The sequence below is a fragment of the Streptomyces sp. ISL-96 genome (assembly GCF_018614035.1).
In the GTDB taxonomy this organism is placed as follows: Bacteria; Actinomycetota; Actinomycetes; order Streptomycetales; family Streptomycetaceae; genus Streptomyces.
Genome location: NZ_JAGGPA010000066.1, coordinates 1 through 40,528 on the forward strand (window position 1 = coordinate 1; position 40,528 = coordinate 40,528).

Annotated in this window: 36 protein-coding genes and 1 pseudogene; 9 read left to right on the forward strand and 28 right to left on the reverse strand. The window is 70.9% G+C overall.

What is annotated here, in order from left to right; translation table 11 throughout:
- Positions 1–272 precede the first annotated feature (272 nt).
- From J7E96_RS31630 to J7E96_RS31640, 3 genes are all read right to left on the reverse strand, one after another.
- The gene (locus J7E96_RS31630) at positions 273–1,082 is read right to left on the reverse strand and encodes an SAM-dependent methyltransferase (RefSeq protein ID WP_215136434.1); all 810 of its coding nucleotides are present in this window, start codon (positions 1,080–1,082) and stop codon (positions 273–275) included.
- Between the two features lie 85 nt (positions 1,083–1,167).
- Entirely contained in the window at positions 1,168–1,404 is a 237-nt protein-coding gene (locus J7E96_RS31635; protein ID WP_215136436.1) for a DUF397 domain-containing protein, read from the reverse strand.
- A 1-nt stretch (position 1,405) separates the two neighbouring features.
- On the reverse strand, positions 1,406–2,275 hold the full coding sequence (locus J7E96_RS31640) for a helix-turn-helix transcriptional regulator (protein WP_215136438.1): 870 nt from the start codon (positions 2,273–2,275) through the stop codon (positions 1,406–1,408).
- A 206-nt stretch (positions 2,276–2,481) separates the two neighbouring features.
- Here J7E96_RS31640 and J7E96_RS31645 point away from each other — a divergent pair, with 206 nt between their 5' ends.
- The 3 genes from J7E96_RS31645 to J7E96_RS31655 all read left to right on the forward strand — a co-directional run bounded on the left by J7E96_RS31645 (position 2,482) and on the right by J7E96_RS31655 (position 4,760).
- Complete coding sequence (locus tag J7E96_RS31645; RefSeq protein WP_215136439.1) at positions 2,482–2,922, forward strand: ATP-binding protein; 441 nt, start codon at positions 2,482–2,484, stop codon at positions 2,920–2,922.
- An 8-nt stretch (positions 2,923–2,930) separates the two neighbouring features.
- A complete protein-coding gene (locus J7E96_RS31650; protein ID WP_251070730.1) occupies positions 2,931–3,389 on the forward strand; it encodes a hypothetical protein in 459 nt (152 codons plus the stop codon).
- A 120-nt stretch (positions 3,390–3,509) separates the two neighbouring features.
- The gene (locus J7E96_RS31655) at positions 3,510–4,760 is read left to right on the forward strand and encodes an SGNH/GDSL hydrolase family protein (RefSeq protein ID WP_215136441.1); all 1,251 of its coding nucleotides are present in this window, start codon (positions 3,510–3,512) and stop codon (positions 4,758–4,760) included.
- A 60-nt stretch (positions 4,761–4,820) separates the two neighbouring features.
- On the opposite strand, the gene J7E96_RS31660 is transcribed toward J7E96_RS31655, so the two are convergent.
- The 8 genes from J7E96_RS31660 to J7E96_RS31695 form a co-directional block, all read right to left on the reverse strand.
- On the reverse strand, positions 4,821–7,448 hold the full coding sequence (locus tag J7E96_RS31660) for an AAA family ATPase (RefSeq protein WP_215136443.1): 2,628 nt from the start codon (positions 7,446–7,448) through the stop codon (positions 4,821–4,823).
- 230 nt (positions 7,449–7,678) lie between these two features.
- A complete protein-coding gene (locus J7E96_RS31665; RefSeq protein WP_215136445.1) occupies positions 7,679–8,281 on the reverse strand; it encodes a cysteine dioxygenase family protein in 603 nt (200 codons plus the stop codon).
- Between the two features lie 87 nt (positions 8,282–8,368).
- A complete protein-coding gene (locus J7E96_RS31670; RefSeq protein WP_215136447.1) occupies positions 8,369–9,274 on the reverse strand; it encodes a LysR family transcriptional regulator in 906 nt (301 codons plus the stop codon).
- 71 nt (positions 9,275–9,345) lie between these two features.
- Positions 9,346–9,876 (reverse strand): hypothetical protein, encoded by a 531-nt coding sequence (locus tag J7E96_RS31675; RefSeq protein ID WP_215136449.1) that lies wholly within the window; start codon positions 9,874–9,876, stop codon positions 9,346–9,348.
- Positions 9,873–10,151, reverse strand: coding sequence for a hypothetical protein (locus tag J7E96_RS31680; protein WP_215136451.1), 279 nt, complete (start codon positions 10,149–10,151; stop codon positions 9,873–9,875). Before J7E96_RS31680 ends, J7E96_RS31675 begins: the two co-directional genes overlap by 4 nt.
- Positions 10,058–10,780 (reverse strand): hypothetical protein, encoded by a 723-nt coding sequence (locus J7E96_RS31685; protein ID WP_215136453.1) that lies wholly within the window; start codon positions 10,778–10,780, stop codon positions 10,058–10,060. The genes J7E96_RS31680 and J7E96_RS31685 overlap by 94 nt, the downstream gene beginning before the upstream one ends.
- Before the next feature lie 171 nt (positions 10,781–10,951).
- On the reverse strand, positions 10,952–11,734 hold the full coding sequence (locus J7E96_RS31690) for an SAM-dependent methyltransferase (RefSeq protein ID WP_215136455.1): 783 nt from the start codon (positions 11,732–11,734) through the stop codon (positions 10,952–10,954).
- A 150-nt stretch (positions 11,735–11,884) separates the two neighbouring features.
- Complete coding sequence (locus J7E96_RS31695; RefSeq protein WP_215136457.1) at positions 11,885–14,140, reverse strand: sialidase family protein; 2,256 nt, start codon at positions 14,138–14,140, stop codon at positions 11,885–11,887.
- Between the two features lie 403 nt (positions 14,141–14,543).
- Between J7E96_RS31695 and J7E96_RS31700 the strand changes: the two genes are divergently transcribed.
- Complete coding sequence (locus J7E96_RS31700) at positions 14,544–15,017, forward strand: CHRD domain-containing protein (protein ID WP_215136498.1); 474 nt, start codon at positions 14,544–14,546, stop codon at positions 15,015–15,017.
- Between the two features lie 99 nt (positions 15,018–15,116).
- On the opposite strand, the gene rbsD is transcribed toward J7E96_RS31700, so the two are convergent.
- The 5 genes from rbsD to J7E96_RS31725 are packed head-to-tail and all read right to left on the reverse strand — an operon-like array spanning position 15,117 to position 20,928.
- Positions 15,117–15,509, reverse strand: a complete 393-nt coding sequence (rbsD, locus tag J7E96_RS31705) for a D-ribose pyranase (RefSeq protein WP_215136459.1) — start codon at positions 15,507–15,509, stop codon at positions 15,117–15,119.
- The gene (locus J7E96_RS31710; RefSeq protein WP_215136461.1) at positions 15,506–16,417 is read right to left on the reverse strand and encodes a ribokinase; all 912 of its coding nucleotides are present in this window, start codon (positions 16,415–16,417) and stop codon (positions 15,506–15,508) included. The genes rbsD and J7E96_RS31710 overlap by 4 nt, the downstream gene beginning before the upstream one ends.
- 26 nt (positions 16,418–16,443) lie before the next feature.
- Positions 16,444–18,402 carry a substrate-binding domain-containing protein gene (locus tag J7E96_RS31715; RefSeq protein ID WP_215136463.1) on the reverse strand — a complete coding sequence of 653 codons (1,959 nt, stop codon included), beginning with the start codon at positions 18,400–18,402 and terminating at the stop codon, positions 16,444–16,446.
- A complete protein-coding gene (locus tag J7E96_RS31720; protein ID WP_215136465.1) occupies positions 18,392–19,915 on the reverse strand; it encodes a sugar ABC transporter ATP-binding protein in 1,524 nt (507 codons plus the stop codon). Before J7E96_RS31720 ends, J7E96_RS31715 begins: the two co-directional genes overlap by 11 nt.
- Complete coding sequence (locus J7E96_RS31725; protein WP_215136467.1) at positions 19,912–20,928, reverse strand: LacI family DNA-binding transcriptional regulator; 1,017 nt, start codon at positions 20,926–20,928, stop codon at positions 19,912–19,914. The genes J7E96_RS31720 and J7E96_RS31725 overlap by 4 nt, the downstream gene beginning before the upstream one ends.
- Before the next feature lie 174 nt (positions 20,929–21,102).
- Between J7E96_RS31725 and J7E96_RS31730 the strand changes: the two are divergent.
- The 3 genes and pseudogenes from J7E96_RS31730 to J7E96_RS31740 all read left to right on the forward strand — a co-directional run.
- Positions 21,103–21,504 (forward strand): annotated as a pseudogene (locus tag J7E96_RS31730) (M24 family metallopeptidase); the annotation flags it as partial.
- A gap of 237 nt (positions 21,505–21,741) precedes the next feature.
- Positions 21,742–22,524: a FadR/GntR family transcriptional regulator gene (locus J7E96_RS38315; protein ID WP_215136469.1), complete on the forward strand. Its 783-nt coding sequence runs from the start codon at positions 21,742–21,744 to the stop codon at positions 22,522–22,524.
- A 136-nt stretch (positions 22,525–22,660) separates the two neighbouring features.
- Positions 22,661–24,067, forward strand: a complete 1,407-nt coding sequence (locus J7E96_RS31740; protein WP_215136471.1) for an aspartate aminotransferase family protein — start codon at positions 22,661–22,663, stop codon at positions 24,065–24,067.
- On the opposite strand, the gene J7E96_RS31745 is transcribed toward J7E96_RS31740, so the two are convergent.
- Entirely contained in the window at positions 24,052–24,531 is a 480-nt protein-coding gene (locus J7E96_RS31745) for a VOC family protein (RefSeq protein ID WP_215136473.1), read from the reverse strand. The genes J7E96_RS31740 and J7E96_RS31745 overlap by 16 nt on opposite strands.
- Positions 24,532–24,695: 164 nt before the next feature.
- On the opposite strand from J7E96_RS31745, the gene J7E96_RS31750 reads away from it, so the two are divergent.
- Together J7E96_RS31750 and J7E96_RS31755 are read left to right on the forward strand one after the other, a co-directional pair.
- Positions 24,696–25,226 carry a SigE family RNA polymerase sigma factor gene (locus tag J7E96_RS31750; protein ID WP_215136475.1) on the forward strand — a complete coding sequence of 177 codons (531 nt, stop codon included), beginning with the start codon at positions 24,696–24,698 and terminating at the stop codon, positions 25,224–25,226.
- A complete protein-coding gene (locus J7E96_RS31755) occupies positions 25,219–25,890 on the forward strand; it encodes a hypothetical protein (protein WP_215136477.1) in 672 nt (223 codons plus the stop codon). Before J7E96_RS31750 ends, J7E96_RS31755 begins: the two co-directional genes overlap by 8 nt.
- 30 nt (positions 25,891–25,920) lie before the next feature.
- Here J7E96_RS31755 and J7E96_RS38320 read toward each other — a convergent pair whose 3' ends face one another.
- The 11 genes from J7E96_RS38320 to J7E96_RS31810 all read right to left on the reverse strand — a co-directional run bounded on the left by J7E96_RS38320 (position 25,921) and on the right by J7E96_RS31810 (position 40,185).
- The gene (locus J7E96_RS38320) at positions 25,921–27,096 is read right to left on the reverse strand and encodes an amidase domain-containing protein (protein WP_215136479.1); all 1,176 of its coding nucleotides are present in this window, start codon (positions 27,094–27,096) and stop codon (positions 25,921–25,923) included.
- 349 nt (positions 27,097–27,445) lie between these two features.
- Positions 27,446–27,835: a hypothetical protein gene (locus J7E96_RS31765; RefSeq protein ID WP_215136481.1), complete on the reverse strand. Its 390-nt coding sequence runs from the start codon at positions 27,833–27,835 to the stop codon at positions 27,446–27,448.
- 33 nt (positions 27,836–27,868) lie between these two features.
- The gene (frdD, locus tag J7E96_RS31770; RefSeq protein WP_215136483.1) at positions 27,869–28,219 is read right to left on the reverse strand and encodes a fumarate reductase subunit FrdD; all 351 of its coding nucleotides are present in this window, start codon (positions 28,217–28,219) and stop codon (positions 27,869–27,871) included.
- A gap of 12 nt (positions 28,220–28,231) precedes the next feature.
- Positions 28,232–28,639, reverse strand: coding sequence for a hypothetical protein (locus J7E96_RS31775; RefSeq protein ID WP_215136485.1), 408 nt, complete (start codon positions 28,637–28,639; stop codon positions 28,232–28,234).
- Complete coding sequence (gene sdhB, locus J7E96_RS31780) at positions 28,636–29,394, reverse strand: succinate dehydrogenase iron-sulfur subunit (protein WP_374196740.1); 759 nt, start codon at positions 29,392–29,394, stop codon at positions 28,636–28,638. Before sdhB ends, J7E96_RS31775 begins: the two co-directional genes overlap by 4 nt.
- Positions 29,391–31,148 carry a fumarate reductase (quinol) flavoprotein subunit gene (frdA, locus tag J7E96_RS31785; RefSeq protein WP_215136486.1) on the reverse strand — a complete coding sequence of 586 codons (1,758 nt, stop codon included), beginning with the start codon at positions 31,146–31,148 and terminating at the stop codon, positions 29,391–29,393. Before frdA ends, sdhB begins: the two co-directional genes overlap by 4 nt.
- 39 nt (positions 31,149–31,187) lie before the next feature.
- Entirely contained in the window at positions 31,188–31,421 is a 234-nt protein-coding gene (locus J7E96_RS31790; protein ID WP_215136488.1) for a hypothetical protein, read from the reverse strand.
- A 514-nt stretch (positions 31,422–31,935) separates the two neighbouring features.
- Complete coding sequence (locus tag J7E96_RS31795) at positions 31,936–33,210, reverse strand: TIGR02679 family protein (RefSeq protein WP_308296232.1); 1,275 nt, start codon at positions 33,208–33,210, stop codon at positions 31,936–31,938.
- The gene (locus J7E96_RS31800) at positions 33,201–37,397 is read right to left on the reverse strand and encodes a TIGR02680 family protein (RefSeq protein WP_215136490.1); all 4,197 of its coding nucleotides are present in this window, start codon (positions 37,395–37,397) and stop codon (positions 33,201–33,203) included. Before J7E96_RS31800 ends, J7E96_RS31795 begins: the two co-directional genes overlap by 10 nt.
- The gene (locus tag J7E96_RS31805) at positions 37,394–38,620 is read right to left on the reverse strand and encodes a TIGR02678 family protein (RefSeq protein WP_215136492.1); all 1,227 of its coding nucleotides are present in this window, start codon (positions 38,618–38,620) and stop codon (positions 37,394–37,396) included. The genes J7E96_RS31800 and J7E96_RS31805 overlap by 4 nt, the downstream gene beginning before the upstream one ends.
- Positions 38,617–40,185, reverse strand: coding sequence for a TIGR02677 family protein (locus J7E96_RS31810; RefSeq protein ID WP_215136494.1), 1,569 nt, complete (start codon positions 40,183–40,185; stop codon positions 38,617–38,619). The genes J7E96_RS31805 and J7E96_RS31810 overlap by 4 nt, the downstream gene beginning before the upstream one ends.
- Positions 40,186–40,528: the final 343 nt, after the last annotated feature.

Below are 40,528 nucleotides of genomic sequence, written 5' to 3' on the forward strand. Positions count from 1 at the left end.
GGCGGCGGGTGGGCGGGACGCGGTGGCGGTCGCGGGTGAGTGGGGCGACGGTGGTCGCGGTCGGGAGGTTCCGCCGATGGACCGCGACTTGGCCACCTGGGACCGCGTCACGTCGGTACTCGACGGCCTCACCGGCGGCGGATCTGCCGACTAGGGCGGGCGTACCCTGCGGGGCTTTCCCCTATCGGCCCCTTCCCGCTGTGCCACTTTGTGGCTCCGCCGCGTGGAGGCGCTGCCCCAGAGCCCGCTCCTGGGGTCTGGGGCCCGCCGCCTCAGAGCTTGCGGGCCACGCCCGTGTAGCCCGGGATCGGGTCGTCGCCCGTAACCGGGACCACTTCGCCCAGCTCCGGCCGCCAGTCCGCGGCCAGCGAGACACCGGGGTCGACGAGCTCGAAGCCGTTGAAGAACTCGGTGAACTCCTCACGCGAGCGCGGCCGCAGCGTGAGCCCCTTGGCGGCGTACAGCGCGGACGCCTTCGCCGCGCCCTCCGGGTCGAAGTCCCCGGTGATGTGGGACAGGACGAGGAAGCTGCCGGGCGCCAGCCGGTCCATCAGCCGGTTCACCAGTGCGTGCGGACCGTCCTCGTCACCCACGAAGTGGAGAAGGGCGACGAGGGACAGCGCGACCGGCTTCGTGAAGTCGAGCGTCTTGCCGGCCCTCTCCAGGATGACGTCGGGTTCACGGGCGTCCGCCTGGATGTACTCGGTGGCACCCTCCGGCGTGGAGCGCAACAGAGCCCCCGCGTGGGCAAGCACGATCGGGTCGTTGTCGCAGTACACGATGCGCGCGTCGGGAGCGGTGTGCTGGGCGATCTGGTGAAGGTTCGGCTCGGTCGGTATGCCCGAACCGATGTCGAGGAACTGTAATACGCCGTTCTCGGCGAGCCAGCGCGTCGCACGGTGCATGAACGCCCGGTTGACCCGCGCCATGTCGCGCCCCCGGGAGTCGAGGGTGAGGAGCTGGCGTGCCATCTCCTCGTCGACCGGATAGTTGTCCTTCCCGCCCAGAAACCAGTCGTACATGCGCGCCGGATGCGGCTTGCTGGTGTCGATCTCGATGGCGGTGTGCTCTTGCCCGGTCATACGGCGCTCCATGGGTCGTGGGTGAACGGTTGACTGTGAACGGGGGAAGAGGGAAGGGGAAGGGGAAAAGGCGAAGGGAGGGAACTCAGGTGAGGAGGAAGTCGGCCTGGCCGGCCTTCGCTCCCCGGATGAAGGCGGCGATCTCGCCGGGCGTGTAGATGAGCGCGGGACCCTCGGGGTCGGCGGACTGGCGGACGGCGACCCTGCCGTCGGCCAGCTTCATCGCCTCGATGCAGTTGCCGCCATTGCCTCCGCTCCACGGCTTGTACCAGCCCTCCGCGGGCAGGTCGTTCGCGGGCATGCCGTTGTATATCCAGTCCATCTCATAGCTCCTCGCGGAGATTTCTGAGAATCTCCTTTGTGCGTTGTGCAGTCGCGGCCTGAGCCGCCATGCGGTCCATGACCTCAAGGTGGGCCGCCACCTCGGGGCGCGCGTCGAGATAGACGGCGCCGGTCAGGTACTCGCTGTAGACCATGTCCGGGAGTTCCGGTACGGCGAAGCGGAAGAGGACGAACGGGCCGTAGGTCCCGGGGTGGTGCCCCGTCGAGAACTCGACGACCTGCAGGGTGACATTCGGCATTTCGACGGCCTCCAGGAGGCGGTCGATCTGCTCCCCCAGCACATCCGGGCTGCCGACCGGCCGGCGCAGGACCGTCTCGTCCATGACGACCCAGAACTTCGGGGCGTCGGGGCGGGTGAGGAGGCTCTGGCGCTCCATGCGCAGGGCGACATGCCGCTCGATGGCGTCGGCGGCCCCGGAGCCGGTCCGGCCGATGGCTCCGCTGCGCATGATGGCGCGGGCGTAGCTCTCGGTCTGCAGAAGGCCCGGCACGAATTGCGGTTCGTACGCCCTGATGAGCGACGCGGCGCCCTCCAGGCTGACGTACATGCTGAACCAGTCGGGCAGGATGCCGTGGAACCGCTGCCACCAGCCGGGCTTGTTCGCCTCCTCGGCCAGCTCGACGAAGGAGTCGATGTCGTGAGCGGAATGCCCGTACGCCTGCAGCAGGAGCTGCACGTAGGGGATTTTGAGCGCGACCTCGGCCGTCTCCATCCTGCGGATGGTGGCCGGCGTGACGCGGAGCACCTTGGCGGCCTGTTCACGGCTCAGGCCCGCTCTCTCGCGCAGGTCCAGCAGGCGCTTCCCGAGAACGACCTGACCCACCGTCGGGGCGGACCTCGGTTCACTCACTTCAGACCTCCCCATGGGCTGTTGCGAGCAGTGTGCCACGCGGTCGCGACCAAAGAAACGACACTCTGTCATTTTCATAGTGCCCCTTGCCAAGTGTCCCGTTCAGAGGGAGAGTTGGGTTGTGAACCAGTTCACGCGGACGTCGCGCGCTGCCCACCGAGGGGGAAGCAGCTGCCCGGCGCTGCCCCCACCGTGAGGAAACGCTCGTGGCACCAGGCACTGCGCTCGTCCCCCAGCTCATGGACCACTGCCGGGGGACGGCCATACGGCGGTACGGGTTCGATTTGCCGGCACGAGCCGAATTCGTCGCCACTGCCAGGCGCCTGACCAGACAACAGCTGACGCAGTGGGGCGTCGGCGAGGATGCCTGCGACACCGCCGCGCTGATCGTCTCCGAACTGTTCACCAATGCCGTACTGCACACCGCGAGCGAACAGGTCGTCTGCGAGCTGCGCGACAGCGACGGCCGCTTGCGTGTCGCCGTGAAGGACCAGGGACTGCGCCCCACCGGCCCGCGGCTGCGCCAGGCCGGGGACGAGGAACACGGACGCGGGCTGCAACTCGTCGACACCTTGAGCAGCTTCTGGGGAACGCGCGATGTGGCGGACGGTCCCGGGCGCATCGTCTGGGCGGAGCTTCCTTGCTGAGGTCCGTGATGACCAGCCTGCCGGCCGGCAGGCTGTCGCGCGCCCGGCGGCAAGGGAGCGGCGTACAGAACGACGTACAGAACGGCGAGCAGGACGGCGGACGGCGCAACGGGAGGGTCCGTCTGCCGGTCCCGCCAGGGCTGTCGGCGCCGCTCGGCTGTGACGCGGTGGGGCTTCCCGCGCGGCACGGGTTCCGGATGATGGCGCACCTGTCCCGGCCGGGGTGCGTCTTCGCCGACGCCGACTGGTGGTGGTGGATCGTGCCGGCCGAGTCGGACCTCGGGCTCGTCTGGCCGCAGCCCGCCCGTTACGTCCCCGGGGCGTACGTACCCGCGACGCGTCCGCGCCTGATCCACTCACCGGAAGGCGGCGCGCCGTACACGCCGCCGATTCCGCTCTACCTGATGGTCTGCCGGGTCGCGGGCACCGCTCCGGCGTGGTCGACTGTGCCGCGTCAGGGGTCCTGACCCGCCACCGCGCGAGCCGCCGTTCCGATTTCGCACCCTGGACAACGCATGGCGGGCCGCGAGTCAATTCCCTGAGTGCCGGTTCTGGCATGCCCAGCTCAGGGGAGGAATCTCCGCGCCATGAACAGACCCTCGTTACGCAGACACGCCCCGCACGCCACCCTGCACGCCGCCCTGACCGCCGTCACCGCTGTCGCCGTCGCGATCGGAACGGTTCTCGCCTCGGGACCGCCCTCCGCCGCCGAGCCCGGCAGAACGCCCGTCGTCACATGGGCCGCCAGCACGGACCGGCTGTCCACCGCCGGCGCCGCCCCTGAGCGTACGTACCGGCTCGTCGTACGCACCAGCGCGGGCGGCAGCGGGCTGCGCGTCCGGCTCTCCAACGCCTTCGGTACCCAGCCGGTGACCTTCGGCCGCGCGTACGCCGGACTGCGGGCCACCGGCGCCGCGCTGGTGCCGGGCACCAACCGGCCACTGTCCTTCGCCGGATCGCCGTCGGTCACCGTCCCGCCCGGCGGCTCGGTCTACAGCGACCCGCTGCCGGGCACCGTACGGCCGCAGTCCGACCTGGCCGTCAGCCTGTACGTACGGAGCGCGGGCGGCGCCGCGACCGGCCACAAGATGGCCCTGCAGACGTCGTACATCGCACCCGTCGGCAACCACGCCGCCGACGACTCCGCCGCGCCCTACACCCAGAAGATCACCTCGTGGTTCTACCTCGACGCCGTGACGGTGGGCGCCAGGCGCGGCACGGGCGCCGTGGCGACGCTCGGCGACTCGATCACCGACGGCGCGATCTCCACCCGCGACACCAACCGCCGCTGGCCGGACTTCCTGGCCCGCAGGCTGGACGCCGACCCCGGCTCGCGCGTCAAGGGCGTGGCCAACGAGGGCATCTCGGGCAACAAGGTCCTCAAGGACGGCTCCGGCGAGAGCGCGCTCAAGCGCCTCGACCGGGACGTGCTCTCGCAGCACGGCGTGCGCACCATGGTGCTGCTCGAAGGGGTCAACGACATCAAGGCCGTCCCCGCGCCGACAGCCGCCGAACTGATCGCCGGCTACCGGCAGATCGTCGACAGGTCGCACGCCGCCGGTGTGTGCGTCGTCGGGGCGACGGTCATGCCGTACGAGGGCTGGCGGGAGTGGACGCCGGCCGGAGAGGCCGTACGGCAGGAGGTCAATGCCTTCATCCGTGACAGCGGCGCGTTCGACGCGGTCGTCGACTTCGACAAGGCGGTCATGGACCCGGCCGCGCCGACCCGGATCCTCCCGGCGTACGACAGCGGCGACCATCTGCACCCCAACGACCTCGGGATGCGGACGATGGCGGACACCGTCGATCTGAAGAGCCTGCGCTGTTCCAGGCGTTAGGGCAGCGGTGCGTCGCGGCGCGGTCTCCGCACGTTCCCGGGAACGGTCTTGCGCCGTTCCTCAGAGGGAACGCAGCGCTTCCCGGGCGCGCTTCACCAGTCCGTCGGCGCTGCACTGCTCGGCGAGGGCCAGGCCCTTGGCCAGCTCGCGCTCCGACCGCGCCGCGATGCCGTACTCGACGCGCGCCACGGCGTGCTCGTACGCACAAGGGGATCCTTCGAGGAACGCGACCGCCTTGGCCAGCAGCTCCACCGCCTTCCCGCCCTCCTCCAGGGCAGCCGCACAGCGCAGTGATTCCCCGATGGCGGTGTCCGTGCCGAAGCGCTCCGCGCGGTCCCGCACATAGGCGGCGAGTTCCGCGGCACGGCCGGGGTCGTCGGCGGCCACCGCACGGGCGAGATCGCTCGCCCACGGGGCCATGACACCGTTGTGCCGGCCCCGCGCGGTCAACGCCTCTCCCGCGGCTTCGAGTTCGACGACGGCTTCCTTGGTGCGGCCCTGGGCGAGCAGCAGCCTTCCCCGTACGCACTGCGCGTCGGGAATGACGATCGACGACGGGTACGGCGGCGCGAACGCGTGGCGGTCGGCCGCCTCCTGGGCGGCGTCGATCCTGCCTTGTGCGAGCAGCGTGTCGATGAGCATGCAGGCGGCGTCCCAGTGGATCGGCAGGCCGTTCCCGACGCGCTCGGCAAGGCGCAGGCTTTCGCGCAGGTACATCTCGGCCTGGGCGAGTCTGCCGCGCCTGCGCTGCAAGTAGCCGACGAGGGCGTGGGCGAAGGCGAGATGGCCGCCGCTCCAGCCGGAGATCTCGAAGGCGCGCAGGGCCTCGTCGAAGAGGCTCTCGGCCCGGTCGAGCCGGTCCGCGAAGGCGTACGTGAGGCCCAGCAGGGCCGGCGGCTCGAAGCCCCAGGCGGTGTTGGTCCAGCCGAGGCCGGGCGCGAGCCTGCCGTCCAGGAGGGCGCGGTCGGAGATCTGCACGATCTCCTCGGCGTTCTCCCCGCGTGCGGTCCCGTCGAAAGCCCTGAGTATGAGCAGCACGCGTTCGGAGTTGTCGCGGCCCTGGAGGCCGTCGGCCATCGCGGCGAGGCGCCGGGAGCGGCCGGGGCCGTCGTCCTCGGCCGCCTGGACGCCCTCCCACAGGAAGTGCACGGCCTGGAGCCGCATCCGGTCCGGGCCGGGGGCGCTCCTGGCGACCTCGGCGGCCACGACCTGCGCCGCTTCCCGCGTCTGGTTGTTGTGGGTGAGTGCCTGGGACAGCCGGAAGACCGCGTCCACACGCTGAGCGGCGTCCAGGCCGGGCATGCCGAGGGCGGCCCGCAGGTGGCCCACCGTGGTGGCCGGCGAGGTCAGGAGGGTGGCGCAGCCCAGTTCGTACAGCACCGAGGCATGCTCTTCCGGCAGCGGAGGCTCCTGTACGGCGCGCTCCAGACAGCGCCTGGCGGCGTCCGGAGCACCGACGGCGAGGTGCTCGGAGGCGGCCTCGCGCAGCTGGGCGACCAGCTCCGGGTCGTCGTCCGGGTGGACTTCGAGGAGGTGCCTGGCGGCGGCCGCCGCGCCCCTGCCCGCCTGCGTGACGGCCCAGGCGGCCTGGCCGTGCATGGCGGTGCGGGTGGCCGGTGGAATGGCACGGTAGACGGCGCCCGCGATGAGCGGGTGGACGAACTCCATCGGGTCCGTGCCCGCGAGTATGCGGGCCGCGCGCAGGCGTTCGGCGCAGTCGGCGGCCTGGGCGCGGCCCAGCCCGGCGAGCGATGCGGCCAGGTCCAGGGAGATCTCCGTACCGAGAATGGCGGCCGCCCAGGCGAACCTGGTGGTGGCGGTGCCCAGTTCTTCCAGCCGGTTGATCAGGCCGGTGCCACGCGCGGACGCGCCGAGGGCGCGCAGGGAGCCCGCGGAACCCTCGACGGGATCCAGGCGTTCGTCGCACACCTTGGCGACGAGCTCCACGGTCTCGTAGAGGTTCCCGCCGGTGACGGCCCACAACTCACGGCAGAACGGATCGTCCGCGTGCTCGCCGAGGGCGGCCCGTGCGAGGTTCGCCACGGCGTCGGGGGTGAGCGCCCGCAGGGAGACGCACTGCCGGGCGGCGGCTTCCATCGCGCGGATGAATTCCGCGGTGTCGCCGCTGGGTTCCTCCGTGCGGTACGCGATGACGACGAGCGCGGGAAGGTCGTCGCGCTGGGCGAAGGACGCCAGCCAGCCGAGCGTCTCCAGGTCGGACCAGTGCGCGTCGTCGACCATCAGGACCAGCGGCCGGTGTGCGGCTGCCAGGCGCAGGAGCAGGGTGTCCAGGCCGTCACGGACACCCTGGGGATCGGCCCGGCCGTCGGGCGGCGCCACGCCGAGCGCGGGGCCGATGATCTCGTACCCGTCGCCGAGCAGCTCCCTGGTGTCCACCGCGCCGGGCAGCGCGATCGCGGGCTGCAGGAGTTGCCGTACGACGTGGAAGGGGACGGAGGTGACCGTCTCGCCACCTCGCGCGGACCACACCGCGCACCGTCCCTCGGCCAGTCGCCGAATCTCGGACAGCAGCGCTGTCTTGCCCAGGCCGGCCTCGCCGCTGAAGACGAGAACTCCACCGGCAGACGCGTCCGCGCAGAGCGCTTCGACGGCGTGTGCGGCGGCGGCGAGTTCCGTCTCTCGTTCCAGCAGCGGGACGGTGACCGGGTGCTCCGTGCCGGACACCATCATCCCTCCCCAAAACCGTGGCGGATCTCGAGCGTAGCCGGGCAGCGCGGCGGGTGGAATCTATCCGCGCACTTCGGTCCGGTACGAGTGAACGACCGTTACCCGGCGCTCCGTCACTGGTCGGCCCGGCCGCCGGATTCTGGGCCTCCGGTCAGGGCGCGGGCGGTCGGGGTTGTATACAACCGGCGCAGAAAGACCACCCCGACGGCGATGGCGACTCCGTGGGACGGTCAATGGGGCTGCGGCTCATCCCCCGGCTCGTACACGCGGCGGACGCTCGTGCCCAGGCGTGACAGGTCCGCGCCGTACACGTGCAGGGAAATCGCCACGTCCGTGCCCGCGTTCCACACCCGGTGGATGTCACCGGGCGGCGCGAACCCGCACACCGTCCCCTGCGGGTTGACGATGTCGGCCGTGGCGACCAGCCGCGCCGCGGTGCCGTCGCAGGACGGGACGAGCCGGTAGCGCCGCTCGTGTTCGGCGCCCGCGTGGACGCCGGTCGTGCACCACGCCACATGGTCGTGCACCGGGGTGCGCTGGCCGGGCAGCCAGACGAGTGCGACGACCGAGAAGCTGCCGTCGCGCTCCGCGTGCAGCAGATGCTGGCGGTAGCGCTCCGGATCGCTCGCGCGCTGCCCCGCGGTGAGCAGGTCGTCGGCGCCGAGGTGCGGCGCGAGCCGCTCGCCGACGAGGTACGCCGTCGGGTCGGGCGGCAGGCCGAGGCCGACGGCCTCGCGGATTTCGGAGATCAGGACGGCGAGCCGAGTCGTCGTACGCACCGCCGTGGCTGCGGTGCTTGCAGTCGCCGCGGTTGAAGAAGCCGAAGAGGTCATAGCCGCAGCCTCGGGCCACCCGGCCGCTACGTCCAAGGAGGGTCTGTGCGGCATCGGCCAAGCTGCGCTTATGAGTTGGGGGCGATGTCAGCAGCCGATCTTGTTCGCCGCGACCGTCTTGAGCTCTCCGAGCACCAGCGCGGTGGCCGGAATCCGCAGATGCTCGCGCAGGACGTACGCCGAAATCCGCCGCCGGGACGCCGGCTGCAACGCACGCCCCGCCACTTTGGGGTGGCGGAGGAAGTTGAGGACCAGGCCCGGCATCATGGCGACGCCGAGCCCCTCCGCGACGAGGCTCTGCACCACAAGGTTGTCGTCGGTGGTGAAGGCGATGTCGGGGGCGAAGCCCTGTTCGGCGCACTCATGCAGGAAGTGGACGCGGCAGCGCCGGCAGCCCGCGATCCAGCGCTCGCCCGCGAGGTCGGCCAGCCGCACGGCGCGGCGCCGCGCGAGCAGATGACCGGTCGGCAGCAGTACCAGCAGCTGGTCCTCCATCAGCGGTACTTCCATCACCTCGTCCGGTACGTCTTCGTGCAGCCCCGGATAGGTGAAGGCGAGCGTGATGTCGCATTCACCGCTCACGAGGCGCCGCAGCGACTCGGGCGGCTCCTCCTCCAGGAGTTCCACGCCGATCCCCGGGTGGCCGGCGGCCAGCAGGGCCATGGCCTCGGGGACGAGGGTGGCATTGGCGCTGGGGAAGGCGCAGACGCGCACGCGCCCGGCGCGCAGCCGGGTGAGGGAGCTCATCTGCTGCCGCGCGGCGGACATGTCGTCGAGGATGACGGTCGCGTGCCGCGACAGCGTCTCCCCGGCTTCGGTCAGCCGCAGGCCGCGCCCGAAGCGGGTGAACAAGGGTGTACCGACGTCGCGTTCGAGCGCCTTCATCTGCTGGGTGATCGCGGGCTGCGTGTATCCGAGCGCGCGGGCGGCCGCGGAGTAGGAGCCGGTTCTGACCACTTCGTGGAATGTCTTGATGTGCCGCGTGTCGAACACCCTTGGAACATAAGCAGAATTTGGGAGGTGTGAACATCACTTCTTCGGCCGCGATGGATGACCGGATCGGCTCAGTCGGTGACGTGAACGGTGATGTCGATGTGGTGGGGGCCTGGGCGGCCGGTGGTGCGGATCACGGCGTCGCCCGGGCGCACCGCGCGGACCTCCCATTCACGAAAGCCCGGGTCGGTTTCGTAGTCGACCGGTACGAGCACGACGGCGGCGCCGTCGCCTTCGACCGCCGGAGGCGTCCAGCGCCGGCGACCGTCGAGCCGCAGGCGCGCCGTTACGCCGCTGCTGAGGGTCACCGTGCGGCCGCTGTCGTCCTCGGTGAGGACGAACGACGAGGCGGACGGCACTGGCGACGACGGCAGCGACGAGGACGGCTGCGGCAAGGACGGCTGCGAGGGCGACGGCTGTGCAGGCGGCGGAGACGGCAGCTCGGCCGTCCCGGAGGTCCAGGGACGGGCAGTTGTGGCGGTCGTGGTGCTGCTGGTGCCGGACAGCTCGGGCGGGTCCGTGCACGCGGCTGCCGCCACCCCCAGGATCAGGGTGACGGCAGCCGCGCGGAACGGGCGTACCCGCGTGCGAACTCGCGTCATACGAGCGGGACGTTGATGCACGTCAAAATCTTCGCCTGCGCGGCGAGTTCCTTCCGTGTCGTATCCGGGTCGAGCCGTACCTTCTCAGCGTTCTGGACCGCCTCCAGGAACGGCGTGTCCGCCTTCAGGTCACCATCAGTGTCGACCTTCTCGCCCGCTTCGAAGGACCCGTTCGCGAAGTTCAGCCAGGCAGCCAGCAGTTGACGGTCGAAGGCGCGCTCCGGGTCGAGCAGGGCGAGGACGAGCGTGTCCGCCGCCTTCTCCCGCGTGGACACGTCGACGGTCTCGGAGAAGACCGCACTGGCGCCGGGCGGCGTCGCTCGCGTGCGCGTCGGGGACTTCGGGGAAGACCGCACTGGCGCCGGGCGGCGTCGCTCGCGTGCGCGTCGGGGACTTCGGGGACGAGGCTGCCGGCCACGGTGACGATGCGCCCGCGCTTGTCCACGGCGACGGAGAGCCGCCCACCGTGTACGGGAACGCCGCTCGGGTCCGCCTGCCCGATGAAGACGTGCCGTACGCCGTTGTGTTTGGTGCAGTAGGACTTGACGACCTCCAGAGCGGAAAGCTCGGCCGCCGAGAGACCGTACAGATCGGCGTGGTCGCGTACGTGATGCAGCGCGACGGTTCCCGGCTCGGCGTCGCTGGCGCCGGTCAGCGCGCCCTTCCCCCGCGGCGAGACGAGCCGGGGCGTACCGAAGCGGCCCCAGCGCACTCCCGCGCCGTCCAGCTCCCGCGCCGCGCGCAGCTGCCTGGCGGTGGGCGCGGTCCGCTTCTCGCCGCGTACGTCGATGTCCGGATACGGCCGGTCAGGCCGTTCGTCGGGGGGTCTCTTTCCGGTGTCGCCGACGTTCGCGGCGGCAGTGGCCACCGGTACGACCGTGGTCGCCGGCAGCGCCAATAACACGGCGGCATGAGTAAAGGCCGGGCTCTGCGAGCGTGCGAGGACAGCATCAGTACTCCCCCGTTCCCTGGATCCCCAGACAGTGACGCGGGACACAGTGCGTGCGCATGACAACCCGGGGAAGAACGCGGAACGGGACCAAGTCCCGTTCCGCGCAGGGTCGGGTCGAGTCGGCTACGGCTTGCGCGCCACCCCGGCGTAGGCATCGACCGAAACGCCCGGGCCCACCGCGTCACCCTCTTCCGGCTGCCACTGCGTGACCTGCACGAACCCGGGGTCCAGGAACTCCAGCCCGTCGAAGTACCCGGCGACCTCCTCGACGCCGCGCGGGTAGTACGGGACCGCGCCACTGGAGTTGTACGCCTTCGAAGCGGCGATCATGCCCTCGCTGGTGGCCGTGCAGTCGCTGATCACCAAGTAGCTGCCCGACGGCAGGGCGTCGACGAAGCGGGAGACCAGCGCCCGGGCCTCCTCGTAGTCGGCGACATGCCCCAGCACGTTGAGGAGCATCAGCCCCACGGGCCGGTCGAAGTCGAGCGTCCGCGCCGCGCCCGCCAGTACGGCGTCGGGCTCGTACAGGTTCGCGTCCAGGTAGTCGGTGGCGCCTTCCGGCGTACTGACCAGCAGGGCGCGGGCGTGAGTGAGCACCAGCGGGTCATTGTCGACGTACACGATCCGGGATTCGGGCGCGGCCCGCTGGGCGACCTCGTGCGTGTTGTCGGCGGTCGGCAGGCCCGTACCTATGTCGAGGAACTGCCGGATGCCCTGCTCGGCGACGAGTCTGCGCACCGCGCGTCCGAGGAAGTGGCGGCTGGTCAGGGCCACATCGACAAGTCCGGGAAAGATCTCCTTGATCTCGTCCCCGATCTGCCGGTCCACCTCGTAGTTGTCTTTTCCACCCACGAAGTAGTTCCAGAAACGGGCGGAGTGCGGCTTCCCCGTGTCAATCTCAGCCATGAAATTGCCTCCTGCAGGACATCGTTCGGTCAGCCCCAACCTAACCCCCGCCCGCTGACGGGATGCGACGGAGGGTGCCCCGCAACTCCCTTCGCGCGCCGGGAATTTGGCTGCGAAGCCCAATCCAGCCGGAGGGGGCGACTACGACGACTACGGCGTACGGAACTCGTAGAAGCCGCGGCCGAAGGTGGCCGCCACCAGACGGTGGTGCGCGGCGTCGTACTCAAGGTCGCCCACCGGGACCAGTGGCATGCCGCCGCCGAGCCGCCGCCAGCCGCGGGAGCCGTTGGTGAAGACGCCCTGGTCCGTGGCCGCGTAGAGCTTGCCGCCGCCGACCAGGACCACGTCGTTCACCGGGGCCTGCGGAAGGTTGCCGGAGAGGTCGGTCCAGCTCGCGCCGGCGTCGGTCGTACGCAGCAGATGCGGCTGCGCCTCTCCCGCGCGGTACCCGGACAGCGAGACGTACGCCGTGCCGGGGTCCTTCGGGTCGACGGCGACCCGCGTCACCCAGGGCTGCCCTTCGAGGACCTTCGTCCAGTGGGCGCCGAGGTCGCGGGTGACCCAGACGCGGCCGTCGTCCGTACCCGCCCATAGGGTGCGGCCGTCGCGGGCGGCGGCGACGGTGGTGAGGGTGCCGTACGGGTAGGTATCACGACTCGGCCCGCCGGTGAGGTCGGGGCTGATGGGCTGCCAGCTCACTCCGCCGTCGGTGGAGCGGTTCAAACGGTTGCCGCCGTAGTACATGACGCGCGGGTTCACCGGGTCGAACTGGAGCGGGGTGAACCAGTTGCGCCGGTCCGACGTCGTCGCCGCCGTGAAGTACGTCATGGCGTTGCCACCATTGACCGAGCGGGCGCAATTGCCGTACTGGTAGCAGGCGTAGACGTTGTCGCGGTCGGCCGGATTGATGAGGTTCTGGAGCCCGTCACCGCCCAGATACTCGTTGAAACCGGCCCCGCCCCAGGACCGCAGCGAGCCGTTGTCCTGCGCGCCGCCCGATATCCGGCCGGTGTCCTGCGGGGTGGTGGCGACGCTGTAGAGCTGCGTCCACGGCATGTACGTCGCCTTCGTCCAGCCCCGGTGGCCGTCGGCCTCGGAGCGGTAGACGCCGCCGTCATTGCCGAGGTAGACGCGTGAGGGGCGGCTCGGGTCCCAGACCATGGCGTGCTGGTCGACGTGTACGGCGTTGCTCTCGCCGGTCCAGTTGGCGCCGCCGTCCTTGGACGTCATCAGGGCGACCCCGGCCGCGTGTACATGGCGTGAGTCGTCCGGGTCGACCCAGACCTTGCCGAACCACCACGAGAACCCGCCCTGCGACTGGGCGAGCTTGCTGTCGTCGGGCAGCCTGGTCCAGCTCTCCCCCGCGTCGGCCGACGTGAAGAATCCGGCGAAGCCGCCCTTCGCGTCGCCCACGAGCGCGTACAGCCGACCCGGTTCGGATGCCGCGACGCCGAGCCCGATACGCCCGACGTCCGGGCCGGCGGCGGGCAGTCCGCCGCCCAGCCGCCGCCACGTGGAGCCTCCGTCGTCGGAGCGGAAGACGCCGGAGCCCGTGCCGCCGTACGTGCGCTTGTCGGGCTCGCGCCGCCGGTCCCACAGGACGGCGTACACCCGGTCGGGGTCGGAGGGGTCGATCTGCACGTCGACGGCGCCAGTGAATTCATTCGGTACGCCCAGCACGTGCCGCCAGGACCTCCCCGCGTTCTCGGACAGATACACGCCGCGGTCACCACCGGGGACGTAGAGCGAACCGGCGGCGGCCGCGAAGACGCGGTCCGGGTCCCGGGGATCGGTGCGCAGCGCGCCGACCGTACCGGAATCACGCAGGCCGACGGACTTCCAGCTCTCGCCGTCGTCGGTCGAGCGGTAGACGCCCGTGCCTTCGTACGTGAGGCTGCCGCCGCCCGGGTTGGGCTCGCCGGTCCCCGCGTAGAGGGTCCCGTCGGAGGAGGTGGTGACCGCGCCCATCGCCTGGGTCTGGTCCTGCGGCCAGGCAGGGCTGAAGGTGCGCCCGGCGTTGGTCGAACGCCACAACCCGCCGCTGGCGGCCGCCGCGTAGACGGTGTCGCCGTCGTGCGGGTCGAGGGCGAGATCGACGATGCGACCGCCGATGTTGGTGGGGCCGAGGGACTTCCACTTGCCGGGCGTACGGGGTAACTCGGCGGCCTGGTCAGCGGCGGAGTCGTACGCGTGGCGAGGCAGCGCTTGTCCCGGAATCTTCTTCTGCAGGTAGCTGTACTCCGCCGGGGCGGCAGGACCGCGCAGTACGTCGGAAACACCCTCGGCGGCCGTGGCCGCTCCGGCGGACTGCGAGCCCGGGGCCACAAGGCCGGCCGCGACCAGGGCCACCCCGACGACTGCCCACTGTGCTGTTCGGCCGGCTCTCCGGCGGCTGGTTCTGAGCATGAGCGCACTCCTTACGCGACTTCGACGGCACGTAACGAGGCGCAACCTCTCACCAAATACCCATAGCCCACCAGTAGTTCACTTCAGCCAATCTCCGAACTCGAGAGCTCTTCCGGTACGCCCGGTGACCGGCTCGGTGCCGGCCGGGCCGTGGCGGGCCGTGGCGGGCCGGCGTCGCGGTGACGTGGACCGTGGTCGTACCGACGGTGACCTGAACCGCTCCGGACGACCCGCACCCATCCAGCCGCACAAATGGTGAGGGATGGGTGCGGGTGTCCTTGTGTTGAACCTGCAGTCGGACCTCCGAGCGAGCCACCGGGCTTCGCGCCGCTCCGATCGCCCCACACAGAGATGAGAAGAAGTCCCTGCGTGTTCCGACCACCCTGATGGTCTCGGCCGTTTCCTGCGCGGCCGCCCTCGCCACTCTGGCCGTTCCGGCCGCCGCCGCTGCCAGTGCGAACCCCGACAAGCACGGCGGGGACAGGGTCGCCCACGGCCGGGCGACCTCACCGGCCGCGAGGAAGTTCCCGGCCCGGGCGACCCGGACGGCAGCGGCGAGTTCTGGTACCAGATCAAGCACGGCACCCTCTGCTACTCGCTGAACGTACGCAAGATCGCGCAGCCGACGGCGGCGCACATCCACGCCGGCAAGCGCGGTGTGGCCGGGCCCGTGGTCGTCACTCTCAAGACTCCGACGTACGGGTCGTCGAAGGGCTGCATCAAGGCGAAGCCGCACCAGACGACCGCCAACGCGGCGACGGTCCTGACGTACCGGGAACTGAAGCAGATCGCCTGCAAGCCGGGGAAGTTCTACGCGAACGTCCACAACAACCCCTACCCCGACGGCGCCATCCGCGGGCAGCTGCGCCGCCAGTAGGGCGTCGGCTGGTCCTCTTACCGCCGGACGGGCTGGATCAAGCCCGTCCGGCAATCGAGGACGATGCGGATACGGTGGCAGCCGCAACAGGAACGCCCGTCAGAAGGAGACCCCGCAGCGCAGCAGTACGTTCGCGTACGGCCGCGCCTCCCCGGTCCGCACCACCAGCCGGGCTCCCGCCGACAACGCCTTGAGCTCGTCGTGCGGCACCAGATCAAGCCCCGGAAGGCACTCCTCCAGCAGCGCGGCCGCCGCCGGATTCGCCTCCCGCACCTCGTGCGCCGCCGTCGCGCCCTCGATCACCAGCTCGGCCAGCAGCCCTTCGAGTACGTCGGCGAAGGACGGTATTCCGGCCCGGAAGGCCAGGTCCACGACCCGCGGCCCGACCGCCGGAATCGGCATGCCGGCATCGCAGACGAGGACCCCGTCGCCATGGCCCAGCTCGGCCAAAGCCCCCGCCAGACTACGGTTCAGTATTCCGGCCTTCTTCACAGCGCCGAGACCTCCTCGGCGGTCGGGAAGGAAGCCTGCGCGCCCGCCTTCGTGACAGCGGCGGCGCCCACCCGTACCGCGTACGCGGCGGCCGTCGCCAGGTCCTCGCCGAGGCTGAGCCGCCAGGCCAGAGCCGCGGTGAAGGCGTCACCCGCGCCGGTCGTGTCCACAGCGTCGACGCGAGGGCTCGGGACCCGTACAGCGGCGCCCGTACGCCCGTCGGCTACCAGCGCGCCCTCCGCGCCCAGCGTGACCACCACCGAACGCGGCCCGAGGGCGAGGAGCCCGCGCGCCCAGTCCTCGGGGGCCGGGCCCGCCGTGTCGCCCAGTCCCAGGACGTACCTGGCCTCGTGCTCGTTGGCGACCAGCGGATCGCATGCGGCGAGCACTTCGGCGGGCAGCGGCGCGGGCGGCGACGGGTTCAGTACGAACCGGCTCCCGGCCGCCCGCGTACGTACCACCTCGGCCACCGTCTCCAGCGGGATCTCCAGCTGCGCCGACACGACGCGGGCGCCGGCGAAGAGGGCACCGGCGTCCCGGACGTCCTCGGGGGTCAGCCGGGAGTTGGCGCCGGGCGAGACGACGATGCTGTTGTCACCCGAGGGGTCCACGGTGATCAGGGCGACCCCGGTGGGCGCCCCGCCGACCCGCACGCCACCGGTGTCCACACCAGCCTCGCGCTGCGATTCCAGCAGCAGCCGCCCGTGGGCGTCGTCGCCGACGCGGGCCAGCAGAGCCGTTCTGGCGCCGAGGCGGGCGGCCGCGACGGCCTGATTGGCGCCCTTGCCGCCGGGGTGGACGGCCAGGTCGGAGCCGAGCACGGTCTCGCCGGGCGCGGGGCGGCGCTCGACGCCGATCACCAGGTCGGCGTTGGCCGACCCTACGACCAGCAGGTCGTAGTCGTACATACCTGTCCTGCTTTCGTCATGCGCCGTCACGAGAAGTCAGCGACGTTCTTCTTCGTCACGACCTTGACCGGCACCTTCACCATGCTGTCGACCTTCTTGCCCTGCGCCGCCTTGACCGCGTTCTGAACGGCGATCTTCCCGAGCTCCTTCGGCTGCTGAGCCACGGACGCGTACAGCGTGCCACCCTCAACCGCCTTCAGCCCGTCCGGCGTTCCGTCGAAGCCGACGACGTCCACCGACTTGCCCGCCTTGCTGCCGAGCGCCTTGACCGCGCCGAGCGCCATCTCGTCGTTCTCGGCGAAGACGCCACTGATCCCGGGGTGGGACTGGAGCAGGTTGGTCATGACGTCCAGGCCCTTGGTGCGGTCGAAGTCCGCGGGCTGGGTCGCGACGACCTTGATCCCCGGGTACGCCTTGAGCCCCTCGGCGAAGCCCTTGCCGCGTTCGCGGCTGGCGGAGGTGCCCGCGGTGCCTTGCAGCACGACGATCTCGCCCTTGCCGCCGAGCTTCTCGGCCAGCGCCTTCGCGGCGAGCTTGCCGCCCGCGACGTTGTCGGAAGCGACGAGCGTGGCGGTGTCGGCCTTGTTGACGCCTCGGTCGGCGGCGACCACCGGGATGCCGGCCTTGTTGGCGGCCCGTACGGCGGGCCCGACCGCGTCCGAGTCCACCGGATTGACGATGATCGACTTCACGCCCTCGCCGGTGAAGTTCTGGAGCTGGTTGGCCTGCTGGGAGGCGTCGTTCTGCGCGTCCGTCACCGTGAGGTCGATACCGGCGTCCCTGGCCTCCGCCTGAGCGCCCTCCTTCATCTGTACGAAGAAGGGGTTGTTGAGGGTGGACAGCGACATGCTGATCTTGGTGGTCGTTCCCGGCGAGCCGGAGTTGAAGAAGGACACGCCTCCCACGACGGCCGCCACGCACACCGCGCCGATCGCGAGTTTCGCCGCGCCCTTACGGCCGTTCCCGGACGCACCCGACGAAGCCGTGGGGGCCGCCGATCCCCCACCGGCCCGCCGCCGCAGCGTGTCCAGCAGAACCGCGAGCGCGATCACGACGCCGATGACGACCTGCTGCCAGAAGGCGGAAACGGAGAGCAGGTTCAGGCCGTTGCGCAGTACGGCGAGTATGAGCGCGCCGATCAGCGTGCCGGACGCCTTGCCGACACCGCCCGCCAGGCTGGCGCCGCCGATGACGACCGCCGCGATCGCGTCCAGCTCGTAACCCTGCGCGGCCTGCGGCTGCGCGGAGACCAGACGGGAAGCGAGGACGATGCCCGCGACGGCGGCGAAGAGACCGGACAGGGCGTAGATGACGAGCTTCTGCCGCTTGACGCGCAGGCCCGAGAGCCGGGCCGCTTCCTCGTTGCCGCCGATCGCGTACATCGAGCGCCCGATGTACGTACGCCCGAGGATGAGGGCGGTCACGAGCCCCATCGCGATCATCACGAGAACCGGCACCGGCAGCCAGCCGCCGAGCGTGTCGCCCAGCACCGACACGGAGTCGGGGAACGCGATCGGGCTGCCCTGCGAGATGACCAGGGACAGACCGCGGCCGATCGAGAGCATGGCCAGCGTGGCGATGAACGGCGGGAGTTTCCCGTACGAGACGAGTGCTCCGTTGACGAGGCCGCAGGCGATGCCCGTACCGACGGCGAGAATCACCGCGATCCACACCGGGACGCCTTCGGACGTGGCCATCCAGGCGAGGACGGTCGCCGAGAGCGCGGCCACCGATCCGACCGACAGGTCGATGCCGGCCGAGACGATGACGAACGTGACGCCGAACGCGAGGATCGCCGTCACGGCGGCCTGCACACCCACATTGAGCAGGTTCTGCGTGGTCAGGAAGTCGCCGGAGAGCAGCGACATCGCCACTACCAGGACCACCAGGGCGCTCAGCGCGCCGTTGTCGAGCAGGATGCGCCGGACGGCGCTCGCGGCGCCGGCGCTCGCGCCCGTGTTGCTCTTGAGTGTGTCAGTGGCCACGGGAGCCCTCCACTTCGTTCTTGGTTACGTTCACGGCCAGCGCCATTACCGCGTCCTGGGTCGCTTCGTGCGCGGGGAGTTCGCCGGCGATCCGGCCCTGGGCCATGACCAGCACGCGGTCGCTCATGCCGAGCACCTCGGGGAGGTCGCTGGAGATCATCAGGACGGCGTGTCCGGCAGCGGTCAGCTCATTGATCAGCTGATAGATCTCGATCTTGGCGCCGACGTCGATGCCGCGCGTCGGCTCGTCGAGGATCAGCACCCTGGTGTCGGCGAGCAGCCACTTCCCGATGACGACCTTCTGCTGGTTGCCGCCGGAGAGGGTACGGACGTGCTGGCCGAGGCCTGCCATCCGTACGCCCAACTGCTCGGCGATCCGGGCGGCGTCCGCGCGCTGAGCCTTGCGGTCCACGAAGCCGGCGCGGGTGGCCGAACGCAGCGTGACCAGGCCGAGGTTCTCCTGCACGGAGGCGTCGAGCACCAGCCCCTGCCCTTTTCGGTCCTCGGGTACGAGCCCGATCCCGGCGCCCATGGCGGCGTTCACGTCGCCCTTGCCAAGCCGCTCGCCGCGCACCTCTACGCTTCCGGCGTCGTAGGTGTCGGCGCCGAAGACCGCGCGTACGACTTCGGTGCGTCCGGCACCGACGAGCCCGGCGAGGCCGACGACCTCACCGGCGTGGACGTCGAAGCTGACGTCGTGGAAGACGCCGTTGCGCGTAAGCCCACGGACGGAGAGCAACGCGTCTCCCGCTTCCTCCGGGCGCTCGCGCGGATACTGCTGCTCGATGCTGCGCCCGACCATCAGGCGTACGAGTTCGTCCTCGGGCGTGGAGGCGGGCACCTGGCCGATGCTGCGGCCGTCGCGCAGAACGGTGACGCGGTCTCCGAGGGCCGCGATCTCCTGGAGGTGGTGGGTGATGAAGACGATCCCCACCCCGTCCTCGCGCAGCTGCCGCACGATACGGAAGAGCTTGTCCACTTCTCCGCTGGTCAGGACGGCGGTCGGCTCGTCCATGATCAGTACGCGCGCGTCGAGGCTGAGCGCCTTGGCGATCTCCACCATCTGGAGCTGGGCGATGCCCAGTTCGCGCACCTTGGCCTTCGGCGACACCCGCACGCCGACCCGCTTCAGCAGCTCCTGCGCGTCGGCCTCCATCCGTTTGCGGTCGATCATCTTGAAGCGGCGGGGCTGGCGGCCGAGGAAGATGTTCTCGGCGACGGTCAGCTCGGGCACCAGGTTGAACTCCTGGTAGATGGTGGCGATGCCGAGCCGCTCGGCGTCCTGTGCCCCCTGGACGCGCACCTCGTTCCCGTCGACGAGAATCCGGCCGCTGTCGGGCCGGTAGGCGCCGGAGAGCATCTTGATCAGCGTGCTTTTGCCGGCGCCGTTCTCACCGAGCAGCACATGCACTTCGCCGCGCCGCAGGTCGAAGTCGACGGAGTCGAGCGCGACGACGCCGGGGAAGGTTTTGCGTATGCCTTCGATGCGCAGCAACTCGTCCTGGCTGCTCACAGGTTGCTCCTCTGGCTTTGCTCACCCTCGCCGCAGGACCGGCGTACGACGAGATGGGCGGGAAGGGTGACGGACTGCGGGGGCCGGCCCTCGATGAGGTCGACGAGCGCCCGTACGGCGGCCCGGCCCAGCTCGCCGGTCGGCTGAGCGATGGCGGTGATCGGCGGATCGGTGTGGACGAACCACGGGATGTCGTCGAAGGCGGCGAGCCCGATGTCCTGCGGAACGCGCATGCCGCGCGCGCGGATCGCGTCGAGGGCGCCGAGGGCCATCAGGTTGTCGGCGGCGAAGACGACTTCGGGAGGCTCGGGCAGCGCGAGGAAACGCTCGGTGGCGCGCCGCCCGCTGTCCGCCTGGAAGTCTCCCTGGCCGATGTAGGCATCGGGCAGCGGAAGTCCGTGCTCCCTGAGCGCCTCGCGGAAGGCTTCGACGCGCTCGCTGCCGGTGGTGGTGGCCGCCGGGCCCGCGATGATGGCGAGCTTGCGGTGGCCGAGGCGGTGGAGGTGGGCGACCAGGTCACGTACGGCGGGAACTCCGTCGGCGCGCACGACGGGTACGTCCACACCCGGAATCCAGCGGTCCACGAAGACCATGGGGGTGCCGCCGCGGGCCGCGTCGAGCATCTGGGGGGAGCCGCCGTCGGCGGGAGACACCAGGAGCCCGTCGATGCGGCGGTCGAGGAGCGTACGGACGTGGTGGTCCTGCAACTCGGGCCGCTCGTCGGCGTTTCCGATGATGACGCTGTAGCCGAGCGCGCGGGCCGCTTCCTCGACGGAGCGGGCCAGGGCGGTGAAGTACGGGTTGAGTACGTCGCTGATGACCAGCCCGAGGGTGCGGGTCTGGTCGGTGCGCAGGGAGCGGGCCACGGCGTTGGGCCGGTAGCCGAGCGCTTCGACGGCGGCGAGGACGCGGGTGCGCGCGTCGGGGCTGACGGACGGATGACTGTTGAGGACGCGCGAGACCGTGGCAACGGACACGCCCGCCTCGGCCGCGACATCTTTGATGCTCGCCACTGCCGGACCACCTCCTTGTGGTTTCGGTGAGCCTCGATTCCGGGGGGCGCGGCGACTGGAGCTCTCTCACCCTCGTGGAATCGATTACACGGATGATTGGAAACGATTACACGCCACGGAAGCAAGACCTCCGCGGCACAGCGAGACCGGATCGTGACGAAGTGGCGCTCATGTGACTTCCACGAGGCGGCGCAGCGATACCTGGCGGACAAGCTCGTCGAGTGGGGCCTGCTTGAGGGCCCCACCGAGCGCGTGTACGAGCTGGCTCTGCAGCGGCGCTTCACCATGGCGGGCACGGGCCACATGCTGGGGCTCGACGTACACGACTGCGCCACGGCGCGCACCGAGGCGTACGTCGACGGAACGCTCGAACCCGGCATGGTGCTGACCGTCGAGCCGGGCCTGTACTTCCAGCCCGACGATCTGACGGTGCCGGCGGAGTACCGGGGCATCGGGGTCCGTATCGAGGACGACATCCTCGTCACCGCCGACGGCAACGAGAACCTCTCGGCCGGGCTGCCACGCGCGTCTGCGGAGGTCGAGGTGTGGATGCGGGAGCTACCGGAGCCGCGATAGCACCGGCGTACGGCCCTGGGGCCGCTTCGGCCTCTGTGGCTGTGCTCATGCGCGTACTCCTTCACGGCCGACCCAGAGGGGTCCGACATTGGGCTCGGAGGGGACCCAAAACCAGTGGGCGCCGCTAAAGCGCCGCCTGTACGGGTGCCAATAGGATCCGGCCTAAGTCCAATAACATGGCTACGTGAGGGGCACGACGGGAGGCGCGTGGCCCAGGCGACCGGGGAGAGCACGCACATGAGCGGCAGCAAGAGCAGCGACGAGCAGACGACACCGCAGGCGCCGGCGAACGGCACCCGGCACGCGCCGTCGCACGCGGTGGTGGCGGAGGCCCTGCGCCAGCGCATCGCACTCGGCGGGTTCGAGCCGGGCGACCGGCTGCCGACCGAGCGCGAGCTGGCCGCCACTTTCGGCGTGGGCCGCAACACCGTGCGGCAGGCACTGCGCGAGCTGGCCGAAGAAGGCCTGGTCACCACGAGCCTGGGGCGCTCCGGCGGCACCCGGGTGACGCCCGCCCGGCCGGGCGGGCGGGACGGCGCCCGGGCTGCGATCAGCGCGGGCATCCGGGCATCGCTGCGGGACTACATGGAGTACCGGCAGGCGATCGAGCCGTTCGCGGCGCGACTGGCGGCCGAACGCGGGGCGGGGGCGGACCGGCGCAAGCTCGTATCGCTGCTCGACACCAAGGTCGCGGACCTGGGCGAGTACCACCGCGTCGACACCGCCTTCCACCTGGGCATCGCGGCCGCGGGCGGCAATGAGGTGCTGACGGAGGCGGTGACGCGGGCGCGCACGGAGATGTTCGTAGGCGGCAACGCCCTGTGGCTGGGCTCGGACTGGAGCCGGGTCTACCCGGCGGACCGCGATTTCGGCTTCGCTTTCCGTGAGGAGCACGAGGCGATCGCGCTGGCGGTGCTGTCGGGCGACGGGGACGCCGCCGAGGCCCGGATGCGGGAGCACCTGCGCGCCTCGCACCGCCAGTTTTTGACGCTGCTGGAGCAGTTCGCCGCACAAGACTGAGAGCCCGGCCGGCCCCCTCGACGATTGACGCGCGCCCCGGAGCCACCTAGCATCCGGAATGGATCCAATAGGAACCCAATAGGAAATCCGGCGCCGCGCGCGACCGACAGGCCCGACCGACTGGAGAGACCGCCCCGTGCACTCTTACGACGAGGACCTCACCCAACAGGTCATGGACCACCTCCTGCACCGGCTCCGCCTGGACCCGCCGCCGCTCGGTCGCCTGGGCGACCACCAGGAGCTGACGCTGGCCCTGAAGGATGCGATCGGCCCGGCCCCGCAGCCCCCCGCCGACGTACTCCGGACGTACACCGGCGCACTCGAACCCACCGTCGTCTCCTGCGACCACCCGGCGTTCCTGGCCTTCATTCCCGGCGCCCCGACCAAGGCGGCGGCCCTGTTCGACATGGTGCTGTCCGCGTCCTCCCTGCATGGCGTCTCCTGGCTGGAGGCCTCGGGCGCGGTCGCCGCCGAGAACCAGGTGCTGGCTCTGTTCGCGGACCTGGCGGGCATGCCGCCCTCCGCCGGCGGCTGCTTCGTCAGCGGCGGCTCGGCCGGCAACCTGTCGGCCCTCGTCGTCGCGCGCGACACCGGGCGCCGCCGGCTGGGCCTGGACGAGCGCGCGCCGGTACGGATCGCGGTCAGCGACCAGGTCCATTCCTCGGTCGGCAATACGCTGCACATCCTCGGCGTAGAGGCGCTGGTGGTCCCGACCACGGACCACCGCCTGACCGGCGAGGCCCTCCGCAAAGCCCTGGACGGCGCGGAGCAGGACGGCGGCGCCCCGGTAGTGGCCGCTGTCGCTACAGCGGGCACCACGAACGCCGGCATCATCGACGACCTGGCGGGCGTGGCCGAGCAAACCCGCGCCCGAGGTCTGTGGCTGCACATCGACGCGGCGTACGGCGGCGGAGCGCTCTTCGTCCCCGAGCTGCGGGGGCGTCTGCACGGCATCGAGCACGCGGACTCGCTGGTGGTCGACCCGCACAAGTGGATGTTCGCGCCCTTCGACTGCGGCGCCCTGCTCTACCGCGACCCGAAGCAGGCCCGCGCCGTGCACACGCAGGACGCCTCGTACCTGGACGCCATCCACGGAGCCGACGATCCCGACGACGCCACCGAGCCGTGGAACCCGAGCGACTACGCCTACCACCTCACGCGCCGCCCGCGCGGCCTGCCCCTGTGGTTCTCCCTCGCGGTACACGGCACAGACGCGTACCGCGACGCGGTGGCCAGGGGCGCGGCGATGGCCCACCGCACGGCCCGCCTGGTGGACGAGACGGAAGGCCTGGAACTACTCCGCGAGCCCGAACTGACGGTGGTCCTGATCCGCCGCCCAGGCTGGCAGCCCGCGGACTACTACACCTGGTCGAAGAAACTCCTGAAAGCGGGAACGGCGTTCATCACCCCGACCGTCTGGGAGGGCGAAACGGTGGCCCGCCTGGCCTTCCTCCACCCGGACATCACCGAGGAAACAGTCCGCGAAATCCTCGCCTCACTGCTCGACGAGAACCACTCACTCACGGACTACTCCCCTGCATAGGCCCTCTGAAGTGCGGCGATGTCGAACTTGACCATCGAGCGCATCGCCTCGGTGGTCCGCTTCGCCTTCTCCGGATCCGGGTCACTGATCATCTCAATGAGCCCGTCAGGAACAACCTGCCAGGACACCCCGTACTTGTCCTTCAGCCACCCGCAGGCGACCTCCGAGCCGCCCTCGGAGAGGCTGCTCCAGTAGTAATCCAGCTCGTCCTGGTCGCTGCAGAAGATCTGGAACGAGATGGACTCGTTGAAGGTGAACTCCGGCCCGCCGTTGAGCGCCATGAACCTCTGCCCGTTGGCCTCGAACTGGACGAACAGCACTTCGCCGACAGGCCCGGGCCCGGCATCGGAATAGCGCCCGACCCGTCCGAGCTTGGAGTCCTTGAAGATCGAGACGTAGTGGTTCGCAGCCTCCTCGGCCTGCCCGTCGAACCACAGACAAGTGGCGAATCCCTTGCTGACCATCGGTTCCTCCAGCGCATGAACGGTGTGTACCCATAGAGACCGGTTGCGCGCCACAAACTCATCGGCCCCCGCCCACCCCATGGAACCTCATCGCACCCCCAGCGCCTCTGATGAGTGAGGGTGACCCGTGTTGGTGTCGGTGTCGGCGAGTGAGGGGCGTAGGGATGCGGAACGGCAGGGATGAGGCGTTCTCGGCCTTCATGGCCGCGCGCTACGGCTCCCTTGTGCGTACGGCCACGTTGCTGACCGGCGGTGGCCGGACGCGGGCCGAGGACCTGGCCCAGGAGGCATTGCTGCGCACGTACCGCGCCTGGAACCGGATCGGGCGGCTGGAGGCGGCCGAGGCGTACACGCGCACCACGATGGTCCGGCTGCTCGTCAAGGACCGCCGCAGGCAGTGGAGTGCGGAGATACCGGCCGAGCATGTGCCGGAGACGCTCCGTCCGGGCCACGAGGACCAGGTGACGACCGCCGTCGCGGTGCGTGAGCTGTTACGGACGGTCCCTCCGGCGCAGCGGGCGGTCCTCGTACTGCGCTTCTACCACCAGCTCACCGAGCGGGAGATCGCCGACGTGCTGGGCTGCTCGCCCGGCACGGTCAAGAGCCGTGCCGCCCGCGCCCTGTCCACCCTGCGCGACCAGGGGTTCCTCAGCGCATCCGTACTTGACCGGGAGAGGGGTTCCGCCGATGACTGACCAGCAGCTTCCGAGCGAGGAGGAGCAGCAGGTGCGGCGGCTGCTGACGGCCGCCGCGGAGCCGTCGCCGGGTCAAGTCACCACACCGGGCGCGGCGTTCACCGCCCGCGCCCGGCGCGGGCTGCTGCACCGCCGCCTCGCCGTCGCGACAGCCGCGGCCGCCGTCGTCGCTGCCGCGGTGGCCGTACCCTCGCTGGCCGGGGGCCTCTTCGGGGACGACGAGCCCGTCCCGGCCGCCTCCGCCGACTGCCTGCGGACCGCCGCGCAGAAGATCAGGGACCGTCAGGAGCAGGGCTACCAGCCGGTGTACGGCACGCTGCGCGCTGGTCGTATCGACGTGGACGACGGCGTCACCAGAAGCTCCGCCTTCCGCTTCGACGTCGAGGGCGCGCTGGCGGGCGGCGGCACCGGCGTGCCGTCCTCCGGGCCGGTCACCGTCTGGTACCCGGTGGCAGAGGTCCAACTCCCGCCGCCCGGCCGCTACGTACTGCTCCTCGACCCGGCGGAACGCCCCGACAGGAAGAAGGGAAACGACCTCTTCCACTTCGCCCCGGAGCAGGCTCTGCCGCTCGACGACGATGGCCGCGTGGTGCTGAACTGCGCCGGCGGCGCGAAGGGCGCCGTGGAGCGGGAGCGGCTGCGCGCCGCGGTGACCGAGCCGTAGCCCTGGCCACCGCTGCGCGCCGTACCGTGCTCAGGTGCGGAAGTACCAGAACTTCTCACCGGTGCTGTGCTCCGCGATGATCTCGCTGAGCGGCCTGTTGAGCGTGTCCGTGGAGTGGTAACTCATCTTCGGCATCCAGTCGGACGTGAAGTCCGTGACCATCATGGTGTGACCCGGCTGCCCCGGAGGGCTGTAGCCGAAGATCTCGAACTGCACCACGTCGGCGATGGCGAGGCTGGAGGGCCCGGACAGCTCGTACACCCGCTTCGATTCGTCGCGCGCGAAGCGCTGCCAGTTGGGCGCGCCGCCCCAGGTCCAGCTGTGCTTCGGCAGCGGCCACGGGTTGCCCCTGTACCACCAGGCCGAGTCGCTCCGGTACCAGCCGAGGACCCGCTCCCAGCCGCCGGCCTTCAGCGCGTGCGAGATGAAGTTTGTGCAGTCGTTCGTGTCCCGCTCGTAGGGGACGTTGTCCTCCGGCACCGGCTTGGCGTACTTCGTGGCGAAGTCCACCATCGCGCTGTAGTCGTACGCCGCGGCCACCCGGACGCCCGTCCCCGAGGACGCCTTCTTCGCCGGGTCGGTGATCTTCTCCCCCTTGGCAGCCCCGGTGCGAAGCTCCTTGGCCGCCTTCCGGGCCGCGCTCAGCTCCGCCGGGTCGAGCTTCTCCGGCGTGGAGAGATTCGCCGGCCCGTCCAGCGTCGCGATCTTCGAAAGGACCCAGCCGCCACCGTCCGCCCGGGCGAACGACAGGTTGTGCCGCACCGTGTAGCTGTACGGCTCGTCCTTGCTGCCCGCGAAGGTGTACTGCGTGTGCTCGCGCACGCTGAGGCGCGCGGTGTCCCCCTGTGTACGGGCCCGGCCGACCGGAGTGAGCTCCGTGTCGACGGCCGAATAGCGCACGCCGGCCAGTTCGTTGATGCCGTGCAGCTGCTCGCGGGCCTCCATGCGGTCGTCCCGTACGGCGCGGAAGGTGGCGGCCACATCGAGGTCCTGGGCCTTGCGGGTCGCGTTCGCGGCCGTAGCGCCGCCCTCCACCGTGATCGCGTTCTCCCCGGCGAAGTACGTCCTGGCGGCTTCGATCAGTGCCTTGTCGTCTGCGGACTCGGGCTGCGCGGCCTGCGCGGGGCTGCTCGCGAGAACGGAGGCTGCCAACCCCGTGACGGCAGCGGCAATGGCCGCCCGCCGCATCGCTGTGCGGTTGATCACTGGTACTCCCCTGTGTCGACTGCCTCCCGCAACGCGGCGCCTGCGCCACGGGAGTTGACGGCGTACGCCAAGTGGTCGGACACGACGCTAGCGACACCGGAGCCGTCTTGAGGTGCACTCGTCACACGGGGCCGAAAATATACGGTTCAGCTCACGGAGGTCGACGTTGGGACTACCAGCCCCGGAGCCTGCGCCCGTAAGGGAACGGGGTCTTCAGGCCCGGTCGAGGCTCTGGCGACGGCAGAGCGGGCCGGGGGCTCTCAGCCCCTACGGCCGGCCGCCGCGGAGGTGGGTTCGGCCAGCCTGCCCACCGCTCCCGAGCGCTGTCACGGAAGGGCCGAGCGGCGCGTCAACTGACCTTCCTCCACTCCTGACAGCGCTGGGTCTGGAAGTACTCCCCCTTGTTGAGCGTCACGCGGCCGGGACCTTCCAGGTTGTTGTTTGCGATGATCGCGTCGAACTCGCCGCTGGCATCCTTCAGCCGGGCCCAGTAGCAGCCGAAGTCGCTGTCCGGGCCACTGGTCTTCGTCTTCTTCGGCTTTGCGGTCACCGTCTCGGTCTCGGCCTGGCCGCTCGACCCGATGCCCGTACCCACGATCAGCGCGGCGACAGCGACGCCTCCATGCGTCAGCCACGCCTTGCGACGCGAGGGCTTGTACGGCGGGTGAGCAGGCGGGGCCGGGTAGCCGCCGTGGGGCGTGTCGGACGGGCCGAATCCCGGGTGCTGCGGAGTGTTCATCCAGCGGTTAAGTGACCGGAGGTGCAACGGCAGTCAGACCCGGAACAGGACGCATCCGGCCGCGACCGATCCCAGTACCGCACCCCCGTAGCAGAGCACATTGATCAACTTGCTCAACCGCTTGAGCTGCAGCCCGTCGTACAGGGTGTAGCGGAACCTGTGTGCCCAGTGGAACAGGCACAGCACGCACAGTGCGAGAAGGATCGCTTTGGTGACGGGGTGCCGCAGCACCGAGAGCAGGTGCGGGTGGTCGGGGGCCGGGAGCCAGCCCAGGGGGAAGGCGATGCCGAACAGGAACAGCAGGACGGGGACCAGCAGGGCGGCGGCCATTCCGCCCGCGCTGAACAGCAGCCACAGCAGCGGCTCCGGCGATCTCTTGGTCATGGCGCTACCCACTCAACTCAGGATCAGCCATGCTGTGGCCGCCGACAGCAGCGCCCACAGCACGTAGTGCAGTGCCAGGATCGAGCCCGGCCGGACACGTCGGCCGCGCAGCCGTACCACCATGGCCCGCGGCGCGAGGTTGAACCACGTGAGGGTGTGCAGCAGGACGAAGAGCAGGGCGATCGCGTTCAGTACGATCATCCACCAGCTGTCGCTCCAGTCCTGGAACCGCTCGTACTCGCCGCTGCCGTCGGCGATCGCACCCACCATGAGCAGTAGGAACACGACGAACCAGGCCACGAAGACGCTGCTGAGCTCCCGCAGTACGAAAACGAAGTAGGCGCGGCGCTTCAGCCACCAGAGGGTGGGGACGGGCTTGCGGTACAGCGCCGGGCGGGGGGTCTGCGGCGTTTGGCTCATCTCGCCCCCCGCGGCCACAGGAGGTCCTTCAGCGACCGCGTGGCTGCCGTGAGCTTGTAGCGCTGGATCGCGCCGGCCGGGTCGACCCCTTTGGGGCAGGCTGTGCTGCACTCGCCGACCAGGGTGCACGCCCAGACGCCCTCGGCGGAGTTCAGTACGTCCCTCCGGTCGGCGGCTCCCTCGTCACGCGAATCGAGGTTGTAGCGCTGCGCGAGAGCGATGGCCGCAGGCCCTACGAAGGCGGGATCGAGTGCGTACACCGGGCAGGCCGAGTAGCAGAGCATGCAGTTGATGCACATGCTGTACTTCTTGTACTCGTCCATCTCGTCCGGTGTCTGCAGGAACTCGCCCTCGCTGAGGGGCTTTTCCTCTTCGCGGATGATCCAGGGCCTGACCTCGGTCAGCTTGTTCATGAAGTCGCCGATCTCGACGACGAGATCGCGTATCACGGGGAAGTTGGCGAGGGGTTCGACTCGTACGGGCCCAGGGGCCGAGTCGGTCAGGAAGGCGGAACAGGTCAGCTGCGGCTCGCCGTTGACGGTCATTCCGCAGCTGCCGCAGATGCCCATCCGGCAGGACCAGCGGTAGGAGAGCGTGCCGTCCAGGTGGTCCTTGATGTGGTTGAGCCCGTCGAGGACCGTCCACTCCTTGCGCAGCGGCACCTCGTAGGACTGCCAGGTCGGTTCGGTCTCCTGTTCCGGCCGGTAGCGGGCGACCTGGAGCGTTATCCGGTCCGTCGTTGTCCGGTCCATCATGACTGCCTCCCGTACACGCGTTCGCCCGGGGACCAGCGGGTGACGGTCACCGGCAGGTAATCCACCCGCTCGGTGCCGTCGGGTTCACGATGGATGAGCGAATGGGCCAGGTACCGCTGGTTGTCCCGCGCGGGGAAGTCGGTGCGCTGGTGCGCGCCCCGCGACTCCTCGCGCAGCAGCGCGCTGTGGACGATGCTTCCGGACACATCCAGCATGAACGACAGCTCGAGCAGGGCGATCAGGTCCGTGTTGAACGTCCGGCTGTGATCGTCGACGGCCGCACCGCCGAACCGTTCTCGCAGCCCGCGCAGTTCCTCGGCCGCCGTGGCCAGGGAGTGCCTGTCCCGGTAGATCCCGGCGCCGCGCTCCATCGTGTCCTGCATCGCGGTACGGATGTCCGCGATGCGCTCCCGGCCTTCGGCGTGGTGCGCGACCAGGCGGTCCAGCCGGCGGTGCTCATCGCGTGCCTGCGCGAGGATCGCTGGGCTGGGGCCGGATCCCGCCGAGGCTCCGGCGGATTCCGCGGCGGCCCGGCCTGCGCGGGCGCCGAAGACCAACAGCTCCGGGAGGGAGTTGGAGCCCAGCCGGTTTGCGCCGTTGATACTGACGCAGGCCACCTCACCGGCGGCGTACAGGCCGTCGAGGCCGGCCACGCCGTCGATGTCGGTGTGTATGCCACCCATCATGTAGTGGACGACGGGCCGCACCGGGATCAGTTCCCGGATCGGGTCGATGTTCTGGTACTTCAGGCACAGTTCCCGTACGAAGGGCAGCTTGGCATCGATGAGTTCCGCGCCGAGATGGCGCAGATCCAGGTGGACGACCGGCCCGTGCGGCGTGGGGACGGTCCTGCCCTTGTCGAGCTCATGGACGAACGCCTGCGACAGCCGGTCGCGCGGACCCAGCTCCATGCTGCGCAGCACCGGCCCCGGGTCCGGTTTGCCGAGGTCGTAGTCCTGGAGATAGCGGTAGCCGTCCTTGTTGAGCAGCCGGCCCCCCTCGGCGCGGGCGGCCTCCGTGATGAGGATTCCGGTGAACGGCAGACCGGTGGGGTGGTACTGGACGAACTCCATGTCCTTCAGCGGTGCGCCCGCCCGGTAGGCCAGGGCCATGCCGTCGCCGGTCTTGATGTTGGCGTTCGTGGTGAAGGGGTACACACGACCGCACCCACCGGTGGACATGATCACGGCGTTGGCGGTGATGGTCTCGACCCGGCCGGTGGCCAGCTCGATCGCCACCACTCCGCGCACTTTCCCGTCGTCGGCCAGCAGGGTGCTGACGAACCACTCGTCGTACCGGACGATGTCCCGGTACGACAGCGCGGTCTGGAACAGGGTGTGCAGGAGATGGAAGCCGGTCTTGTCTGCCGCGAACCAGGTGCGCATCTTCTTCATGCCGCCGAAGGCCCGTACCGCGATGTGCCCGTCCGCCTGGCGGCTCCACGGACAGCCCCAGTGCTCCAGCCGGAGCAGCTCGCGGGGCGCCTCTTCGACGAATGCCTCGACGGCATCCTGGTCGCACAGCCAGTCCCCGCCGGACACGGTGTCGTACGCGTGCTCGTCGAGGCTGTCGTCGGCGCCGGCGCCGGCGACAGCGGCCGCCCCGCCCTCGGCCGAGACCGTGTGGCTGCGCATCGGGTAGACCTTGGAAAAGACCGCCACACTCAGCCGCGGATCGGTTTCCGCGACGGCGATGGCCGCACGCAGTCCCGCACCGCCGCCACCGATCACCAGGACGTCGTAGGAAGCGGTCATGTCACCACCTTGATGTACGCACCCGACGCGCGCACTCCGTCAGACTTCGTGCTCGCCGCTGTGCTCGTCCGGCAGGACTGTGCCGTCATGGCGGACGGCACTGACACGCACGCTGCCGTCATGGAACTCGTGACGGATCCGACGACAGCCGCACGCGTACGTCGCCTCGTCGATGAAGAGGCCCGCGTCGTCGTCCTCCTGGTAGCGCAGCCCGTGGACGATCCGGCCGCACGGAGCCCGCTCTTCGGTGAAGTCAATGGTGTTGCCGACCATCGCCCACCTCCTCGACGACTGCGGCGGACGCCGCCGGCGGCGTCACAGCCCGTAGCTACAGAGCCCCCCTTGGATACCAGGGGTCTCCGCCGTCCTTTGAAGACACTCACAGTGAGCGTACCGCCGCCAGACCGCCCCCGCAGGCGGGCGGGGTGAGGCTCAGCGCCGGCCGACCCCTCAATGAAGGCCCGCAGGAATTCACCCAGGCGCTGCCGCTCAACGAGGACGGCCGGGTGGACGCTGGAGTGCGCCGACGGCGCGAGGGGCGCCGTGGAGCGGGATCGGCTGCGCGCCGCGGTGACGAGCCGTAGCCACGGCCACCGCGGCGCACGCTCCGCCCGCCGGGCTCAGGTGCGAAGGTCGCGAAGGTCGCGAAGATCGCGGAGGTCGCGGAGGCTCATGGGCGGAGCGGCGCGAACGTCCGGGAACACTCGCCGGGCTCCGGGAAGGCCCGAGGCCCTCCATTGGGCACAGCCGTAAGGGACGGGGGCGCTGATGCCGACCAGACGGCGCCTCAGGGCCCCCTCGAAAGGCCCAGGTCCGCCAGGAGGTCGGCGAGTACAGCCTCCTCCTCGACGCGGGTCCCGAGTTCGGTGAGGGCCGAGGCCAGCGCCGGGTCCCAGGGGGCCGTGGCCGGAGCACCGGTGAGGCGGTGGGCGTGTGGGATGCGGGCGACCGCCGCTCGGTAGTCGGCGGCTGTGAAGCGCCAGGGGTCCCAGGGCACATGGCGCCGGAGGGTCGCTGCGATGCGCAGGCCGCCCCAGTCGAAGTCGCCGTGGTAGCGGAAGGCCGCGCCGTGTGCGTGCAGCTGGCGCAGGAGGGCCAGCGCGGCGGCCGACGGCTGCCCCTGGAGGCAGAGCAACGGAGGGCAGCCGGGGCCGTAGGCGTCCGCCGCGGCGGACAGTACGGCCGGGTTCTCACAGATGTGGAGGACCGCGGGCGCCTTCGCCAATTGCCCTCGGGTGAGCTGGCGAAGGGTCAGGACGGCCGGCTCGCCGGTGTCGGCCAGCCAGTCCAAGGCGGGTGAGCCGCGCAGGTTCAGGACCAGGGCGGTCGACGAGACATCGTCTCTGAGGAGTCCGGCCGAGGCCCAGACCGCGCGCCGCCATCCCGCTCCGGCGCCGTCCGGATGCCCGGTGAGCGCGCGCACACCGGACAGCACGACGGTGGCCAGGGGTACGCCGTCGTCGAGGGCGTGCGCGCTGCCGAGTAGCCGGGCGGCGAAGGCCGGCAGGGACACGGCCGGCTCCGCGGGCAGGGCCTCCAGGACTGTGACCGCGTCGTGGAGGAGGGCGCGGGCCGCTGCGGGGGTGCCGCAGAGACGCCGTACCATGCCGTCCGCACGCAACCGCCCCGCCCAGGAGGACAGTTCGGGGTGGCTGACGGCAAGAGTGGCGAGCGGTCGGTATGCCTCCTCCCAGGCACGTACCTCCCGGTCACGTACCTGGCGCGCCGGGACGACAGGGCCGACGAGCGCGGCCACGGCGGCAGCGAGACCGTCGGGGCTGATGCCCGAGCGACGCAGCACCTCGTCCACTGACTCCAACCGCACGGTCAGCGACTGCGACTGCCCACCGCGCGGGGCCCGGCCGAGGAGACGTTCCACCGCCGCCCGCTGCGCGCTGCTGGGCATGGCCAGCGTCACCGAGCCCGTCAGCGGTTCCTCGCGTTCGAGCCGCCGCCGCACACGGTCCACCAGCCAGGAGGCTTCAGGCGTCCCGAGGAGGCGGTCGAGACGTACGCGGTCCAGGTGCCCCGTACCGGGCAGGTCTCCCGGGGTTATGCCCACAGCGACTCCTGTCCGGCATCAACGTCGGCGTCGGCATCGGCGTCGGCATCGACATCGACATCGGCGCGAGGGTAGGCATCGGCCGCCGGTGCCGGCCCCGCGCGGTCCGGTTCCTCGCCCCGCGTCCGCCCGGCGCCGTCCCACTCCCACCTGGTCACCAGCACTGCCGCCAGCTCGTCGATCCGTGAGAGCTGGGCGATCGCGATGCCCGGCACCTGCGGGTAGCACGCCCACTCACGTTCGCTGGTCATCACCACGTCCAGGTCGAAGGCGTGCAGCAGGCCGAGGCATTTGGCGCGCGAGTCGTCGTCGACGCCCGCGAACGCCTCGTCGAGAGTGACCAGGCGCGGAGCGTACGGGCTGCCCGCCGTGGCGTAGTGCGAGGAGGCGGCCGCGAAGAGCGGCACGGACACCGCGAGGACCCGCTCACCGCCCGAGGCCGGCCCGGTGGCCGGTACCCAGCGTCCATGCTGCTGCCGCTCGATGCCGAACTCGTGCCAGGAGCGGTAGTCGAGCGCCGACGTCAGGTGCTCCAGCCAGCTGCCGGAGCTGTCGTCGGTCTGCTGCTGGGCGATCTGCTCCTGCAAGAACTCTCCGACCGCTGACCGGTCCTCGGGCGACCAGGCGTCCGCCGACTGCCGCAGCCGCTCGCGCGCCTGGGCGAGGCCTGTCGGCGCCTTGCGGGAGGACCGCCACACCAGCCGTAGTTTCATGCCGGTGGAGGTGGGCCGCGACTCCAGTTCGGCGTTCATGGCGCCCACTTGCCGTTCGGCCGCACCGATCAGCTCCTGCAGGGTTCCGGCGACCTCGGTGAGGAGGTGCGTCTCCAGGATTTCGCGTTCATGTGCGGACAGGATGCGCTGGAGTTCGCCGACCTCGGCGGCGAGGGCCTCGGCCAGTTCGGGTACGGCCCGCTCGCGGCCCTGATAGACGATGTCGACGACCATGCCGTCCTCGACCATCCGCGCAGAGGCGGTGTGCCCGTGGCGCGACAGCGCGTCCTGGAGCTTCTTGTACTCCTCGTTCAAGTGACGCTGTACGCGCTCCCAGGCACCGTCGGAATCGTCGGCGCCGGACAGTTCGGCCTCGATCGTACGGGCCAGGGCGACGGCCGGGGTCGCCGCCCAGGGCCCGCCGTCCAGGGACGGCACGGCCACCTCGGGCAGGGCGACCGCGAGGAGACCGGTGGCCGCGAAGCGCTGGAGCGCGCCGATCGCCTCCGCGCGGGTGGCGGCGGCTTCGGTGACGTCCTTCTCCAGCTGCTCGATACGCCCCGCGGCCTTGTACGCGCGCCGGTCGGCCCGGGTCTGCGTCTCACGCGTGACCCGCTGCCCCTGCTCGCACTCCCACAGTGCCCGCGCGGTGTCGGCGAGGCGCCGCTCCAGTTCTGCGACGGCGGCGCCGACCGTGGAGCGCAGGGTGGTGTGGCGGGCGTCGGCGGCGGCCGCTGCGCGGGCGGCTTCCTCGGCACGAGCTGCCAGCTCCTCGGCCCGGGCCCCGGCGCGCTCGGCTTCGTCGCGCTCCTCGGTCACCGCACGCGTGGCCTCGGTGCGCTCCCGCAGCGCCGGCCACAGGGAGGCGAGGACCACCGTGTAGTCGGCGAGCCCCTTGCGTACGGCGGCGAGTGAGGCACGGTCGGCGGGCAGGCCCACATCGGCAGCCGTGGCGGCGGCCTCGGCCGCGGCCTCCTCGGCGCGTTGTGCGGCCTCGGCCAGCTCGTCGGCGCACTCGTCGCGGCGGGTGCGGGCACGGTGGGAGGCGTCCTGCGCGGCGGCGGCCAGCGCGTACGCGTGGCGCACGGCGGCGTCGTCGGGCACGGCTGCCAGGTCGCCGTCCAGGGCGCGGCGGCGAGCTGCGACCTCCGCCGCCTCTGCCGCGGCTGTCGCCCATTCCGCGTCCAGCTCGTCCAGTTCGGAACGGATGGCGTCGATGGCGGCCCGGCGTGCCTCCTCGCGCGCGCCCTCCCCCACATATTCGGCCCGCGCCTTGGCCCAGCTGCCGGCGAGCGCGCCGATACGGAAGCGACCGTCGGCAGCCACCCAGGTGTCGCCCTCGCGGCCGGCGTCCGCCCAGGAGTCGCCCTCGTTCCCGGCATCCGCGTACGCCAGGCCGATCGACGCCAGCAGCCGCCCCATGGTCGCCTCGCCGACCGCCGACGCCCGTGCGTCCCCGTGATCGACAGCAGGACGCAACACGTCCGCCAGCGAATTCCCGGCGCGCGGCTCACCGGGCATGAGGAGTACGTCATGTCCCTCCGCGTCCAGGACCGCACCGTCCGGCCGCACCCAGGCGTCAAGGAGCCCCGACGCCTCCAACGCCGCTTCGAGACCGGCACGTCGCGTGTCGTCGAGGTGTTCCGCGAAGTCGACCAGGCGCCACAACGGGGCCCCGGGCAGACCGTCGCGCAACCCCTGCGTGCGGGTGTACGGGGCCACCGGCCCGCGCTGGCCGCCCGCCTCAAGTCCGGCGAGCGTCCGGGCGGCCTCCGCGCGCCGCTCCCCCACTGCCGTCTGCCGCTGGGTCAGCGCGGCGGCCCGGTCGGCCAGGGAGCCTGCCAGAGACCGGTGTGCCTCGGCCGCGTCGAGGCGCGCCGGATACGGGCCGTTCAGGTGCGCGGTCCAGTCCTGAAGCCGGTCGAGGAGACCTTCCGGATCGGGCAGCGTCAACTCCGCACAGCCGACGAGGTGTTCCCGTACGAGACCGACCAGCTCGCGCCCCGCGGCCTCGGCGCTCTCCTCGGCCCGGGACTGGCGCAGGCCGGTGTGGCCGACCTCGGTCTGCGCCTCGTCGACGCGACGGGCCGCCGCCTGTCGCTGAGCGACGGCATTCTCCTCCTCGCCCACCAGTTCCTCGACGTGGTCCAGGGTCCGCCTGCGGCGGGCAACCGCCTCCTCGGCGGTGCGCCGCAGTTCGGCCTCGGGCACAGCATGCGTGTCAGCGGGTCGCAACAGCGCATCGTCCAGGCACGCGGTGCCGGCGGCCTCGTCGGCCTCGGTGAGCGCCGCGATCACCCGTGACTGGCCGGCGCCGAGCCGGTTCTCGGCTGCGCCGAGCCGGCCAAGCGCGCGGGTGTGCAGCAGCGCGGCCTGCTCCCGGTCGGCCTCGGCACGGGCGTGTTCCTGCCCGGTGCGCGCGGCGTCGGCTGCCGCGTGCTCCAGTTCGCGGGCGCTGCGCATCTCGGGGCCGGTGCGCAGCGCCGCGTCCTGGGCGGTCAGCCGCGCCCCCGTCTCCTCCAGTACGGCGAGCTGCTCGGCCGCCGCGGCCCGCTCCTTCTCAGCGCCCTGCCTCTCGGCCTCGGCCTGGGCGAGGTCGCGGTGGAGCTGTTCGTAGCGGGCGTGCTCGGTGCGCGGCAGCCGGGCCCGGCGACGGGCGGCTACGCGCGCGTAGCGCCGGTAGTGACCGAGGAAGGCGGAGGCGGCGCGTTCAGCCTCGGCGGCGGCCACCAGCTCCGCTTTCTCCTCGTCCAGCGAGCGGAACGCCTCCGCCACGTCCGCGATGACGGCCTGGTCCATCGGCGGCAGCGCCTCGGTCAGCGCCTTCGACAGGGCGCTCTCGTTGGGCCGCTTGGACAGCTGGGGCTGGCGGAGCTGGATGAGGAGGTCCACCAGGGCCCCGTACCGCTGCTCGCCGAGCCCGAACAGCGCCTCGTCGACCGCCCTTCGGTACGTCCTGGCCTGGTCGTAGACCATGCCCCGCCCGCCGACCGCCTCCACGAGCCGGTCCCGGGACAGGGCCGTTCCAGTGGCGTCGAGGAGATTCAGTTCCGTACCGACGCGCTGATCGGTGACGGCGTACCAGTGACGGGCGATGCCCCGCCCGCTGACCGCCTTCAGCCCGCAGGCCAGGGTGCGGAAGAGCGGCTGCCCGCTCTCGTCCAGGCGCCCGAACTCGATCCAGGTGTAACCGAGCCGCTCGGGGTGCGGGTGTTCGCCGCCGAGCAGCAGGTTCCAGTCCATTCGCTTGTGCGGGTCGCCGTCGGGCTCCACCCGTCGCGCGGACAGGTCGCCGTCGAGGAGGAAGGGGAGGGTGAGGGCGAGCACCTTGGACTTGCCGGTGCCGTTGTTGCCGCGCAGCAGCAGCCGGCCGTCACGGAACCAGAACTCCTCCACGTCGTAGTAGAAGAGATCGACGAGTCCGATGCGCAGCGGCTGCCAGCGGCTTCGCCCGGGGGCGGGGAGGACGGTCAACGCTTCTGCGCCTTTCGGGTGGGCGGTTGTCCTGTTTCGCGTACGACGACCTCGCCGACCGCGTACCGGGCCAGGGCGGGGCGCGGTGCGATGCCCTGGGGCGTACGGACGGCCAGCCCCAGCGCCGTGAGCTTGGCCAGCGCCTGCTCGACGAGTTCAGGCTCGGCTCCTGGCTGTCTGGCGGTCTTGGACCAGAACCCGCCGTGTTCGGCGGCGAGTTCGCGTATCCGCAGCTGGAGGTCGGCGGTGGCGACCGGGCCACCGGCGGCCGCCAGGTGTTCGGCGAGCAGCAGGGTGATGTGCCCGTGGGTGCCCTGTTCCGGCATGCGTACGTCGGTGAGGTCGTCGTACGGGTCGACCATGGCGATGCCCTCGGCCCGTACTTCCGCGACCAGCCCCGTCAGTTCGGTGACGCGTGCGGTGAGGAACCCGCGCTGGCGGGTCAGATAAGCCAGTTCGGCGTCGCTGAGCTCGTCGTAGTAGAGCACGGGGTCGTCCAGGAGCATCCGGGTCAGCCGGTGGCGGATCGCGCGGAAGCGCAGCTCGTCGCTGTCCAGCGCGGTCTCGGCGGTCAGCTCGGTGATCCGCTCCTCGAAGTCTTCCGCGAGGACCAGCGAGGGGCCGATGCGGGTGGCCGGCAGACCGGCGAGCACACGGCGCTCGACGTCGTACAGCACATCGCCGGCCCCGCTGACGTACGCCTCCTCGTCGCCCGCGACCCGCCGCAGCACGCCGAGCCTCAGCAGCAGCCGTACGACCGCCGCCAGGTCGAGGCGCTCGTCACGCTTCTCCAGGGTGAAGGCGATGGAGGCGGCGGCGAGTTGCGGATCGGCGGCGTCCAGCACCACCTGTTCGGCGAGGCGCCCGAGCGCGATCTGCGACTCGCCGCGTTCCAGGGCGGCGAGCGCCAGGCAGAGCAGCACATAGCGGCGCCGGGTGAAGGGCGCGGCGCTGCGGGTGGCCTCCCTCGCGGGGTGGGTGGGGTCGGCCGGGGCCCCGGGGATCTTGCGCAGCCGTGCCGCCCCGGCGTCGGCCTGGAGTGTCCAGCCGGTGTTGCGGTCGAACCATTCGCGCAGTTCGGAGGCGTGCCGGCGGACCAGCCGGAATTCGTCGGCGTACGGGCCCCGGGCGAGCAGCAGCGGCTCCTTCAGGAGGGCACGGGCGGCCCGCTGGAGGTCGGCGGAGTGCTGCCCGTCCAGGACGGTGGTGAGCGGGGTGGTCATCGCGGTTCGCCACCTCCGGCGTGCCCCTGCCACTGCGTGAGGTCGACGATCTCGATCGTGTGGTCGGGGCCGCGGAACACCCCGCCCGGGGTGCGGATCTCGGCGGCCGTGCCGTCGTCCAGGGCGGTGAGCCGGATCTCCATAGACCCGTCGTTACTGGTGGCCACCGTGCTCGTCATGCCGGGTCGCCAGGTGGCGAGGGCGTCGCCGAGCAGGTGCAGGAACAGCCCGAAGGCGAGCGGGTCGAACTCCCCGAGCCGGGACAGCCGGGTTTCGCCGGTGGTCACCAGGCGGGCGCGGGCCGCCGCGGTCTCGGCGGCCTGCTTGGCGGCGATGTCGGCGAGGAGCCGCCGCGCCTCGGAGCGGTCCTCGACCTTGCGCGCCTTGCCGCGCCGCTCGTAGCTGCCACTGCGGCGCAACTGCGGGCTGATACGCAGCGGCTCGGCCTCGCCCCAGGGGGTGGATGCCGGTACGGGCCGGGCGGCGCGCTCCCCCAGTGTGTCGGCGTCGACGGTGAGGTGGCGGGCCGGATACAGGCCGAACGCCACGCGCCACAGCCGGTGCCGTGCCGCGTCGTCGGGCGCTTCGGCGAACCAGCGGGCGAGGGTGCGCCAGTCCGCGGACCGGTCCGAACGCCCGGCCCGCCGCTCATTCAACGACCGTACGACTGACAGAAGTTGCGGGATCGCACCGAGCGCCCGGCCGCGCAGCAACCGGGCCTGGGACTCGCGCCCGTCGGTGGACAGAAACCAGCCGGCAAGTCCCGCCCAGCGCCCGGCCCACCGCTCGTACGCGAGCGTCTCGGCGCGCTCCGCCTCACCGGGCGAGGCGTCGGCGGCCTCACGGGCGGCGGCCACCCGCAGCAGCGGCTCGACCCGCTCCTCGAGCTCCGTGATCAGCCGGGCGATCCGGCCGCCCAGGGTGATCAGGTCCTGGATGAACCGCTCCAGGTACTGGATGAGCCGGTCCTTGTACGCGAGGAACACCTCGACCTCGACGTCATGCAGATCGATGGTGCGCTGGAGCGATCCCATGAAGGCGCGCGCGTTCTCGGCAAGGTCCGCGAACCGAGTGGTCAGCGCGACCAGTGTGAGGTGGGTCTTGGCCGGGTCAAGTTCGTCTTCACCCGTGATGACGAGCAGCGCCCGGAGCTGCGTGACGATGTCGTGCAGGGCGACGGCTTGCAGCGCGCCCCGCCGACCCAGCGCCTCGTCGTACACGGCGAGGGCTTCCTCAGCGGCCTCGCCGGCCTGGGTGAGCTGGTAGATGAACCGCTTGCGGTAGAAGTCCTCGACGGCGGTGACCCGCGCGGTGTCCGGGTCGGCCCGCAGATTGCCCCACACGACCAGGCTGTCCAGCGCGTTCGCCACCGCTTCGAGGTCGGCGGCCCGGCCCTCCGTCCCGAGCGCGGAATGCACGTCCTCGGGCCGCAGATGTACGGCGAACCGTTCCTTGGCGGCGAGGAAGACGCCCATCACCTGCCGGTAGAGCGCTGAGTTCGGAGCGTTCAGGTGGGCAAAAGGGGCGTGCTTTCCCCGCGCGGGGCTCTCGTGCGGTGACATCATCACTCCGCATTCTCCCCGATCACACGGTGTGGTTTCAGCAGGAGGACCGAACTCGCACAGAGCGTGACGACACCAGCGCCCACTTCGTAAGATCTTCGGGCTGCTTCTGGACCCGCAACGCGAAAAGGAGGCTTGTGACTTAGTCACAAGCCTCTCAATACGCATATACAGGGAGTGTCCGAGGGGGACTTGAACTCTCCACTCGGGCACCAGCCCTTTAGTTGACTGACCTGCGGAAACATGCCTTCTGCGGCCGCTTGAAGGGCATGAGTGTTGGTCACGCTCACCTGCTTTTTCTGCCCGTTTCGGACCACTGTTGGTCGGTAACTGTTCAGGGGTTTCA

Excerpts from the sequence above, each read along its gene's own strand:
- J7E96_RS31630 (WP_215136434.1), bottom strand. The coding sequence starts at position 1,082 with ATGACCGGGCAAGAGCACACCGCCATCGAGATCGACACCAGCAAGCCG.
- J7E96_RS31635 (WP_215136436.1), bottom strand. The coding sequence starts at position 1,404 with ATGGACTGGATATACAACGGCATGCCCGCGAACGACCTGCCCGCGGAG.
- J7E96_RS31650 (WP_251070730.1), top strand. The coding sequence starts at position 2,931 with ATGACCAGCCTGCCGGCCGGCAGGCTGTCGCGCGCCCGGCGGCAAGGG.
- J7E96_RS31655 (WP_215136441.1), top strand. The coding sequence starts at position 3,510 with ATGAACAGACCCTCGTTACGCAGACACGCCCCGCACGCCACCCTGCAC.
- J7E96_RS31660 (WP_215136443.1), bottom strand. The coding sequence starts at position 7,448 with ATGGTGTCCGGCACGGAGCACCCGGTCACCGTCCCGCTGCTGGAACGA.
- J7E96_RS31665 (WP_215136445.1), bottom strand. The coding sequence starts at position 8,281 with ATGACCTCTTCGGCTTCTTCAACCGCGGCGACTGCAAGCACCGCAGCC.
- J7E96_RS31675 (WP_215136449.1), bottom strand. The coding sequence starts at position 9,876 with ATGACGCGAGTTCGCACGCGGGTACGCCCGTTCCGCGCGGCTGCCGTC.
- J7E96_RS31690 (WP_215136455.1), bottom strand. The coding sequence starts at position 11,734 with ATGGCTGAGATTGACACGGGGAAGCCGCACTCCGCCCGTTTCTGGAAC.
- J7E96_RS31695 (WP_215136457.1), bottom strand. The coding sequence starts at position 14,140 with ATGCTCAGAACCAGCCGCCGGAGAGCCGGCCGAACAGCACAGTGGGCA.
- J7E96_RS31710 (WP_215136461.1), bottom strand. The coding sequence starts at position 16,417 with ATGTACGACTACGACCTGCTGGTCGTAGGGTCGGCCAACGCCGACCTG.
- J7E96_RS38315 (WP_215136469.1), top strand. The coding sequence starts at position 21,742 with ATGAGCGGCAGCAAGAGCAGCGACGAGCAGACGACACCGCAGGCGCCG.
- J7E96_RS31745 (WP_215136473.1), bottom strand. The coding sequence starts at position 24,531 with ATGGTCAGCAAGGGATTCGCCACTTGTCTGTGGTTCGACGGGCAGGCC.
- J7E96_RS31750 (WP_215136475.1), top strand. The coding sequence starts at position 24,696 with ATGCGGAACGGCAGGGATGAGGCGTTCTCGGCCTTCATGGCCGCGCGC.
- J7E96_RS31755 (WP_215136477.1), top strand. The coding sequence starts at position 25,219 with ATGACTGACCAGCAGCTTCCGAGCGAGGAGGAGCAGCAGGTGCGGCGG.
- J7E96_RS31765 (WP_215136481.1), bottom strand. The coding sequence starts at position 27,835 with ATGAACACTCCGCAGCACCCGGGATTCGGCCCGTCCGACACGCCCCAC.
- frdD (WP_215136483.1), bottom strand. The coding sequence starts at position 28,219 with ATGACCAAGAGATCGCCGGAGCCGCTGCTGTGGCTGCTGTTCAGCGCG.
- J7E96_RS31775 (WP_215136485.1), bottom strand. The coding sequence starts at position 28,639 with ATGAGCCAAACGCCGCAGACCCCCCGCCCGGCGCTGTACCGCAAGCCC.
- sdhB (WP_374196740.1), bottom strand. The coding sequence starts at position 29,394 with ATGATGGACCGGACAACGACGGACCGGATAACGCTCCAGGTCGCCCGC.
- frdA (WP_215136486.1), bottom strand. The coding sequence starts at position 31,148 with ATGACCGCTTCCTACGACGTCCTGGTGATCGGTGGCGGCGGTGCGGGA.
- J7E96_RS31790 (WP_215136488.1), bottom strand. The coding sequence starts at position 31,421 with ATGGTCGGCAACACCATTGACTTCACCGAAGAGCGGGCTCCGTGCGGC.
- J7E96_RS31805 (WP_215136492.1), bottom strand. The coding sequence starts at position 38,620 with ATGACCACCCCGCTCACCACCGTCCTGGACGGGCAGCACTCCGCCGAC.
- J7E96_RS31810 (WP_215136494.1), bottom strand. The coding sequence starts at position 40,185 with ATGATGTCACCGCACGAGAGCCCCGCGCGGGGAAAGCACGCCCCTTTT.